The following is a 51,428-nucleotide window of genomic DNA, read 5'->3' as shown; positions in this document are numbered from 1 at the left end:
CATGCTCCGCGACGGCACCTTCTACGAACCCAGAACCCCACGCCTCGCTTGACGAAAGACATAGAGGCACCCCCCCCATGTCCAGATCCGCACTCCCGCCGCGCTCATGAGCACGGCGCTCGTCTCCGGGCTGCTCGCCGGGTACGGCATCGCCGTGCCCGTCGGCGCCGTCGGGACCTATCTCGTCTCCCTCACCGCCCGCAGCACCCTGCGCACCGGCGTCTGCGCGGCGCTCGGTGTCGCCACCGCCGACGGCCTCTACGCGCTCGCCGTGGCGGCGGTGGCGGGCGGCTCCGCCCTGGCGTCCGCGCTGCGGCCGGTGCTGGGTCCGCTGCGCTGGGCCTGTGTGCTGGTGCTGCTCGCGCTGGCGGCGTGGAGCGCGGCCGGAGCCGTACGGCAGTACCGCGACCGCCGGCCCGCCACCCGCACCGCTCCCGCTCCCCCGGGCCCGTTGCGGGCGTACGCCGTGCTGCTCGGTGTCACGCTGCTCAACCCCACCACCGTCATCTACTTCGCGGCGCTGGTGCTGGGCGCGCAGGCCGGTGCCTCGGCCTCCTTCGCCGAGCAGGCGGTGTTCGTGGCGGCGGCGTTCGCCGCGTCGGCGAGCTGGCAGGTGCTGCTGGCCGGCGGCGGGGCGCTGCTGGGCCGGACGCTGACCGGGCATCGCGGGCGGCTGCTGACGGCTCTGACGGCCGCCGCGGTGATGACGTTCCTCGCCCTGCGGATGGCCGTGTCGCACGGATGATCCCCGGGGTCCGCGGTGTTGTATCGAAAGTGGCACAGCCGACAGCGGAACGACGATGGGACGGATGAGCATGCCTCTTGAGGGAGAGTACGAACCGAGCCCGAGCCGGTGGGTGCGCGAGCAGGTGGAGCTGTACGAGCGCTCGGGCGGCACCCAGGGGACGACCCTGCAGGGGACCGACTACCCGGTCGTCGTGCTCACCAGCCGCGGAGCGAAGTCCGGAAAGCTGCGCAAGACACCGGTGATGCGGATCGAGCACGAGGGACGCTATGCGGCGGTGGCCTCGCTGGGCGGGGCGCCCAAGCACCCGGTCTGGTACTTCAATCTGAAGGCCCACCCCCATGTGGAGTTGCAGGACGGCCCGGTGAAGCGGGACATGACGGCCCGTGAGGTCACCGGGGAGGAGAAGGCCGAGTGGTGGAAGCGGGCGGTGGCGGCCTATCCGCCGTACGCCGACTACCAGAAGAAGACCGACCGGGAGATCCCGGTGTTCGTGCTGGAGCCCGTCGACGGCGACTGACCGTCCTCCGCCGCCTCGGGCGGCCTCGTGCACCACCGGCCGGCCCGCTCCGGAGGGATTCGGCGGATTCCTTGCCGCCCGGGTGCATGAAGCCCGCGGGGACGGGCACGTGAGTGTCGGGCCCCGCCGCGTTCCCCCGTCGCGGCGGGGCTCTCCCATGCCTCGCACGCCTCGGCGGCCCGGTGGTCGGTGACGTCCAGGAAGATCTGCTCCGCCTCCGGCGCGATGCCGGAGATGGACCGCTTGATGCGCACGGCGACCTCCTCCACCCGCTCGCTGTCCAGGCCCGGCGCCAGGTCGACCCGGGCCGCCACCAGAGCCGTGTCCAGGCCCGTCTTCATGGTGAACAGCGCCTCCACGCTGTCGATCTCCGGCTGGGCCCGCAGCAGCGCCCGGATCCGCTCGTCGGCCTCCGGGTCGGCGGCCTCGCCGATCAGCCGGGCGCGGGCGTCGCGTCCGAGCCGGTAGGCCACGTACACGAGCAGGGCGCCGATGGCGAGCGAGGCGGACGCCTCCCACACCACCTGCCCGGTCATCAGGTGCAGCACCATGCCGGCCGCGGCCAGGGTCACGCCCAGCACGGCGGTGCCGTCCTCGGCGATCACCGTGCGCAGCGCCGGGTCGCGCAGTCCGCCGCCCTGCCGGCGCACCTGGTACAGGGCGCGCAGCAGCGAGGCGCCCTCGGCGATGAAGGCGACAGCGAGCACGACGAGTCCGGCCGTGTAGCCGCCGGTGGCCTGTGCTCCGCCGCCGTGCAGGGCCTCGACGCCCTGGTAGAAGGAGAAGCAGCCGCCCATGATGAAGATGCCCACGGCGGCGAGGAGCGACCAGAAGAACCGCTCCTTGCCGTAGCCGAAGGGGTGGCGCCGGTCCGGCGGGCGTCGGCTGCGGCGCAGGGCGGCCAGCAGGAACACCTCGTTCATGCTGTCGGCCACCGAGTGCGCCGCCTCCGACAGCAGTGCCGGCGAGGCCACGGCGAGCCCGCCCACGGCCTTCGCCGCCGCTATCACCGCATTGGCCCCGAGCGCCACCAGCACGGTGATCCGGGTCTTTCGATCCGATCGTGTACTCACGTCGGGCGATTGCCCCGGTCGGGCTGGGTCACACCGTGCCGACCGCGGAAAACGGGGAACGCGGTCACAGGGACCCTGAACGGAACGGCGAGGAGGAGGCGACCATGAGCCGCGACGACGGGGACGGCGGCAACAGTGCTTACGGCAGGAAGGCCTTCCGGCGGTCGAAGCCGCATTTCCGGGACCGGATCACGGCGGACGGCCGGGAGGGCTGGCCGGTGGAGCCGGGCCGGTACCGGCTGGTGGTGAGCCGGGCCTGCCCCTGGGCGAGCCGCGCGCTGGTGTCCCGGCGGCTGCTCGGGCTGGAGGACGCGCTGTCGCTGGCCGTGGTGGATCCGATCCAGGACGACCGCAGCTGGCGCTTCACCCTGGACCCCGGCGGCCGGGACCCGGTCCTCGGCATCCGCTGTCTCAGCGAGGCCTACGACCGGCGGGAGCGGGACTACCCGGGCGGGGTGAGCGTGCCGGCGATCGTGGACGTGCCCACGGGGAAACTGGTCACCAACGACTACCAGCAGATCACCCTGGACTTCGCCACCGAGTGGACGGCCCTGCACCGGGACGGGGCCCCGGACCTGTACCCGAAGGAGCGGCGCGACGAGATCGACGCGGTGATGGAGGACGTCTTCCGGGACGTCAACAACGGCGTCTACCGGGCGGGCTTCGCCACCGGTCAGGAGGAGTACGAGGCGGCGTGCCGGGATGTGTTCCGCCGGCTGGAGCTGCTGGCCGAGCGGCTGGAGCGGCAGCGGTATCTGGTCGGTGACACCATCACCGAGGCGGACATCCGGCTGTTCACCACGCTGGTGCGGTTCGACCCCGTGTATCACGGCCACTTCAAGTGCAACCGCTGGAAGCTGACGGAGAACCGGGTGCTGTGGGCGTACGCCCGCGACCTCTACCAGACGCCGGGCTTCGGCGACACCGTCGACTTCGACCACATCAAGCGCCACTACTACCAGGTGCACACCGGCATCAACCCGACCCGCATCGTCCCCCTCGGCCCCGACCTGTCGGGCTGGCTGACGCCTCATCACCGCGAGGAGCTGGGCGGGCGGCCGTTCGGGGACGGCACTCCGCCGGGGCCGGTCCGCGCCGACGAGGAGGTTCCCGCCCGAGGGCGCCCCCGGCCCCCGACCGACCAACCACACAGCCGACCGAGCTAGGAGATCCACGTGGCGAAGAAGAGCAAGAAGTCGAAGCTGCCGCTGGCGTACAAACCGATCGGGTTCGTCCTCAGCTGGACGGGCGGAACCCTGGCCGGGCTCGCATTCCAGAAGACGTGGAAGGTGATCCGGCACGAGGACGACGCGCCGGACGCGCTGGACCGGGACCGCCGCTGGGGCGAGATCCTGCTGGCCGCCGCGATCCAGGGAGCGATCTTCGCGGCGGTGCGCAGCGCCGTGGACCGGGCCGGCGCCAAGGCCATCGAGCGCTCCACCGGCGCGTGGCCCGTCACCGACAAGGAGAAGGGCCGCGACTGACCCGCCGCCGGAGCCCTGGGGCGCACAACGGCCGGGCGTGGGGAGCGTGTTCCCGCGCCCGGCCGTGTCGTACGCCCGGCGGGCGGGGCGGGCGGTCTCAGCCCTGCTTCGGTGCGGTGGAGGGCCCCCGGCGCAGGGTGAAGGAGTGACCGGCCCGGTCGGCGTAGCCGCGTTCCTCCAGCGGGCCGCCGGCGTCGGTCGCCTCGATCGGGCGGCCGCCGAGGCTCACGATCCGGCGTTCCGCCGCGTCGAGGTCGTCCACCACGAACTCCAGGTGCGCCTGGAGGGAGTTCTCGGGGCGGGGCCAGCTCGGAGCGGTCGCGTTCATGTCGCGGCGCAGCGCCAGCCGGAAGCCGTCGGCGGAGCGGAGCTCCACCCGGTTGGCGCCCGCCTCGGTCTCCTCCGCGTCGAGCAACTCCCGGTAGAACTCGGCCAGTTTTTCGGGTTCGGCGCAGTCGAGCACCACCACGCCCGCCGTCACCACAGTCATGTCTCCTCCGCGGGTCCGCCGCTCGCGGGGCGGCCTGCGCCCCGCCCTGCAGGGGACGGATATCCCCGCCGAGCAGAATCAGTCGGGCGGCGCACCGACGACCGCAAATCGAAGACATATGTCAATCGAACATGCTCAAAATCTGCCGAGCGAGGGTAACTTGCTTGACGGCGAACGACGTTGGCGTCGTCCGCCCGTCCCCGTGGTACCCCGCGCACGGAGCAGGCTGGAGGCGATGGCGTCGTGCGGCACGAATCTGCACCGCTGACCCGGCATCTGCGCGTCCTGCGGGACCGAGGCCACACGGTGCTCCAGTTCCGCGGCGAGATCGACATCGCCGCGGCCGAGGAGATCGTGCCGCATCTGGACGCGGCGACCGCGGGGCCGGACCCGCGCGTGGTGATCGACCTCTCGCGGATCGAGTTCTTCGACTGCTCCGGTCTGCGGCTGCTCTACCGGGCCCGGCACCGGGTCGCGGACCGCCACGGCCGGCTGCACCTGGTGTGCGCCCACCCGCTGACCCTGCGCATGCTGCGGATCACCGGCCTCTCCCGGCTGCTGCCGCCCCGGCCGACCCTGGAAGCGGCGCTGGAGGCGGCCCAGGAGCAGCCGGAGGCGACGACGGACCCCGTCTGACCGCCAGGGGAGCGTCCGCAACGCCGTGCCTGGCGCGCAGCCGCTAGGCTATCGGCTGTGCGTCGAACAGGGCGCTGACCGACTCCCCGTTGTGGATGCGCCGCACCGCCTCGGCGAGCGCCGGGGCGATGGACAGGACCCGCAGCTTGCCGGTGTGCTCCTCGGCCGGCACCGGCACGGTGTTGGTGCACACGATCTCCAGCACGTCCGGCTGCTCGCTCAGCCGCCGCAGCGCACCGGCCGCGAACAGCCCGTGCGTACAGGCGACCCTGATCGACCGCGCGTCCAGCTCCCGCAGCCGCTCCAGCAGCGCGAACACCGTGCTGCCCTTGGCGATCTCGTCGTCCAGGACGATGACGTCCCGCCCGGCCACGTCGCCGATGACGGAGCTGATGCGCACCTGGTCGTCGGCGAACCGCTGCTTGGCGCCGGCCGCCACCTCGGCCCCGATCAGCCGGGCGAAGTGGGCCGCCTCCTTGGCGTTGCCCAGGTCCGGGGAGACGACGGTGGTGCGGCTCAGGTCGTACTGGCGGAAGTGCGCGGCCAGTTCCCGCAGGGCGTGCAGATGGTCGACGGGCACCGAGAAGAAGCCGTGCACCTGGGGCGAGTGCAGGGTCATCGTCAGGACCCGGCTCGCGCCCGCCGCCACCAGCAGGTCGGCCACCAGGCGCCCGCCGAGCGAGATGCGCGGCGCGTCCTTCTTGTCGGAGCGCGCGTAGGAGTAGTGCGGCATCACCACGGTGATCCGGGACGCCGACGCGCCGCGGGCCGCGTCGCACATCATCAGCAGCTCCACCAGGTGCTCCTGCACCGGCTTGACCAGCGGCTGCACCAGGAACACGTCCCGCTCACGGCAGTTGGCCTGGAGCTGCACCTCCAGGCAGTCGTTGGCGAAGCGGCTGACCCGCACCGGGCTGAGCGGCACACCGAGATGGGAGCAGACCTCCTCGGCGAGTTCGGGGTGGGCGCTGCCGCTGAACACGGCGATGTCTCGCACGACGGGTCTCCTCGCATGATCATGTGTCCCGGCCGGGATCATGCTACTGGCCTGCGGCACCGCCCAGTTGCAGGCGCACGGTCCGCTGCCCTCCGGCGCGCTGTGCGCCCCCTGTGTGCATCCGGTGAGCATCGTGCGCGCAGCGGTCCGCCTCCCAACAAGCCTGTTTGTCACGGCAGATGGGGGCATCCGCTCGGGTAGGAAGGAGGGCCGTCCGCCATGACGACTCCCATCGGGCGCCTGTCCGGGCGCATGCCGGGCTGGGTGAAGGTGCTGAGCGCGCTGGTGCTGCTGTTCGCGGTGCTGCTCGCGGGCATCCGGCTGCTCGGTCTGCCGGGCCTGAAGGACGTGTTCGGCACCGAGTCCCGTGACCGCAGCGGTCCGGCGCTGCTGAAGTCCATCCAGGACATCAGCCGCTACGAGGCCGCCTCCGGCAACTTCCAGGTCGTCGTAGACCTGGAGAAGGACGCCAAGTACCTGCCCGACGCGCTGCGCGGCAGCCGCACCCTGTACGTGGGGGCCGGCTCCGTGGACGCCTATGTGGATCTCGGGAAGGTCGGCGAGGACGCGGTGCGGGTCGACGAGGACCGCACCTCCGCCACGCTGCGGCTGCCGCACGCGCGGCTGGGCGATCCGGCGCTGGACCCCGAGCGCTCCTACGCCGTGTCCAAGCAGCGCGGGCTGTTCGACCGGCTCGGCGATCTGTTCTCGGACAACCCCAACGGCGAACAGGCTGTGCAGAAGCTCGCCGTGCGGCACATCGGCGACGCCGCGAAGGAGAGCGGTCTGACCGCCCGCGCCGAGGCCAACACCACCGAGATGCTGGAAGGTTTGCTGCGCTCCCTGGGCTTCGAGGACGTGCGCATCACCTACGAGAGCTGACCCGTCCCGGCAGGAAACGCCCCCACGCATCTCCCCCACGTATCCCCCCCACGTATCCCCCACACATGCCGACCACTGGAGGACCTCATGGCCCGCTCCGCCTCGCGCTCCCTGTCCGCCGGGCTCCGGCGTTCCCGGCCGGCGGCGCCCGGCGGGGGCGAGCCGGACGGACGGCGCCCGCTGCCGCTGCCGTTGCGGCTGCTGGCGATGGCGTGCGCCTTCGTGTTCATGGTGGCCTTCGCGGTGGTCCTGGCCCGGCTCACCCTGCAGCCCTCCCCCGCCTCCGAGGCGCTGACGCACACCAATCTGCATCCGGGCCGCTCGCTGCGGGCCTATCTGGACCAGCACACGGCGCGGGACGCGCTGCGGCAGGTCGGCGGCAACATCCTGCTGGGCGTGCCGTTCGGCGTCCTCACCCCGGTAATCGCTCCGCGCACCCGCAGGTTCCTGCGGGTCCTGCTGCTGACCGCCGTGGTGATGCTGCTGGTCGAGTTCGCCCAGGGGGCGCTGGTCACCGGGCGGGCCTTCGACGTCGACGACGTCATCCTCAACACCGGGGGCGCGCTGCTGGGGTATCTGCTGGTGGGCCGGCGGCTGGGCCGCGCCGTGCACGCGCGCCGCAGGCGCCCGGCCTGACCCAGCTCGACGCCCCGCCCGATCTGAACCCGATCTGACCCTGCCCGACGCCCCGCCCGATCTGAACCCGATCTGACCCTGCTCGACGCCCCGCCCGCACGGCGCGAAGGGCACAGGCCGACCGCGGCGCCCGCCCGGGGCGCCGTCTTCCCGCTGGTATGACCGTCCGCTAGTGTCCTGCGCCAGTAGTTGATCGTTAGTTGGTGTGTGACTTCTATCGCTGGTGCGTCAGTTCCTCGTCGGGGCCCGAAACTGGAGCCGTTGCTGCTGTCTCATGACGAGCGGGCTGAGTTGGAGCGGTGGACGCGTCGGGCGACATCGGCCCAGGCTCTGGCGCTGCGGGCGCGGATCGTGCTGGCGTGTGCCGGACCGGAAGTACCACCGATCGTCGCGGTCGCCCGAGAGTTGCGGGTGAGTGCGGACACGGTCCGCACCTGGCGGCGGCGCTTCCTCGAACGAGGGGTGGACGGCCTGTATGACGAGCCGCGGCCCGGTGCTCCGCGGAAGATCACCGACGCGGACGTCGAGCGGGTCATCGCCAAGACGCTGGAGGAGAAACCGAAGAACGCCACCCACTGGTCGCGGAAATCGATGGCCGAGCACAGTGGCCTGTCGAAGTCCACGGTCGGCCGGATCTGGCGGCAGTTCCAGCTCAAGCCGCATCTGGCGGACACCTTCAAGCTGTCGACCGACCCGTTGTTCGTGGAGAAGGTCTACGACGTCGTGGGCCTGTACTTCAACCCGCCCGAGGGTGCAGTGGTGCTCTCGGTGGACGAGAAGTCGCAGATCCAGGCCCTGGACCGGTCCCAGCCAGTGCTGCCGATAATGCCGGGCATGCCCGAGCGGCGCACCCACGACTACGTCCGCAACGGCCTGACCACCTTGTTCGCCGCCTTCGACGTCGCCACCGGCGAGGTCATCACCGCCCTGCACCGCCGACATCGGGCGGCGGAGTTCAAGAAGTTCCTGATCCGGATCGACAAGGAGGTCCCCGCACATCTCCAGATCCACCTGATCTGCGACAACTACGGCACCCACAAGACTCCCGCGATCAGGACGTGGCTGGCCAAACACCCCCGGTTCCAGATGCACTTCACCCCGACCGGCTCCTCCTGGATCAACCAGGTCGAGCGATGGTTCGGCTTCCTGGCCGACCAGAAGATCCGCCGTGGCGCACACAAGAACGTCCAGGCCCTCGAAGCCGACATCCGCGCGTGGGTCAAAGACTGGAACGAAGACCCCAAGCCCTTCATCTGGACCAAGACAGCTGAGGAAATCCTCGACGCCCTCGCTAACTTCTGCCGACGGATCTCTGGCGCAGGACACTAGTGGACGGTCCAGGTGAACTTGTCGCCGCCCACCCAGCGGACCACGTCCGGGTCGTCCAGGTCGTGGACGGTGATCCCGTGCGCGGCGGCGGCCTGCAGCACGTCGGTGACGTTCCTCGCCTCACCGACCACCTGTCCGTCGATCTCCACGATGCGGAACGGGGGTGACCCGGGCTGTACTCCGAGCACCATGATCCGCGGCTTGGTGATGTGCGGGCTCGCGCTTTCGGTCATGAATAGAGCGTAGAGCGCAATCGGCGCGAACGCGGAGTCCAGGAAGCAAACGTCCCGGACGCCGCGCGCCCGCTTCCGCCCCGGGCCACCGGGGGACGCACCGGCGGTGTGCGGCGGTGCGCCCGCTGGGGAACCCTGGAGCGAGGAGGTGGGCCGATGGATCCCGTCGAGGCGTTGGAGCGGATCGCCTTTCTGCTGGAGCGGTCCCTGGCGCCCGCCTACCGGGTCCGGGCGTTCCGCACCGCAGCCCGGGTGCTGACGGAGCTGGGGCCCGAGGAGGTGCGCGAGCGCGCGGTGGCCGGGTCGCTGGAGTCGCTGAAGGGGGTCGGCCCGAAGACCGCGCAGGTGGTCCGGGAGGCGCTGGAGGGCCGGGTGCCCGGCTATCTGCAGAAGCTGGAGGCCGAGGCGGCGGACGAGACCCCGTCCGGGCGGGGCGGGGAGCGGCTGCGGGCGCTGCTGCGCGGGGACTGCCATCTGCACTCCGACTGGTCCGACGGAGGCAGCTCGATCGAGGAGATGGGCCGGGCCGCGGCGGCGCTCGGCCACGAGTGGGCCGTTCTCACGGACCACTCGCCGCGGCTGACCGTGGCCCGCGGGCTGTCGGCGGACCGGCTGCGCGAGCAGCTGGAGGTGGTGGCGCGGCTCAACGAGACCTGGGCGCCGTTCCGGCTGCTGACCGGCATCGAGTGCGACATCCTCGAGGACGGCTCCCTCGACCAGGAGCCGGAGCTGCTCGAGCGGCTCGACGTCGTGGTGGTGTCGGTGCACTCCAAACTGCGCATGGAGGCCCGCTCGATGACCCGCCGCATGGTCGCCGCCGTGCGCAACCCGCACTCCGACGTGCTGGGCCATTGCACCGGCCGGCTGCTGACCGGACGCGGGCGCCCGGAGTCGCAGTTCGACGCGGACGAGGTGTTCGCGGCGTGCGCGGAGACCGGCACCGCCCTGGAGATCAACAGCAGACCGGAGCGGCTGGACCCGCCCAGGCGGCTGCTGCGCCGGGCGGTGGAGGCGGGCGTGCTGTTCTCCATCGACACCGACGCGCACGCGCCGGGCCAGCTGGACTGGCAGATCCTCGGCTGTGCCCGCGCGGAGGAGTGCGGGGTGCCGCCCGAACGGGTGGTCACCACCTGGTCGCGCGAGCAGCTGCTGGACTGGGCGCGGGAGCGGAAGCTGCCGTGATCGGTGGGATGCGGGAGCGCAAGGAGCCGTGATCGATGAGATGCGGGAGCGGAAGCTGCCGGGACGGGTGAGGCGCGGCGGCGGCCCGGACGGGTACCCGCGCCGCTCACGAGGAGCCTCGAGGAAGGGTCCGTAATGGAACGCGCGGCCGTGTTCCCGGCGCACCTGCTGGCGTCGCGGGCGGCGACGTACACGGCGAGTGACGCACATCACCGCAAACGGAGACATTCGGCGGAACACCCGAGGGTGGTTGCCCGTTGAGTCAGGCGTGGGTGCGGATGGGACAGTGTCCCCGGGCCTCACCGTTCGCCCACAGGGACGATCGTTCGGCTGAAGCCCTGTGGTGCCTTTCGCCGAGAGGCGACCGCCATCCGTACTCACCGCTGACCGCCCCGACCGTGATTCCCCCGTCGCGGTCGGGGCTCTCCATGTCCACCGCCCGATTGCGCTCCGCGGCGCTCACTATTGACCCTCTCTCCGCGCGCCCTCATGTCCGGCCCGCGTCGCGGGTACTCGGTCGGCTCCACACAGCAGCCGGCCGAGAGGAGTGGACCGTGAGCAGCGAGACCGGTCTGAGGGTCGTGGTGACGGGCGCCACGGGGAACGTCGGCACCAGTGTGGTGCGCGCCCTGTCGGAGGAATCGCGGGTCGCGTCCGTGCTGGGCCTGGCCCGGCGCCTGCCCGCCTGGTCACCGGCGAAGACCGACTGGTCGGCGGTGGACCTGGCCTCCGGCAACGCCGACCTCGCCGAGGAGTTCGCGGGCGCCGACGCGGTGATCCATCTCGCCTGGGCGTTCCAGCCGACGCACGCCCCGGCGACGACCTGGCGCACCAACGTGATGGGCAGCATGCGGGTGTTCGACGCGGTCGCCGGGGCGGGCGTGCCCGCGCTGGTGCACGCCTCGTCCGTGGGCGCGTACTCGCCGGGGCCCAAGGAGCGCGCGGTCGACGAGTCCTGGCCCACGCACGGCTGGCCGGACGCGGCGTACTGCCGGGAGAAGGCGTATCTGGAGCGGGCGCTGGACATCTTCGAGCGCGACCACCCGGACACGCGGCTGGTGCGCATGCGGCCGGCGTTCCTGTTCAAGCGCGAGTCGGCGAGCGAACAGCGCCGCATCTTCGGCGGCCGGTACCTGCCGGGTCCGCTGCTGCGGCCGGACCTGCTGCCGTTCCTGCCCGACATCCCCGGCCTGCGGGTGCAGGTGCTGCACACGGACGACGCCGCGACCGCCTACAAGCTGGCGGTGCTGGACGGGAACGTCCGGGGTGCGTTCAATCTGGCGGCCGAGCCGCCGGTCGACGCGGAGCTGCTCGGGGAGATGCTCGGCACCCGCCGGGTGCGCATGCCGCGGGTCGCGGCCCGCTCGGCGGTCGCCGCCGCCTGGGGCCTGCATCTGCTGCCCGCCTCCCCGCACCTCTTCGACGCCGTGCTGCGGCTGCCGCTGATGGACTGCACACGGGCGCGCGCGGAACTCGGCTGGCAGCCGCTGCGCAGCGCGACGGAGGTGATGGAGGAGTTCCTGGAGGGCCTCCGCGAAGGCGCGGGAGCGCCCACCGAACCACTGCGGGGCCGCAAGGTGGCGTGACATCCGCCGACGGATCCGTCGGTCAACGCGAACCACAACGGCAGAGCGCCGACGCGGATCCTCCGGGCCGGCCCAAGCGGCTGACGCGAGCGGCAGCCACGTCAGGCGATCCCAGCCGGCAGGCGCGCCGGGCGAACCCTGGTCGGCGGACACGCCGAGCGAAGCCGGGCCGGCGCGCCCGAGCGGGCGATTCCGCCGGCACACCCGCCGGGCGAAGCCTGATCGGCAGACGCGCGGGCGGATCTGGACCGGCGCACACGCGTCGGGAGGGGGCGAACGGTAGATGCGTCAGACGGATCCGACCCGCACACCCGCCGGGCGGACCCGAACAGCGCAAGCGCGCCGGGCGGACCCGACCGGCAGACCCGAACGGCAGGTCCGTCGGCAGACCCGTCAGGCGGGCGACTCGTCCGGCACGGGGTGCTCCGGGTTGGGGGACCCGGCGTGCGGGGCGCCACGGCGGCCCGTGCCGGCCTCGTCCGTGTCGGGCACGTCGGTGTCGGGCCCGGTCTCCTCGGTGCCGGGCGCCTGCTCCGGTTCGGCCCCTTCCTCCCGGTCGGTTCCCTCGGCGGTGTCGGGCTCGCCCTCGGCCTGCCGCGGTGCCACCTCCCAGGGGTCCTCTCCCGCTCCGGCCTGCTGGTCGGGCAGATCACGCGGGACGGCCGGACCGTTCTCCCCCGGTCCTTCGAGGCGGTGGTCGGTCACGGCGCTCTCCCTTCGTTCGTACGCCGGCCTCCGCGAGTACCTCCGCCAGGACGTGCGAAACCTCAGCGCGGCGACCGCTCCCGCAGCGCCGCCCGCCAGGCGGGCGGCGGGGTCTCGGGGTCCGGTTCCGGGCGGCGTCCGCCGCGGGCGAAGAAGTCGGCGAGCGGCAGGATCGCCGCGCCGACGGTGACCGCGTCGGGGCCCAGGCGGCCGAGTTCGATCGTCACCCGCTCGGCCGGGTGGCGCAGCGCGTACGACAGGGCGTGCCGGCGCACGGCGGGCAGGAAGTGCGAGCCGAGCCGGAGGCCGGCCCAGCCGCCGACGAGGATGCGCTCGGGCTGGAACAGGTTGATCAGGTCGGACAGCCCGGCGCCCAGGTACTCGGCGGTCTCCTCCAGCACGGCGAGCGCGGTGGCGTCGGGTCGGGCACCGTCGGCCGGGAAGGCGGCGGCGAGCATCGCGGTGAGGGCGGTCTCCTCGTCGGTGCCCTCGGGCACCCGGCCGCCCTCCTCGCGCCACCGGGCGAGCAGCGACTCGGCGCCGGCGTACGCCTCCAGGCAGCCGAGCGCACCGCACCGGCAGCGGCGCCCCCTGACCCGTACCGTCAGATGGCCCCACTCGACCGCCCGGCCCTGCTCCACCTCGGGGGTGACCAGGCTGGCGCCGACGCCGGAGCCGAAGAGGACCACCACGGCGTTGCGCGCGCCGCGTCCGCCGCCGAACCACATCTCGGCCTGGCCCAGCGTCTTCGCGCCGTTGTCGATGAGGTAGGGGACGGTGGCGGGCAGCGGGGAGCCGGTGCGGAGCAGGGACTCCAGCGGTACGGCGTCCCAGGCGATGGTCTGCCCGTGCACCACGGCGCCGCCGTCCTCCGTGTGCTCGACGATGCCGGGGACGCCGATGCCGACGCCGAGCAGCCGCTCGGGCGGCAGGCCCGCCGCGCCCAGCACCTCGGCGATGCCGGAGCGGATGTGGTCGACGATGACCTCGACCGCGTAGCGCTGCTGCTCCAGCGGGCGTTCGGCCCGGGCGAGCTCGGTGAGGGCGAGGTCGAACAGCTCGACGCGCACCCGGGTCTCGCCGACGTCCACGCCGATCATGTGGCCGCTGGCGGGGGCGATGCGCAGCAGGGTGCGCGGGCGGCCGCCGTCGGAGTCGACGCTGCCGGCCTCCTCCACCAGGCCGTCGGCCATGAGGTCGGCGACCACATTGCTCACCGAGCCGGAGCTGAGTCCGGTGGCCGGACCGAGTTCGAAGCGGCTGAGGGGACCGTCGAAGTAGAGCCGCTGCAGCACGGCCGTTCGGTTGGCCCGCCTGAGGTCGCGTACCGTGCGCCCGTTCCGCCCCGCCATGTGGCTCCTTCCGCCCCCTGCCCGACCTGCAACATACCGCCGAGGACCGGTCCGGCGCGACTTTCCTCCCTGCTTATTTCACGCTTTGAACTATCACCCTCCGGCCACCCCCGCGAAATTCGGTGGCCCGCCCCCGCCGGTCTCCCTACGCTGACGCCGAAACCTAGGCCCTCTAGGTTTGCTCGACCGTTCCCTCGACCGACTCGCTGGAGACCCGTCATGCGCCCGCTCACCGAGCAGGACATCCGCACCTCGTTCATCAACTGCTCGAAGGGCGAGGCCAAGCGGCTGGCCGTGCCCCGCGATCTCGGCGAACGGCCCTGGGAGGATCTCGACTTCCTGGGCTGGCGCGATCCGGGCGCGCCCGACCGGGCGTATCTGGTCGCCGAGCGCGACGACCGGCTGGTCGGAGTGGCCCTGCGCTTCCAGCCCGGCCGCCGCGGCTTTCTGCACCGCAGCATGTGCTCGCTCTGCCTGACCACCCATCCGCGCGGCGGCGTCTCCCTGATGACCGCCCGCAGATCGGGACCGGCCGGCCGGGAGGGCAACTCGGTCGGCGCCTACATGTGCACCGATCTCGCCTGCTCCCTCTATCTGCGCGGCAAGAAGGTCCCGGAGACCGGGGCCCGTTTCAAGGAGAGCCTCACCCTGGAGCAGCAGATCGCCCGCACCCGCGACAATCTGCACGCCTTCCTCGACAAGCTGTAGGCCCTCGCCCCAGGGGCGTCCCCCGGCCTCAGGGGCGTTTCCGCCCACCCGTCAGGCGCCGTTCCCGGTGAGTGACGGACCATGGTGCGCCAGTGGAGTTTTCCTCGCAGGCCTGTGTGTTCGATGCGAACCGGGAAGGGGAACCGTCGGTAGATGCGAGTGGTACGTAAGTGGACGGCGCCGGTGAAGGAGTTTTTCAAGCGTCACCGGGACCCGGTGACCGTCCAGGCGCTGCGCTCGGCCACCGCGGCGACGCTGTCGTACGTCATCGCCCTGCGGCTCAGCCCGGAGCCCGCGCCCCTCACGGCTCCGCTCACCGCCCTGCTCGTCGTGCAGGTCACCCTGTACTCCACCATCACCACCGGCGTGCGCCGGGTGAACTCCGTGGTGGCGGGGGTGCTCGTCGCGATCCTCTTCAGCCTCCTGGTGGGTCTGACCTGGTGGAGTCTGGGCCTGCTGATCCTGGCGTCGCTGATGGTCGGTCATCTGGTGCGGGTGCAGGAGTTCGTCCCCGAGGTGGCGATCAGCGCGATGCTGGTGCTCGGGGTGACGACCCACGGGGAGTACGCATGGGCCCGTGTGGTGGAGACGCTGACCGGCGCGATCGTCGGGCTCGGCATCAATCTGCTGCTGGCTCCCCCGGTGTGGGTGGAGGAGGCCGGTGAGTCGATCGAGGGACTGGCCCGCCGGCTGCGGCAGTTGATGCTGAGCATCGGCGAGCAGGCGACCGGCCCCACGCCGTCGCACCTGGCGGCGGACCGGCTGCACGAGGCGCGCCGTCTGGACCACGACATCGTCGAGGTGGACGCGGCGCTGCGGCAGGCGGAGGACAGTCTGCGGCTCAATCCGCGGGTCCGGGAGGGGCTGCTGCACCGGGTGGTGCTGCGCACCGGCCTGGACACGCTGGAGATCTGCACGGTCGTGGCGCGGGTGCTGGCGCGCAGCCTGACCGATCTGGCCAAGGAGCGGGAGCCCGAGCGGCTGTTCGAGCCGGAGACCGGGGCGACCTTCGAGGTGCTGCTGGCCGAGATCGCCGACGCGGTGGTCAGCTTCGCCGTGCTGGTGACCACCAGTGTGAGCACCAGCGCCGAGTCGGCGGAGGAACGGCTCGCCTCCGAGCTGCGGCAGGCCGCCGCCACCCGCGACAAGCTGGCGCAGCTGCTGCTCGACGAGGTGCGGCGCGACCCCAGCCAGTGGGAGCTGCACGGCGCGGTGCTGACCGAGGTCAACCGCATCCTCGACGAGATGGACATCGAGCACCGCACGCGCCGCCTGTTCGAGGAGCTCGACCGGCACTCGCGCGAGCAGCGGGAGCGGATGCCGTGGCTGACCCGGCTGCGCGAGGGCGTCCCGGCCCGGCTGCGCCGCGCCTCCGGTGGCGCGTCCCATCGCGTCAAATGACCCCGGTCAGGCGGGCCCGAGGCCCCGCCGCTGTTCTGGTGTCCTTGCCCCGACGGCGGATCGGCGCCAGGGTGGCCGTGGTGGTGCACGGGGCCCCTGATGACGAGGTGGGTGGATGAGCTCGGGCGGGTGGAGCAGGCGGCGGTTCGTGGGTGCGCTCGCGGGGTCGGCCGCCGCGGCGGCGGTTCCCGGGTGCGGCGGCGAGGACGGTCCCGCGGACGGCTCGCGGTCGGCGGCGACGCCGGCGCCCAGCAGCGGCTCACGGAAGCGGAGCCCGTCGCCCTCCGGTCCGCGCCCGCTGTACCTCGGCACCTACACCTCGGCCGAGGGCGGCGGCAAGGGCATCGGCCTGGCCACGTACGACCCGGCGACGGGACGGATCACCGGCACCGGGGCGATCGGCGGCGTGGCCGACCCCTCGTATCTCGCGGTGCACCCGGACGGCCGGACCCTGTACGCGGTGAACGAGCGGGACGGCGGTGCGGTGACCGCCGTCCGGATCGCCGACCGCAAGGTGCTGGGCAGCCAGAGCTCCGGCGGTGCCGCGCCCTGTCATCTGTCGGTGCATCCGAGCGGGCGGTGGCTGCTCAGCGCCAACTACGGTTCCGGCAGTGTGGCGGTGCACCCGATCGACGGCTCGGGGGCGCTGGGCGAGCGCAGCGAGCTGGTCGTCCACTCCTCCCCGCCGCCCGGGCCGGGGCAGCAGGGCCCGCACGCCCACCAGTTCGTCACCGCGCCGGACGGCGGCCATGTCCTCGCCGTCGATCTGGGCACGGACACGGTGTACAGCTACCGGCTCGACGAGAGCTCCGGCCGGCTCACCGAGGCCGCCCGGGCGAGCGCCCGGCCGGGCGCGGGTCCGCGGCATCTGACCTTCCACCCCGGCGGCCGGTACGCCTATCTGGCCAACGAGCTCGACAACACGGTGGCGGTGTGCGCCTACGACCCCGATTCGGGGCGGGTGAGGATCGGGCCGCCGCAGTCCACCGGGACGGGTTCCGGCACCAACTACCCGGCGCAGATCGTGGTGACGCCGAACGGGGGCTTCGCCTTTCTCGCCAACCGCGGCGACAACAGCCTCACCCGTTACGCCGTCGAGGCGGACGGCGCCCGGCTGCGGCTGCTGGACACGGTGCCGGTGGGCGGCGACTTCCCCCGCCAGATCGCCCTCTCCCCCGACGGCGCGCTGCTGTTCGCGGCGAATCAGAAGTCCGGCACCGTCACCGTGTTCCGCGTGGACCAGGGCAGCGGGGAACTGCGGCCGGCGGGCGAGCCGTTCGCCTCACCCGTCGCCGTCTGCGCGCTGCCGCTGTAGGGCGCGCGGGCAGCAGGCCGCGCTCGCCTGGGAGAGCAGCACATGCATGCGCTCGGTGAGCTGGGCGATGTCGTCGGCTGGCGCGTGGAACAGCAGCCGTACGTCGCCGTCGGTGCGGGCGCGTTCGATGCGCAGGGTCAGCCCGTGCCGGTCGACGGCGAGCGGCTGGACGCGGACGGCGCCGTGCAGGCTTTCGGGGCCGACCAGGCGGGTGAGGCGTTCCACCGCGTCGGGGTGGCAGTCGGCGAGGTGGGTGAGCAGCCGGGCCTCGGCGAGGGCGAGCGGGTCCGGCGCGGCAGTGGCGTACTCATCCGGGTCGACCAGGACCGCTCCGGAACGACGGCGCAGCACCACGCGGGTGGGCCGGAAGACCAGGTGGCCGTCCTCGGCGGAGAACCAGCCGGCGAGCCACAGCCGGGCGCGGATCCTGCCGCGCACGGGGACGGGCGCGACATCGGCGAACTCCAGCACGGCGGACGGCTCTCCGCGAGGCGCGCAGATCGCGGCGGCGCGCAGCACGCTGTCCTCCGGCACGCTCAGCCGGATCCGTCCGTCCTCGGTCACGCTGTGCGCGCCGGCGAACTCCTCCCGCGCGCCCTCCGCGGTCACCGCACAGGACCATGCGGCGGCCAGCACCGAGCGGGCGCGTTCCGCGGCGCAGGGAGCCGCCGTCCAGCCGTGCGTGTCGTCACCCATCCCCGAACCTCCTCTTAGGTAAGCCTTGCCTAACCTATCGAAGATCGGGGCGTGCGCCAACCGGCACAGGTGATCTTTACGAGACCTCGCCGCGCCGGGCCGGCCGATCCGGCGCCCGGGTCAGTGCGCGAGCACACCCAGCAGGGCGCGGGCGCACAGGTCGCGCACCTGCTCCCGGTTCAACTCCGAGCCGCGCAGCCACTCCAGACACACGGCGGTGGTGAAGGCGAGCCAGCCGCGCACGGCGAGCCGGACCTCCGGACGCTCCTCGAACGCCGCCCCGAACTCGGGGTCCGCGGCCAGCGCGGCCAGGATCTGCCGCTCCTGGGCGGCGAGCGCCCGCCGGTAGACCCGGCGCACCGCCTGGTCCCCCGCCGCCTCGGCGCGATGGAAGGCCCGGTAGCCGTGGGCGTGCTCCGCGACATGCGCGAGATACACGTCGAGGCCCGCGGCGAGCTGCTCGCGCACCGGAACGCCGGGCACCGCGGCGGTCATCCGCAGCATCCGCTCGCTCTCCCGCTCCACCACGGCCGCGAAGAAGTCCCGTTTGGTCGGGAAGTAGTGATACAGCAGCCCCCGCGAGACCCCGGCGATCTCGGCGACCTGCTCGATCCACACCTCGTCGTACGGCTTCTCGGAGAACAGCCGCGCCCCGACGGACAGAAGCTGCTCGCGGCGCTCCTCGGTGCTGAGCCGACGGCGGGTGCGTTCGCCCTGGTTCGCAGCCATTCCCGCACTGTACTTGACGCCGGTTCAGCGGCGGGACGACACTGAGGCCGCTATTGAACCCGCGTACAACACGCGAGGGGACGCAGCCACACGGCTCCCGCGGCGCGCAGGCTCGCCGGTAGTGAAGGAGACCGCTTCCATGGCGGAGACGACGACAGGGACGGAGCTGCCGAAGGGCTTCCGCAGCGCCGAGCTGGGCTGGCCAGAACTGCATCGCATCCCGCACCCGCCGTACCGGCTCCCGCTGCTCGGCGATGTGATCGGCGCGAGCAGGCGCACTCCGCTGCAGGACTCGCTGAAGTACGCCTCGCTCGGGCCGGTCTTCCGGCGGAACGCCTTCGGCAAGGAGTTCGTGTTCGTGTGGGGCGCCCGCCTGGTGGCCGATCTCGCGGACGAGTCCCGCTTCGCCAAGCACATCGGGCTGGGCGTCGCCAATCTGCGGCCGGTCGCGGGCGACGGCCTGTTCACCGCGTACAACCACGAGCCCAACTGGCAGCTGGCGCACGACGTGCTGGCACCCGGCTTCAGCCGCGAGGCGATGGCGGGCTACCACACCATGATGCTGTCGGTGGCGGAGCGGCTGACGGACCACTGGGACCGGGCGGCGGCCGCGGGCCGGGCCGTGGACGTGCCCGGCGACATGACCAAGCTGACGCTGGAGACCATCGCCCGCACCGGCTTCGGGTACGACTTCGGCTCCTTCGAACGCTCCCGCCCGCACCCCTTCGTGACGGCGATGGTGGGGACCCTCACGTACGCGCAGCGGCTGAACACGGTGCCCGGTCCGCTGGTTCCGCTGCTGCTGCGCCGGGCGAGCCGGCGCAACGCCGCCGACATCGAGCGGCTGAACCACATCGTCGACGAGGTGGTGCGGGCGCGCCGCGCCGACGGCGGCGGGAACGGCGACCTGCTGGACCGGATGCTGGACACCGCGCATCCGGTGACCGGCGAGCGGCTGTCGGCCGAGAACGTCCGCCGCCAGGTCATCACCTTCCTGGTGGCGGGCCATGAGACCACCTCGGGCGCGCTCTCCTTCGCCCTGCACCATCTCGCCCGGCACCCCCGGGTCGCGGCCCGCGCCCGCGCCGAGGTGGAGCGGGTCTGGGGCGGGACGGCGGCACCCGGCTACGAGCAGGTGGCCAAGCTGCGCTACGTCCGCCGGGTGCTGGACGAGACGCTGCGGCTGTGGCCGACGGCACCGGCCTTCGCCCGCGAGGCGCGCGAGGACACCGTGCTGGCCGGGGAGCATCCGATGCTGCGGGGCGCCTGGGCGCTGGTGCTCACCCCGCTGCTGCACCGGGACCCGGAGGTGTGGGGACCGGACACGGAACACTTCGACCCGGACCGGTTCGAGCCGCGGGCGGTGCGGTCGCGGCCGCCGCATGTGTTCAAGCCGTTCGGGACGGGGGCGCGGGCCTGCATCGGGCGGCAGTTCGCGCTGCACGAGGCGACGCTGGTGCTGGGACTGCTGCTCCGGCGGTACGAGTTCCACGCCGACCCGGCGTACCGGCTGAAGGTGACCGAACGGCTGACGCTGATGCCCGAGGGGCTACGGCTGCGGGTGGAGCGGCGGCCGGTGAGGGGCAGGGCCGTCTCAGACGCCCCAGTGGGCCGGGCGCCCCAGTGACTCCGTCAGGCGGGTGCTCCCGTTGCCCCGTGCGGCGTTCACCTGCGGCTGGGTCAGGAAGAGCGCACCGGTCAGGTCGGCGTCGGTGAGGTCGGTGTCCCGCAGGTCCGCGCCGAGCAGGTCGGCGCCGCGCAGATCCGCGCCGGTCAGATCGGCGGCTATCAGGCAGGCGCCGCGCAGGCTGATCCCGCGCAGGTCGGCGCCCTTGAGGCGGGCGCCCATCAGATCCGCTCCTCTGCGGTCCCTGCGCCGCCCGCGCAGGCCCGACCGGGCCAGTTCGCCGGCCTTCAGCAGCAGGGCGCCGACGTGCTGCCGGTGGCCGTCCACGTCCAGCCGCAGCAGTTCGTCCGGCGGCAGCAGGGTGAGCCGTTCCGTCTTCTCCAGCGCCTCGCGCAGCTCCGCCCGGACGGGGCGGGCGGCGGGCAGCGCCACGGCCTCGGTGAGGTACCACAGCAGCTCCTGCAACTGGCGCACCACCGGGAACACCTCGAACATGCGCCGGGCGTGCTCGTCCGGTCCGGTGCGCCAGTCCTGCCCGCCGAAGGTGACCTGGGAGACCTTCTGGCCGGCGCCGAAGCAGTCGTACACGGTGCAGCCGCTGTAGCCCTCCTGCCGCAGCCGGGCGTGGATGCGGCAGCGGTGGTCCTCCTGGAGGTTGCGGCAGGGCGTGCCGGCGGGCTTGTCCGCGGCGAAGCCGGCCGACCGGGCGAACGGCAGGGCGACGCAGCACAGTCCGAAGCACTGTCCGCAGTCGCCGCTCAGGTCCGCCCGGCCGGCCGTCTCCTCTCGCACGGCGTTCACCCTACAGACCGGCTGGGCGCGCCCGGCTGCCCGTGCGGTCTCATCCCCGCAGGCCGGACACGTCGAGCCGGGCGAGCCGCTCGGGGTCGGCCAGGACGTACATGCCGGTGATCCGGCCGTCGTCGTCGACGGTGACGTACATGACCGAGTTCAGGCGGCCGTCGACCAGGCTGACCAGTCCGAGGGAGTCGTTGACCCAGGCCATCGTGGCGGCCGCGGTGTACCGGGCGAACATGAGCGCCGACCCGGCCACCGGCTTGGCGCCCTGCAGCCGCTTGGACGCTCCGACGCCGCGCACCAGCGGACCGGCGTCGGCCCGGAGCACCACGTCCGGGTGCAGCACCGAGACCAGCGCCTCGAAGTCACCGCCGCGCGCTGCGGCCATGAAGGCCTCGAGCGCCTGCCGCTGCCTGCCGGGATCGGGCACGGTGGAGGGCGCGGCCTCCTTGACCCTGCGGCGGGCCCGGCTGGCCAGCTGGCGGGTGGCGGCCGGGGTGCGCTCCACCACCGGTGCGATGTCGTCGAAGGGCACCGCGAACATGTCGTGCAGGACGAACGCCAGCCGCTCGTCGGGCGCCAGCGTCTCCAGGACCACCAGCAGGGCCACGCCCACCGAGTCGGTGTGCACCGCCTGCTGCTCCGGGTCGGTGTGGTCGAGCGGCCTGATCACGGGGTCGGGGACGAACATCTCGTCCATCGGCTGCTCGCGGCGCGCGGTGCGGGCGCGCAGCATGTCGAGGCAGATCCGGCCGGTGACGGTGGTCAGCCAGCCGCCGAGGTTGCCGATCTCCGCGGTGCCGGTGCGGCCCAGTCGCAGCCAGGCCTCCTGGACGGCGTCCTCCGCCTCCGCCGTCGAGCCGAGCATCCGGTAGGCGACCGAGGTGAGCCGGGCGCGATGCTCCTCGAAGCGCTCCGCCAGCTCCTGCGTGCCGCTCATGCCCCCGCCCTGGGGAACAGCTCGAAGGTGACCGCGGGCCGGCCACCGAAACGCTTGCCCGCCTCCCGGGCGAAGCCGATCAGGAACTCCCGCACGTACTCCTCCGGGTCCCGGTCGGTCAGCGCCTGGATGTAGGCGCGGTGTTCGAGCAGGGAGCGCACCGCGCGCTCCATTCCGTCCGTCGCGTCCACGGCGTGCGTGGGCGAGCTGGAGCCGGCCACGGCGACCCAGCGGACGCCGTCCCAGGGTTCCAGGCCCTGCTTCGTCAGCTCCGGGAAGATCCAGCGGTTGCCGGCGTCGGCGGCGGCGTCCAGCGTGGCCCGGCCGACCGCCACATGATCGGGGGTGTTCCAGTGGGTGCCGCCCCAGGTGTCCCGGTGGTTGAGGGTGATGACCAGTTCGGGCCGGTGCCGGCGGATGGCGGCGGCGATGTCCCGGCGCAGCGCGGGACCGTACTCGATGACGCCGTCCCTGTGGTCCAGGAACTCCACGGTCGACACCCCGACCACGGCGGCGCTCGCCCGCTGCTCCTGCTCGCGCAGCGGGGCGCAATCCTCGGGCGGGAGCGTGTCGATGCCCGCCTCGCCTCGGGTCGCCAGCACATAGGCGACCTCGCGGCCGGCGTCCGTCCAGGAGGCGATCGCCGCGGAGCAGCCGTACTCCAGATCGTCCGGGTGGGCCACCACGGCGAGCGCGCGCTGCCAGTCCTCGGGCATGGGACTCAGTTGCGTGATCAACGGATCCGTCATGCCCGCAGCGTAACCACGTCGAAGCAGCGGCCTCCCGTCAATGTGCGGCGAGTTGATCCGCCGTCACCGCGCGCCGCTCGGTCCCGTCACAGCTGGCCGCGGGCGAGTGCGAGCAGCCGGTCCAGCACCCGGGGGCCGCCGGCCCGCACGCCGTCGTGCTCGAACTCGTTGGTCACCCAGGTGCGCAGGCCCTTCACGGCGCGGGCGGTGGCGAGGGAGTGGGCCGTGTCGACGAACAGATCGTCGTGGTAGACGGCCGCCGCGGCCGGGACCTCGTTGGCGGCGAGACGGGCCGGGTCGTACAGCGGCGGCCAGTCGGTGCGGGCGGCCAGCAGTTCGGCGGTCTCGCGCAGCGGGCGCAGCGCGGGGTCGCAGTCGAAGGTCCAGGGGTGGATGGTCTCCCCGGTGAACAGCAGCGGCTCGTCACCGGCGAGCGCCTTGGCCGCGTCGAACTGCGGGAACTCGGAGCGCACCCGCTCGGCCGCCCAGGCGGTGGGGCGGCCGCCCTGGGCGTAGCAGGCCTCGTGGACCAGGGCGTACAGCGGGTGGCTCGCGAAGGAGAGCAGGTGCTGGACCTGCTCCTGGAAGGCGTCGGACAGGGCGGGGCCGGAGGGTGTGCGGACGAAGGCGTCCTCCAGGAGGTGGTGCAGGCGGTGGGTGCCGTCGCCGCTGCCGAGGAGGATGCCGAGGGACTGGAACGCCTCCACGGTGAGCCGGTAGCCGTTCGGCAGGGTCACCTCGTGGGTGAGGAGGTGGTCGGCGATGCGGCGGGCCCGTTCGACGTCCTGCGGGTAGCGCTCGTAGTGCGTGGTGACCTTGCGCTCCATGCGCGGGTAGGCGGCCCGGTAGACGTCGTCGGCGTGGCCGTCGAGCGAGGGCAGCCCGCCGGTGATGATCGCGGTGTCCAGGCCCTCGGGGGCGAAGGACAGATAGGTGAGCGTGCAGAATCCGCCGAAGCTCTGTCCGAGGACCGTCCAGGGGGCGCCGCCGGTGACCTGGGGGCGGATCGCCTCGCAGTCGCGGACGATGGAGTCGGCGCGGAAGCGGGCGAGATAGCCGGCCTGTTCGGCGGGGCCGCCGCGCAGCGGGAGGGTCTGCCGGTTGGCCGGGCTGGAGTGGCCGGTGCCGCGCTGGTCGAGGAGGAGCACGCGGTAGTCCTCCAGGGCCCGGCCGAGCCAGGCCTGCTTCCCGATGAAACGGTTCGCCCCGAACCCGGGTCCGCCCTGGAGGTACACCAGCCACGGAAGGTCCCGGCCCGCCTTCTCGGCGGCGACGACCTCGCGGGCGTACAGCTCGATGGTCTCCCCCGAGGGGTCGTCGTGGTCGAGCGGAACGGTGAAGCGGTGGTCGGTGAGGACGACTCCGGGCTGGCGGTAGCTGTGCGTCAACGGGTCTCCCGGGACGGACGGACGATCGGACCGCGCCCCAGTCCAGCACATGTTTCTGCGGTCAACGAGCCCGGATCGCGTAAAACTTGCTGATCGGTCGGTCAGGGGGCGCAGAGCGCGGGACCGGCACGCCCTCGCCGCATCGGGCTCCCCCGCGCGGGGAGCGCACGCGCGGTGCGGAACTCCGGCACGGCCTGGACCCCGGTCCCCCCCGCGTGCGGAGGGGCGCACTACCCTGCTCTGACGCGCTGATCGACAACTGGGAGCCGCGATGCGTGTCGCCCTGTTCCTGACCTGTGTCAACGACACCCTCTGCCCCGGCACGGGGCGGGCCGTGGTGAAGCTGCTGACCAGGCTGGGCGTGGACGTCGACTTCCCGATGGACCAGACCTGCTGCGGCCAGGCGCACTACAACACGGGCTACCGGCACGAGGCGGAGCCGCTGGCCGAGCACTTCGCCAAGGTCTTCGGCGAGTACGAGGCGATCGTCACCCCGTCCGGTTCGTGCGGGGCGATGGTGCGCGAGCTGTATCCGCGCATGGGTGAACGGGCGCGGGCGGAGGGGCGCGGCGACAGCCTGGCCGCCGCCCTGGCGCCGGTCGTGCCGCGGACCTACGAGCTGACCGAGTTCCTGGTGGACGTGCTGGGGGTGACGGATGTCGGGGCGTACTACCCGCACAAGGTGACCTACCACCCGACCTGTCACGGGCTGCGGAGCCTGAGCCTCGGCGACCGGCCGCGGAGGCTGCTGGAGGCGGTGGAGGGACTGGAGCTGGTGGAGCTGCCCGGGGCGGAGGAGTGCTGCGGGTTCGGCGGCACCTTCGCGGTGAAGAACTCCGACGTGTCCGCCGCGATGGGCGCCGACAAGGTGCGCAGCGCGGAGTCGACCGGCGCGCAGGTGCTGTGCGCGGCGGACAACAGCTGTCTGATGCACATCGGGGGCACCATGAGCAGGCTCGGCACGAGCATGCGGCCGGTGCACCTCGCGGAGATCCTGGCGAGCACGCGGGAGGAGCCGGCGGTATGAGCGGGACCTTTATCGGAATGCCGGCGTTCCCGCAGGCCGCACGCGCCTCGGTGCGCGATGCGACGCTGCGCGGCAACTTGCGGCACGCCACGCACACCATCCGCGGCAAGCGGGAGCAGGCGGTCGCGGAGGTGGCCGACTGGTCCGAGCTGCGGGAAGCCGGCAAGCGGATCAAAGACCATGTGCTGCGGCATCTCGACCGCTATCTGGTGCAGCTGGAGGAGTCGGTCACGGCCGCGGGCGGCGTGGTGCACTGGGCGTCGGACGCCGAGGAGGCCAACCGGATCGTGGCCCGGCTGGTGAAGGAGACCGGCGAGTCCGAGGTCGTCAAGGTCAAGTCGATGGCCACCCAGGAGATCGGGCTGAACGAGGCGCTCGAGGCCGAGGGCATCCGCGCCTACGAGACCGACCTCGCCGAACTCATCGTGCAGCTGGGCAAGGACCGGCCCTCGCACATCCTGGTCCCGGCGATCCACCGCAACCGCGGCGAGATCCGGGACATCTTCACCCGCGAGATGGGCGAGTGGGGCCGGCCCGCCCCCGAGGGCCTCACCGACTCGCCCGCGGAACTCGCCGAGGCGGCCCGGCTGCATCTGCGGGAGAAGTTCCTGCGCGCCAAGGTCGGCGTCTCCGGGGCCAACTTCATGGTGGCCGAGACCGGCACGCTGGTGGTGGTGGAGTCCGAGGGCAACGGGCGGATGTGCCTGACCCTGCCCGAGACGCTGATCTCGGTCGTGGGCATCGAGAAGATCGTGCCGACCTGGCGGGACCTGGAGGTGTTCCTGCAGACCCTCCCCCGCTCCTCCACGGCCGAGCGCATGAACCCGTACACCTCGATGTGGACCGGGACGCGGGACGACGACGGGCCGCGCGCCTTCCATCTGGTGCTGCTGGACAACGGCCGCACCGACACCCTCGCCGACGAGGTCGGCCGGCAGGCTCTGCGCTGCATCCGCTGCTCGGCCTGCCTGAACGTCTGCCCCGTCTACGAGCGGGCCGGCGGCCACGCCTACGGCTCGGTCTATCCGGGCCCGATCGGCGCCATCCTCAGCCCCCAGCTGCGGGGCACGGCGAGCGAGATCGACGCCTCGCTGCCGTATGCGTCGAGCCTGTGCGGGGCCTGCTACGAGGTGTGCCCGGTCGCCATCGACATCCCCGAGGTGCTGGTGCATCTGCGGGAGCGGGTCGTCGAGGGCGGGCCGGTGATCCGCGAGGGCAACAAGGTGGTGCTGCGGCCCGCGAAGGGGCATGCCGCCGAGCGTGCCGCGATGCGCGCCGCCCGCTGGGCGCTCACCCGGCCCGGTGCGCTGCGCACCGCCCAGCGTCTGGCCTCCCGCACCCGCCGGCTGCATCCGCGCACGCTGCCCGGGCCGGGTAAGGCGTGGAGCGGCACCCGGGATCTGCCACCGGTGCCGCCGGAGCCGTTCCGCGACTGGTGGCAGCGTACGCGCGGCGGAAAGGACGAGGCGAGGTGAGCAGCAGGGAGCGGATCCTGGGCCGGGTGCGGCGCGCCCTCGCCGACGTGCCCGGCGACGACACCCCCTACGAGCAGGCGGTCCCCCGCGGCTATCTGCGCGAGCACGGTGAGCGGAGCGCCGAGGAGACGGTCGAGCTGCTCGCCGGGAACCTCGCCGACTACCGCGCCCTGGTGCACCGCACGGACGCCGGGGGGCTCGCCGGGACCGTCGCCGCCCTGCTGCGCAAGCGCGGCGCCACGTCGGTCGTGATCCCGCCGGGTCTGGACGAGAGCTGGCTGGCGGAGACGGACGCGCAGCGGGTGGTGGACCGGGCGGAGCAGACACCGGGCGAACTGGACCGGGTGGACAGCGTGGTGACCGCCTGTGCGGTCGCGATCGCCGAGACCGGCACCATCGTCCTGGACGGCTCCCCCGACCAGGGCCGCCGCCGTATCACCCTCGTTCCCGACCACCACATCTGCGTGGTGCGGGTGCCCGGCCAGGTGGTCTCCTCCGTGCCGCAGGCGCTCGAACGCCTCGACCCGGTGCGCCCGCTGACGTGGATCTCCGGCCCCTCCGCCACCAGCGACATCGAGCTGGACCGGGTCGAAGGGGTGCACGGTCCGCGCACCCTGGAGGTGGTGCTGGTGACCGGCCTGCCGAGCGGCACGGGCGGCTCGTAGCCCGCCGTGGCACGTCGCGTACCGGGGGTTGTGATGCGTGACACCCCGGACTTCCTGGTGCCCCGACCCATTGATTCGGCGGTGAGCAAGCGCTTGGATAGCGCCATGTTCACTTCCGTCGACGATGTCTCCGCGCGCCTCGCCGAGGCCGGCTATCTGGCCTCCCCCGCGGTCGCCACCACCGTCTTCCTCGCCGACCGGCTCGGCAAGCCGCTGCTGGTGGAGGGGCCCGCCGGGGTCGGCAAGACCGAGCTGGCCAAGGCGGTCGCCCAGGTCGCCGGGGCCCGGCTGGTGCGGCTGCAGTGCTACGAGGGCGTCGACGAGTCCCGCGCGCTGTACGAGTGGAACCACGCCAAGCAGCTGCTGCGCATCAGCGCCGGCCGGGACGAGAGCTGGGACGAGACCCGCACGGACATCTTCAGCGAGGAGTTCCTGCTCCCCCGCCCGCTGCTGACCGCCATCCGCGGCGACGAGGCGAAGGTCCTGCTGATCGACGAGATGGACAAGGCGGACGTCGAGGTCGAGGCGCTGCTGCTGGAGGTGCTCAGCGACTTCCAGGTCACCGTCCCGGAGCTGGGCACGGTGACGGCGACCCGCCGCCCCTTCGTCGTCCTCACCTCCAACGCCACCCGCGAGCTGTCCGAGGCGCTGCGCCGCCGCTGCCTGTTCCTGCACATCGGCTTCCCCGACGCCGAGTCGGAGCGGCGGATCGTGCGCCTGAAGGTGCCGGGGATCGACGCGGCGCTCGCCGAGTCCGTGGTCCGGGTGGTGGGCGCGCTGCGCGCGATGGACCTGCGGAAGGTGCCGTCCGTCGCCGAGACCATCGACTGGGCCCGCACCTTGCTGGCCCTCGGTGCCGGCACCCTCGACGAGACGGTGGTGCGCGACAGCCTGGGCGTGATCCTCAAGCACCAGGACGACGTGCTGAAGGCGCAGGCCAAGCTCGACCTGGACGCGGTGTGACCACCTCCGCGGATCTCGCCTCCCGCCTGACCGGGCTGGTCGACGCGCTGCGCGCGCACGGCCTGCGCATCGGCACCGGTGAGTCGGTGGACGCGGCGCAGGCGGTCCGGGCGCTCGGCCTCGCCGACCGCGAGCTGCTGCGCGAGGGGCTGGCGGCGACCCTGCTGCACTCGGCCGGTGCGCGGCCGGTGTTCGACGCGGTCTTCGACCTGTACTTCCCGAGCGGCGTCGGCGCGCCGGACCTCGAGCCCGCCGACCGGGAGGACCTGCGCGACCGTCTGGCCGCAGCGCTCGCCGACGACGACACCGCCCTGATGCGCCGGCTGGCGATCGAGGCCGTCGACGGCTTCGGCGGCTACGGCGGTTCACCCGCCTCGGACGGCTGGTCCTCGTACCAGACGCTGGACCGGCTGCGCCCGCAGACCCTGCTGGCACGGGTGCGGGACGAGGTGCGGTCGCGGGGCGGCTCCACCGGGTTCGGCGACCGGCTGCTGGAGGACGAGATCCGGCGGCGCATCGAGGAGTTCCGGCGGATGGTGACCGCGGAGGCCCGGCGCCGGGTGGCCGAGCGGCGGGGCCGGGACGAGATCGCCCGGCGGGCGGTGGCCCCGACGGCGGACCGCGTGGACTTCCTGTTCGCGGGGAAGGACCGGCTGGCCGAACTGCGCCGGACGGTGCAGCCGCTGGCGCGGAAGCTGGCGACCCGGCTGGCCGCCCGCCGGCGCCGGGCGGCGCGCGGCAGCATCGATCTGCGGCGCACCCTGCGCGCCTCGCTGTCCACGGGCGGGGTGCCGATGCGTCCGGTGCTGCGCCGGCGCCGTCCCGCGCGGCCGGAGCTGCTGCTGCTGTGCGACGTGTCCGGCTCGGTGTCGGGCTTCTCTGACTTCACCATGCTGCTGGTGCAGGCGCTGCACGACCAGTTCAGCAAGGTGCGGGTGTTCGCCTTCGTCAACCGTGTCGACGAGGTGACGGGCCTGCTGGTGCACGGTGCCGCCGACCCGGAGGGGCTCGGCGCCCGCATCAGGGGCGAGGCCACGCTCACCTCGTGGCACGGCAGCAGCGACTACGGCGCCGCGCTGGGCGAGTTCACCGAGCGGTACGCGGACGCCGTGGGCCCGCGCACCACGGTGTTCGTGCTCGGCGACGCCCGCAACAACATGGGCGACCCGAACCTCCCCGCGCTGCGCGAGATCGCCGCCCGCGCCCGGCGGGTGTACTGGCTCAACCCCGAGCAGCGCTCCCGCTGGGGCACCGGCGACTCGGCGGCACTCGAGTACGCCGAGCTGGTCGAGATGCACGAGTGCCGCAACGTACGGCAGTTGAGCGCGCTCGTGGGGCGGCTGCTGCCGGTATGAGGACCGGGCACGTGCCCGAACGGGGTACGGGGCCGGGGGTCAGGTGGCGCGGCAGGCGGTGAACAGCAGGTACTCCCAGTCCATCACCGTGCCGTCCGCGCCCGGCCCCCGGTCGTGGCGCCGGGCCAGCTCCGCCAGTTCCCGGTCCAGGGCGGCGGCACGCTCGGTGTCGTCGCCGATCGCCTTGTAGACGCTGATCGTCGGGCCGTAGCGCTGCTTGAAGTAGTCCCGCCACTCCTCGGGCGAGGCGAAGCGGTCCACCGTGGCCATGCGCCGCTCCGCCGTCACATCGGTGATCCGGTCGCCGAACAGCGCGCGCACATGGCTCTCGTCGCCCCACAGCGGCGGCGGCTGCGCACCCGGCGGGGGCGGCGGGGCGTAGGGCTTCATCGCGGTGAGCATGCTGCCGAGGAAGCCCTCCGGCGTCCAGCTCAGCAGCGCCACGGTGCCGCCGGGGCGGCAGACCCGCAGCAGCTCGTCGGCGGCCTTCTGGTGGTGCGGGGCGAACATGACGCCGACGCAGGACAGCACGACGTCGAAGGAGGCGTGGTCGAAGGGCAGGGCCTCGGCGTCGGCCTCCTGCCAGCGGAGTTCCGCGCCCTGCTTCTCGGCCAGCCGCCGCCCCGTCTCCAGCAGTTCGGGGGTCAGGTCGGAGGCGACCACCTCCGCACCGGCGAGCGCCGCGGGGACGGCGGCGTTCCCGGAACCGGCCGCCACGTCCAGCACCCGGTCCCCCGGGCTCACCCCGGCCGCCCGGACCAGGATCTCCCCGAGCTGGGGGATGATCTCGGCGGCCACGGTCGGGTAGTCGCCCTGGGCCCACATCGCGCGGTGCTTGTCCTTCAGGGCACGGTCGGCGGCGGCCGTGTCACCTCCGTTGCCCATGAGCGCTCCTCGACGGTTCACGGCACGGCCTCGCCGGCGCGCCTTCCTCCTCCTTCTTCTGCCTTCTGCCTCGCTACTCCTTCTTCGCATACTCCTGCGCCATGGCGCCCGCGAAGTCGTACACCACTACCTGCTCGTCACCGACGACCCACGCGTCGTGGCCCGGCGGGCAGACGAAGACGTCTCCGGGGCCGACTTCGCTCTCGGCACCGTCGTTCATCTTGATGTGCATCCGGCCCTGGACGACATAGCCGTTGTGGTGGATCTCGCACAGCTCGGTCCCGGCGATGGGGCCGACGGACTCCGTCCAGCGCCATCCCGGTTCGAACGTGGCCACCGCGAAGTCCAGCCCTGTCAGGTGCACCGCCTCGAGGTGTCCCCTCGGGAAGTCGCGCCGCTCGTCCGGCTTGTCCAGCGTCTTGACCTCCAGCATGGCCCTTCTCCCTTCCGACGGCCCTGGTGACCGCGTCGGACGGCCCTGGTGACCGCGCACGGGCCGGGGCCCTCCACTCCATCGTCCGTCCGGCAACTCGGCGGCGCCATTCGGGTGACGGGCCCGCTCGGGGAGCGTCAGGCGCCGGGGCCGCAGAGCCTGGCGAAGCGCTCCGCGTCGATGTTCCCGCCGGAGAGGATCACCCCGACCCGGCCGGGAAGCGGGCCCGCCCGGCCGGTGAGCAGCGCGGCCAGCGGGGTGGCCCCGCTCGGCTCCAGGACGATCTTCAGGCGCTCGAAGGCGAAGCGCATGGCGTCCCTGATCTCGTCCTCGCCGACCGTGACGACCCCGTCCAGCAGCCGCCTGTTGACGGAGAATGTCAGCTCTCCGGGAGTGTGCAGGGCCTGCCCGTCGGCGATGGTGTGCGGGACGGGGATGCTCACCCGGTGTCCGGCCTCCAGGGACCGCTTGGTGTCGTCACCGGCCTCCGGCTCGACCCCGACCACGCGCGCCGCGGGCCGGAGCCCCTTGACGGCGGTGGCGCAGCCGGCGATCAGGCCCCCGCCGCCGACCGGGGCGAGCAGCAGGTCCAACTCGCCTGCCTCCTCCAGCAGTTCCAGGGCGGCCGTGCCCTGCCCGGCCATCACGTGCGGATGCTCGTAGGGCGGGATCAGGGTCAGGCCCCGTTCGGCGGCGAGGGCCTCGGCGATGGCCACCCGGTCGCCGGTGTAGCGGTCGTAGGTGACGATCTCCGCTCCGTACCCCTCGGTGGCCGCCCGCTTGGACGGCGGTGCGTCCTCGGGCATGACGATGACGGCGTGGGTGCCGAGCTCCCGGGCGGCGAGCGCGACCGCCTGGGCGTGGTTGCCGGAGGAGTAGGCGGCGATGCCCCGGGACAGCTGCTCGGGGGTGAGCCGGGAGGCCGCGTTGTAGGCGCCGCGGAACTTGAAGGCGCCGACCCGCTGGAAGTTCTCGCACTTGAGGTGGATCTCGGCGCCGGCGAGCTCGTCCAGCGTGCGGGAACGCAGCACCGGGGTGCGGTGGGCGACGCCCTTCAGGCGCTCGGCGGCGGAGCGGACGTCGTCCAGGGTCACCGGCGGGCTGGTGGTCGTCATGCGGGGCCTCCGGGTGGGGTGGGGTCGGTGGATGTGCTCGGGGTGCCGGGCCGGGACCGGGTGCCGGGCGCGGCCGGGGGATGCGGGTGGCCGGCTTCGTTCTCCGCCTGGTCCCCGTTCCGTGCCTGGGAGAGGTAGCTGTAGGCGGAGGCGCGGGAGATGCCGAGCCGGGACGCCACCTGCTCGACCGAGCGCCGGACGGCGAACACACCGCTGGCGTCCAGGTCGCGGAAGAGCCGCAGCCGTTCGGCGCGGTCGAGCTGTGCCCAGCCGCGGTGCCGGCGCAGCGGGTGGGCGTCGATGACGGCGTCCACCACCGAGCCGATGTCGTTGCCGAATGTGGTGGTCGGGGGATCCGCGGCGGGGCCGGTGCCGAGGCCGGCGAGCGCGCCGAGCAGGGCGTGCGCCTGCCCGACGGCGGTGGCGTCGATGTTGACGCACAGGGCGCCGAAGACCGCTCCGGTGGAGTCGCGCAGCGGCATGGTGGAGGACTTCACCAGCGTCCCGGTGCGGGTGCGGGTGAGCTGGTTGAGCTCGTTCCGCGCCTCGTCGCCGCGGGCGAGCATCCGCATCCCGATCTCGCTCATCGCTCCGCCGACGGACCGGCCGGTCACCGATCCCGCCACGGCGATCACGGACGCCTCCGGGCGCCGGTAGTCGTGCAGCACCACCTCGCATACGGGTCCGAAGGTGGCCGCCAGCCCGTCGACGACCGTCCGCAGCGCCGCCAGGATCGCGTCACGCTCGGCGCCGAGCTGCGCCTCATCGGCCGCCATGCCCACTCCCCCCGTCCGCGCCGCGGTCCTCGGAAACGACACCTGGACTATACGTCCAAGGTCTGGATGATGAGTACAGTCCGTCCGCCGGGCAAAACGTGTCGAGGCCGGCAGCCGGACCCCCCGGCGTTCGCCCCGTCAGCCCCTCATGGATGATCGGAGCCGGCCCCTCGACCTGCAGGGCGGGGAGGCGCACCCGCGACGCAAAGGAGATGGCTTTGTCCATCTGGGAGGCTCTGGCGGTCTTCGCTGCCGGAATCGGAGCCGGCACCATCAACACGATCGTCGGCTCGGGCACCCTGATCACGTTCCCGGTGCTGCTCACCACCGGGCTGCCGCCGGTGACCGCCACGGTGTCCAACGCCCTCGGCCTGATCCCCGGGTCGGTCAGCGGCGCCATCGGCTACCGGGCGGAGCTGAAGGGGCAGCGCGGTCTGGTGCTGAGGCTCGGTGTGGCCTCCGCGATCGGGGGTCTGGCGGGTGCGGTCCTGCTGCTGATGCTGCCCGAGACCGCCTTCGAGACGATCGTTCCCGTCCTGGTCGCTCTCGCCCTGGTGCTCGTGATCTTCCAGCCGCGCCTCTCGGCGGCCGTGCAGCGCCGCCGGGAGCGCAACGGCACCTCCGTCGGCTCCCACGGCGGCCCCGTCCTCTTCGGCTCCCTGCTGCTCGCCAGCGTCTACGGCGGCTACTTCACCGCGGCGCAGGGGATCATCTATCTGTCCCTGATGGGGATGCTGCTCGACGACACCCTGCAGCGCCTGAACGCGGTGAAGAACGTCCTCGCCGCGATCGTCAACACCATCGCGGCGCTGTTCTTCCTGTTCGTCGCCGACTTCGACTGGTCCGCCGTGCTGCTGATCGCCGTCGGTTCGGCGCTGGGCGGCCAGGTCGGCGCGAAGGTGGGGCGGCGACTGCCTCCCTTCGCGCTGCGCGTCTTCATCGTCGCCGTCGGCTCGGTCGCCATCGTCCAGCTGCTGCTCCGCTGATCCGGCGCCGGGCGGGGGCTCATACGATCAATGTCCGGACGGCACACATCTGGCGCGTACTTGTGCAAGCGTTCGCGCGCCGGCGGGGCCGTTGGGCATGCTGGTGAGGTGCCTTGCGGTACCCCCACCGGAGGGAGCGGGAATGGTGGACAGTCCGGTCGAGCGGCACGGGCGCGGCCCGGGGGCACCTCACTTGCGGCTGGACGAGCTGCTGGAGGGCCTGCAGGCGCAGGTGGCGCAGGTGCGGGCCACCCGTGACCGGGTGCACACCCTGCTGGACGCGGTGTTGTCGATCGGTTCCGATCTCGACCTGGGCGTGGTGCTGCGCCGCATCACCGAGTCCGCCGTCACCCTGGTCGACGCCGAGTACGGGGCGCTGGGCGTGCTCGGCGAGGAGGGCAGGATCGCCCAGTTCATCACCGTCGGCGTGGACGAGGAGACCATCGAGCGGATCGGCCACTACCCGGAGGGGCGCGGCATCCTGGGGCTGCTGATCCGGGAGCCGGAGCCGCTGCGCCTGGCCGACCTCACCAGGCATCCGGAGTCGGTGGGCTTCCCCGATGGGCATCCGCCCATGACCACGTTCCTCGGCGCCCCGATCCGGGTGCGCGGCCGCGTCTTCGGCAACCTGTACCTGACCGACAAGCGCAATGGGGGCGAGTTCGACGACGAGGACGAGGCCGTGCTGCGCACCCTGGCCGCCGCGGCCGGTGTCGCCATCGACAACGCCCGGCTCTACGAGGACACGCGCCGCCGTGAGCAGTGGCTGGCCGCCAGCAGCGAACTGACGCGCAGCCTGCTGTCCGGGACCGAACCCGACGACGTGCTGCACCAGGTGGCGGCGACGGTGCGGGCGCTGGCCGGGGCGGATCTGGCGACGGTGGCCGTGCCGATCGCCGGGGGCGGGGAGCTGGTGATCGAGGCGGCCGAGGGCGAGGGCGCCGAGGAGGTGCGCGGGCTGCTGCTGCCGGAGACGTCACTGGCGGTGAAGGTCCACCGGACCGGTGAACGCGTCACCAGCAGCGCGCTCTCCGAGGAGCCCCAGGAGGGCGGCGGCTCCGCCGGCCGGGTGCGGCTGGGCCCGGGGTTCCTGCTGCCGCTGAGCGGCCGCGAGCACGTCCGCGGTGTGCTGCAGGTCGCCAACATGCCGGGCGGCGAGACCTTCTCCGAGGCCACCATGACGATGATCAGCGGCTTCGCCGACCAGGCCGCGCTCGCGCTGGAGATCGCCGAGCACCGCCGGGAGGCCGAGCAGCTGATGGTGCTGACCGACCGCGACCGTATCGCCCGCGATCTGCACGACCTGGCCATCCAGCGCCTGTTCGCCTCCGGCCTGACCCTGAACTCCGTACTGGCCCGGCTGGACGACCGCCCCGACGTGGCCAAGCGGGTCCAGCGGGTGATCGACGACCTCGACGACACCGTCAAGACGGTGCGGACCACCATCTACGCCCTGCGGGAGCACGACCGCTCCGGGGGGCGGCCGACACTGCGGGCGCAGCTGCTGGCCGAGACCGATCTGGCCGCCGAGGTGCTGGGCTTCAGCCCCGCCCTGCGCATGACCGGTCTGCTGGACACCGGGGTGCCCGCGGGACACGCCGAGCACCTGCTGGCGGTGCTCCGCGAGACGCTGTCGAACGTGGCCCGGCACGCGGGGGCCTCCGCGGTCGAGGTCACCGCCGAGGCCGACGTCGCCCGGCTCAGGCTGCGCGTGGCGGACAACGGCCGCGGCATCGACCCGGCCGTGACCCGCCGCAGCGGCCTGGACAACTGCCTCCGCCGCGCCACCGACCTGGGCGGCGGCCTCACCGTCAGCCCGAACGAGCCGACCGGCACGGTCGTGGAGTGGACGGTGCCGCTGCCCGCGGGGACCGGCGCATGAGCACGGTGCCGACGCCTTGTCCCGGACGGCCCAGGGGTCCCGGACGGCCCGGGCGGTGATCCTTCCCTGTGAATCGAGGACAGTCGCCCAGGTGGGGCCGGTCGGCCCTATCCGCTCGCGGCGACGGCGGAGAACATGAAGCAATGGACCACCAGGACGCTTTCCGCGCACTCGACCGGCAGGAGTGCCTTCGGCTGCTCGCCAAGGTGCCGGTCGGTCGCGTGGTCTACACCCGGCAGGCCCTCCCGGCGGTGCTGCCCATCAACTTCTCCCTGGACGCGGACGCCAACGTCCTGCTGCGCACCTCGCCGGACTCCGAGCTGGTACGCGCGGTGGACGGCTTCGTCGTGGCCTTCGAGGCGGACGAGTACGACGCGGCGACCCGCTCCGGCTGGAGCGTGATCGTCACCGGGCCCGCCACGGTGGTCAGGGACCCCGCCGAGCTGGAACGGCTGTCGGAGGCCGCCCCCGCCTCCTGGATGCCCCTGCAGGAGTCGGTGATCGTGCGGATCGAGGCCGAGCTGGTCACCGGCCGTGAGCTCAAGGGGACGCCCGGGAACGGGTGAGTCTCCCGGTCCCGGGCGCGGCGGTCGTCGTCTGCTCCTGGTCCTGCCTGCTGTCCCTGGTGGTCCCTGCCGGCTGCCCCTGGTGGTCCCTGCCGGCCCTGGTGCTTCGACCGTTCTCTCAGTGCCCTTCGTGCTTGAGCCGGTCCTGGGCCTGGGTGGCGATGACCGCCGCCTGGATGCGCCGTTCCACGCCCAGCTTGGCCAGCAGCCGGGAGATGTGGTTCTTCACCGTCTTCTCGGCGAGGTAGAGACGCTGGCCGATCTGCCGGTTGGTCAGGCCCTCGCCGATGAGGGCCAGGATCTCCCGCTCCCGCTCGGTCAGGCCCGGCAGCGCCTCCTCCTCCGGGGACGGCTCCCGCTCCTGGCGGAGCCGGTCCATCACCCGGGCCGTGACGCTGGGGTCGAGCAGCGACTGGCCGGAGGCGACCGTGCGGACCGCCGACACCAGGTCCGAGCCCTTGATCTGCTTCAGCACGTATCCGGCGGCCCCGGCCATGATCGAGTCGAGCAGGGCCTCCTCGTCGTCGAACGAGGTGAGCATCAGACAGGCCAGCTCCGGCATCCGCGAGCGCAGCTCACGGCAGACGCTCACGCCGTCGCCGTCCGGGAGCCGTACGTCCAGCACGGCCACCTGCGGACGCAGCGCGGGCACGCGGACCAGGGCCTGCTCGGCCGTGCCGGCCTCGCCGACGACGGTGATGTCCGGTTCGTCGTCCAGCAGGTCGTGCACCCCGCGCCGTACCACCTCGTGGTCGTCCAGCAGGAAGACCCTGATCGGGCCGCCGTCGCCCGGCTGCGCGCCGTCCGCCATGGAATCGCTCCTCTTTCCGCATCGCGCGTTCCTTCGCACCGCGCGATGCAACTGTCCGTCCTTCGCCGATCCTGCGCCATCCGGGACCGCACGGCCAGGGCCGGTCGGCCCTACCCCGCCGCCACGTCGTGCGCCTGCGGGCCGGCTCAGGGCAGGGACGGCGGCCGGATCGCCAGGAGCGCGAGGTCGTCGAGCCCGGCGAGCCGTCCGACAGGTGCCTGGCCGGTGGCCATTCCGCGATCCACATCAGCGCCATCATCACGGTCCCGGCGACCGCGGCGATCCGCAGGCCGATCCCCGCGAGCAGGGCGACTCCGATGCCGAGCAGGCCCAGCATGAACAGCCAGTCGGCCCAGGCGGCCCCGGCCCAGTCGTGGAAGACGGACTCCATCGGTCCGACGGCGACACCGCTGAGGAAGCCCTCGGTGGGAGAGCCCCCGTCGATCCAGCCCTTCCCGGAGGGGGTCCGCGTAGCCGAGACCGAACGTCTTGTCCAGGAACGCCCACAGGAAGACGAACCCGGTCAGCAGACGCAGCCCGGCCATCGCGTACGCGCCGGCGGCGGTGGCCTCCGCGGTCGCCGGCTCGGCGGACGCCCGGTCCGCCGCGTCCCGGCGCAGCGACGGGAAGCGGAACGCGGGACGTCGGTGCGGGTGCTCGTGAACTGCCATGGCGCTCACCTCTTTCGCACGGTGAAGCCGGATCTCAACGGCTTCATTGCACCTTCAATGTCCCGCGCCACCCACACGAACCGGAGAGGCCGCAAGGCCCGGAGAACGGTCCGAACGTCCCGGATACGGGCGGCCTCTGACGGGCCGTGTGCCGCGGGCCGCAGGCGTCGGTGAGGCCCCAGCGGCTCGCCGGTTTTCCTGACGGGCGCCCGGCGCCGGGCGCCCGTCAGGGGCTCTGCTTCTCACATGTGCCTCATTTCGTCGGCGACTCGGGTCGCCCATTTCTCGATGGTGGTGAAGTCGCGGTAGTCGCCGCCCTTTCCGTTGCGGAGGATCATGCGGGCGACCCAGCCCTTGGCGCCCTCCTCCAGGCAGCCGCCGAAGGTGACGTGGTCGCGGGCGTCGAGGGCGGTCAGGGCCTTCTTGACGCCGGGCACGGGCGGGATGTCGCGCTCCGAGGCGGAGGCGTCCAGGGGGCCGCTGCTGAACAGCCACAGGGGGCGTTCGGCCAGGGCCCTGCGGTGCCGTCGCAGGAAGCGGCGGGCGTCCTTCTGCCAGCGTCCGGCGTACAGTCCGGCGCCGGCCACGACGGCGTCGTAGGGTGCCACGCTCGTCACGTCCTGCGCGGGCCGGGCCTCGACCGTCCGTCCGTCCTTGCGCAGGACCTCGGCGACGGTCTCGGCGATCTGTGCGGTGGATCCGTTCGTGCTTCCGTAGGTGACCAACACGGTGCCGGTCATGGCGGTGCACCTCCTTTCGCGTCCGGCGCGGCCGGTCCTCGGCCGCACCGTGTGCAGGGCCTGCTGGTCGTTGCCGTACGGAGCAGCGATCAGCCGCGGGCTCTCAGCGGAGCCGGCGCAGATAGGGGTCCTGGGGCCTGCACGGCACCAGGCGGATCCGTGCGTCGAGCACGGTGACGCCGTCCGGTGTCGCCAGAACCGGGTTGAAGTCGGCCTCGGCGAGCTGCGGCAGGTCCGCCGCCATCCGGGACAGCCGCAGCAGCAGCTGTTCCAGACCGGCGAGGTCGACGGCCCGGCCGCTGTGTGCGCCGAGCAGCAGCGGGGCGCAGCGCGGTGAGGTGATCAGGTCCTGCACGTCGTGGTCGGTGAGCGGGGCGAGGCGGGCGGCGTGGTCCGCCAGGATCTCGGTGGCGGTGCCGCCGAGCCCGAACAGCACCAGCGGGCCGAACACCTGGTCCTGGACGACCCCGGCGAACAGCTCGGTGCCTCGGGGCGCGAGGGGCTGCAGGACGACACCGGTGACGAGCCCGGCGAAACGCGTGTGCAGGTCGCGGAAGGCGGACCGGATCTGCTGGTCGCCGCGCAGGTCGAGATGGACGGCGCGCTGCTCGCTCTTGTGCACGAGTCCGGGCCAGTGGGCCTTCATCACCACCCGGCCGTCGGCGCCGCGCAGCCGTTCGGCGGCCGTCACGGCCTCGTCCTCGGTCTCGGCCCAGGCCCAGGGGATGTGCGGGATGCCGTAGCAGGCCAGCAGGTCCGCGCAGGGGCGCGGGTCGAGCCAGGCACCGTCGGGGTGGGCGGCGAGGTGGTCCCGCACCAGGGCGCGGGCCCGGTCCGTCTCCACGCCGTCGAGTGCGGGGATCGTCCCGGCGGGGCGGGCGAGCCAGGCGGAACGGCGTGCGGCGTGGGCGAGCGCCCGTGCTGCGGCCTGGGGTTCGGCGTAGGAGGGGACGCTGCCGCCGCCGGCGGCGGCCGTGGGCAGCAGCTCGACGGACCGCGCCTGTTCGAGGCGTACCAGGGTGACCGGCTTCGGAATCGGGGCGGCGGCACCGGTGACGGCTCGCACCAGGTCGTCACCGGTGGCCGCGGCGACCGCCGTGGGGACCAGGGTCACCACGACCGCGTCGATGCCGCCGTACCGCACGATCCGCTCCACGCAGTCCGTCAGCTGCTGTTCGCTGACGGCGGCGGTGGCGTCGACGGGGTTGCCGGCGGCGGCGCCCTCGGGGAGGACGGCGAGCAGGTCGCCGGTCAGCTCCGGCGTGAGCGCCGGCAGGACCAGCCCCGCCTCGGCGCAGGCGTCGGCGGCGAGGACCCCGGCTCCGCCCGCGTTGGTGACGATCGCGACGCGCGGCCCGGCGGGCAGCGGCTGCCCGTGCAACAGGGCGGCCGTTTCGAGAAGTTCACCGACGGAGCGGGTGGCGGTGATGCCGGCCTGGGTGAACAGCGCGCCGCGCGTCATGGTGCGGGTGGCGGCGGCCGCGGTGTGCGAGGCCGCGGCCTTCCGGCCCGCCTCGGTGCGGCCGGCGTCCACGGTCAGCAGCGGCATCCTGCGGGTCACCCGGCGGGCGGTGCGGGAGAAGGCGCGCGGGTTGCCGAAGGACTCCAGATGCAGCAGCGCGAGATCGGTGCGGCCGTCGCTCTCCCACCACTGGAGCAGGTCGTTGCCGCTGACGTCGTACTTGTCGCCCAGGGAGGCGAAGGAGGAGACGCCGATGCCGAGCCGGGACAGCCCTTCGAGCAGCGCGATGCCGACGCCGCCCGACTGCACGGCGACGCCCGCGGTGCCGGGGCTGGGGTGCCCGGCGGCGAAGGTGGCGTCGAGGCTGATGCCGGGCTCCGTGTCGGAGATGCCCAGGCAGTTGGGGCCGACGAGCCGCATGCCGTAGGTGCGGCAGGTGGTCAGGAGCCGCCGTGCCTGGTCCTCGTCGAAGCCCGCGGAGACGACCACCAGGGCCCGGACGCCCGCCCGTCCGCACTCCTCGGCGATCCCCGGGACCGCGGGAGCGGGCGTGGCGATCACGGCGAGGTCGGGGGTCCGGGGCAGGGAGGAGACCGAGGGGTACGACGGCACGCCCAGGATGGCGGTGGCGCCGGGGTTCACCGCGAACAGCCGGCCGGTGTAGCCGCCGGAGTGCAGCTGGCGCAGGATCGCCCGGCCCACCGAGCCGGGGGTGCGACCGGCGCCGACGACCGCCACGGTCCTGGGCCGCAACAGGGGCCGCAGGCTGGCGACGTCGGCAGTGCGGCCGCGTTCCTCGACCGCCGTGAGGTAGGTGTCGTCCTGGTCGAGGGCGATGGTGCAGCGCACCTCCGGTCCCTCGAAGCGGCGCTCGGTGCGCAGGCCGAGGTCGGCGAAGAGCTTCAGTACTTCGCGGTTCTCGCTGAGCGCGTCGGCGGTGAAGGCGGTGATCCCGTCGGCGCGGGCGGCGGAGACGAGGTGCTCGACGAGCAGGGTGCCCACGCCCCGGTGGTGGAGCCCGTCGGCCACGGCGACGGCCACCTCCGCCGTCTTCCGCCCCGCTGCCGCCCCGCCCTCCTTGTCGTCCTCGGTCTCGTACTCCGCCAGGCCGATCACCCGGCCCCGCCTCTCGGCGAGCAGCGCACGGTAGCCGGGGCGGGCCGGTCCGCAGGCCCGGTCGGCCGCGAGCCGGGCCGACCTGCGGGAGAGGGAGAAGAACCGCAGCCGCAGGTTCTCCGGGGACATCTCCTCGTACAGCCGCTGGATCTGCTCGTGGTCCTCGGGCCGGACGGGACGGATGCAGACGGTGGCGCCGTCGGCAAGCAGTGCGTGGACGGGGGGCCGGTCGGTCACGTCGTGCTGCGTCATCACGGGACTCCTCACACAACCGGTCTGTCATCTCGAGCATCCGGCGGATCGGACGGCCGTCCCATGGGCTGACCGGGGCGCTTCAAAGGCCGGTCGGCCCCGGCCCCGTGCCGGTCGGCCCGTCAGGCGGGGCCCGTCAGGCGGGGCTCGTCGGGCGGGGCTCGTCGGGCGGGTGATCGTCAGTGGTGGGCGACGACGGCGACGGGCGCCGCGCAGTGGTGCAGCACCGCCTGCGTGACGGGGCCGATGTGGGCGCCGACCGGTCCCCGGCGGATCCGGCGGCCGACGACGACCAGCGCGGCCTCGCGCGAGGCGGCGACGATGCGGCTCGCGGCGCTGCCGGCCCCGGCACGGACCAGTACCACGGGCGCCTCCGTATGCGTCCTCACGGGCAGCGCCCGCAGGTCCCTGATGAGGGCCCGATGGGCCCGGCTCCCGCTGACGCGCCGCCATCGGCGTTTCGGCCACCGCGGTGCCGTGCCCCGCTCTTTGCGCGGCAAGGGTCGTTGCATCGCGCATGCTCCGTCGGCCGCTCTGTCGCACGGTTCGAGGTCCGTCCGAAACACAGGTGTTCGAAGTCCGGGCGGGCTCGTTGAGCCTCGTGACCCAGCCGCGACGACGGATGTGACGGCACAGCGACAAAGCGACAACGCAACAAAGGGGGAATCACTTTGGCCTCGCCCGAGACCCATGAGCAGCAGCCGGAGACCGCTCCGCCGTTCCCGCCACCGGCGGAGATCTCCTACACAGGGCAGTACGCCGTCAACCCGCTCGCCGAAGTGTCCTTCCGGCACATGTGCGCGCAGATTCCCGGGGTGTTGCGGAGGATCGCCCGCCTCGCGTGGCTGACCGACCGGCGGGCGGTGCAGCTGTTGCTGGGCTGCCAGGTGATCACCGGTGTCTCGGCAGCCGTCCTGCTGACGGCGACCGCCGAGGCCATGCAGTCGGTCCTCTCCGATCGGGCCGTCGCCGACCGGCTGCACAGTGCCCTGCCCGCGCTCCTGGTGGTGGCTCTGGCCGCCGCGCTGGGACGCGGCGCGGCCTCGCTGGCCATGTATGCGGAGCGGCGGATCACTCCGCGGCTGACCACGGAGACGGACACCGCGCTGGTCGAGGCGGTGTGCCGGGTGGAGGCCGCCGCGTATGCCGTGGACGGCTTCTCGGACCGGCAGGAGGCCGCCGAGATGGGGGTGATCCGTACGCAGGTGATGATCGCCGATGCCCAGGGGTTGATGTCGGCGCTGATCCGCATGATGACGGCCGGTGGAGTTCTGTCGGTGCTGAACGTGCTGATGCTGCCTCTGCTCGTCCTCGCCGTGCTCCCGGCCGGCATCGGAGCGGTGCTGACGGCCCGGGTGGACTACGAGACGCACTACGCCAACGTGGCCGACCGGAATGTGCGGGGCATGATGCGCTGGTGGGCCACCACCTCGAAGTACGGCGACGAGGTGCGCGCCAACTCGATGACCGACTACCTGACGTACTGGTACCGCGCGCTGTCCGACCGCTGCGACCGCCGCACGCTGGCCGCCGCGCCGCGGACCCTGCGGATCTCGCTGCTCTCCTCGCTGGCGGGCGGCTTCTTCCTCGTCGCGACCTGGGGTGCGCTGGCCTGGCTCGCCGCGACGGGACGCATCGACCTCGCGGTCGCCGCCACCGCCGTCGTCGCCGTGCAGACGACGCTCTCGGCCCTGTCGCAGGTCGTCGTCAACGGCGCCGCCGTCTTCCACACCAGTCTCTATCTCGGCGACATGCAGGCCTTCCTCGACGACGCCGCGGCCCGTGCTTCCCGGCGTGGCCCCCGTGCCGTGAGCGCTCCGATCGAGGAGATCAAGGTCGAGGAGGTCGTCTACCGCTACCCGGGCGAGGCCAGGCCCGCGGTCGACGGGGTCTCCCTCACCCTGCGGCGCGGCGAGATCCTCGCCATCGTCGGGGCGAACGGCTCCGGCAAGTCCACTCTCACCCGGCTGCTCACCGGCATCTACCTCCCGGACAAGGGCAAGGTCTTCTGGAACGGCACCGACCTGGCCGAAGCCGACCCGGCCACCGTGTGGGCCAACACCGGTCTGGTGCCGCAGATCTTCGCCCAGTGGCCCCTGCGGCTGCGGGAGAACATCACCCTCGGCCAGCCCCGCACGCACGACGACGAACCGGTGTGGGAGGCGGTGGACGCCGCCGGCCTGCGCGAGACCGTGGAGGACCTGCCCGCCGGGCTGGACACCCTCCTGGCCCGCGACATCTTCGGGGGCGCGGAACTGTCCGGCGGCCAATGGCAGCGCGTCGCCTGCTCCAGGGCCCTGTACCGCAGGCCCGGGCTGCTGATTCTCGACGAGCCCACGTCACAGATGGACCCGCGCGGCGAACACGGCGTCTTCCAGCAGATCAAGTCCATCGCCGCCGACCGCATCACGATCGTCGTCACACACCGCCTGGAGAACACCAAGATCGCGGATCACATCGTGGTGATGGAGCACGGCCGCATCACCGAGCAGGGCGTCTACGACGACCTCGTCCACGCCGGCGGAACCTTCGCCGAACTCCTGGAACTGTCCCGCAAACGCTGAACCACTCCTGCGCCCCCGCACTTCTGCCACTTCCTCCCTCGAGTCCCCCGGAGCATGCATGCCCGACACCGAGCGCCGGATCCTCGACACCTGGACCCGGTACGGCAGCCACCATCTCGCCCGCGGCACCGAGATTCCCGAAGTCGAGCGCCTGGCCTGGGGCTACTGGCCCTCGGCCGGGCCCGGCGAGGAGATCCTCGGTGACCTGGCGGGCTCTTCGGTGCCAACCATGTGGAGGAGCTGGTCGCCGAGGCCGCCCGCCTCGGCATCGAGGCCCTGGCGATCACCGACACCAACGGGCTCTACGGCGCGAGACGTCTGGCGGAGGCCGCGAGCGAATACGGCATCGGCAGCATCTACGGCGCCGGACTCACCCTGGACCAGGGCCTCGGGTCCATCGTGGTGATCGTCCGCAGCCTGCTGGGCTTCACCCGCCTGTCCGCGGCAATCAGCGCCGGGCAGCTGGCCGGCGCCAAGGGCGCCCCGCTCTACGACCTCGACGCGCTCTCGGCTGCCGCGTACGAGGGAGAGTGGGCGATCCTCACCGGCTGCCCCGTCGGCGGCGAGGCGGCCTATGACTCCGACGCCGTCCACGCACGGATGGACCGGCTGGTGGACCTCTTCGGCCGCACCCATCTGTACACCGAACTCGTCGATCACCGCCTACCCGAAGACGGCCCACGCAACGCTGCCCTGCACGCGGCGGCAGAGCGATGGCGGCTGCCGGTAGTGGCCACGAACGCGGTCCGCTGCGCGGCACCGCGTTCTGCACGGCTGGCTGCGGCCCTGACCGCACTGCACCGCCGCGAGAACCTCGACACCGCGATCGGGGAACTGCCGCCGGCCCCGACGGCACATCTGCGCACCGCCGAAGAGATCCTCGGTGCTCTGCTACGCGCTCGGCATCACCTCCGTCGACGCACTCAAACACGGCCTGCTCTTCGAGCGATTCCTGCACGCCGGGAAAACCGACCCGGACATCGACATCGACTTCGAGAACGACCGCCGGGAGGAGGTGATCCAGTACCTGTATGCCAAATACGGCCGGTCGCACTGCGCCCAGGTGGCGAACCTCATCACCTACCAATCCCGCTTGAGCGTGCGGGATTCAGCACGCGCCCTCGGCTATTCCATGGCCCGGATCAATGAGATGACCCGCCACATTCACCACGAGCCGGCGTTTTCCAGGCCGATTCTGTGTCAACTTCAGGTGTGTTGCGTTCCGGCCCCCTGGTCGGCTGTGCTTCCTCGGCGGAAGCGTGCTTCGTAGACGACGTGCTCGACGGCAGCCGGAGCGAGCAAGGGCGTGCCGGGCACCTGGGGGTGCCGCAGGTGCTGCCCGTCGTCGTACACGTGCACCGTGAAGTTCTACGGCCCGGGGCCCACGGCCGTGTCGTACGTGTCAAGGACGTGCTCACGCGCTTACCTATGTCGTCGGTTCTCGGCTGTGACGGACCCGTTGGCGACAGCGTGTGGCCGCCAGAGGTGCAAGGGGAGGCGGCATGACGGGCCCGGAATTCCAGCCCGAGGTGGGTGCTCGGGATCACGTCTTGTGACCGCTGAACAGGGGAAATGTCGCGGCGTTTAGGTGGGCAATGCAGCCTGATGTCTACATGTCTGCCTCCCTGACGGAAAACCGACAAGAGCGAGGTCGTGACATGAAGGTCTACGTCTCGTCGACGCTCCAGGACGCTCGCGCGAGCCCGGCCCCGGGGCCCCGGAAGCCGACCGGGGGGACACGCCCGTCTCCGAGCTCATGGTGGTCGACCGGGATGCCTTCGGCCTCGGACTCGCCCGGGAATGGGTCCGTACCAGACTCCCGCGGGTCCTCGCGTAGTCATCAACCTCGCCGTGCGGTTAGCGTTGGGCGACCACTGCGCCGTAGTAGTTGGCCTCGACCGTGTCCCGGTCGAAGGTCGCGGTTGTCACCGGGAGCCCCCAGGTCCAGTAGGTCATCTGTAGTTGGTCGCCCGGTACTGGTTGGACACGAGCGGTCAACACGATGAAGTGGTTCGGAAAAGCGTTGAGGATGAAGTCGCTTGACTTCTTCGCACCATTGACGATATTGGCCTGGTCGAGTACATGGGCGTGGATGAGTAGCGCGATGTCTCGATTAGTGCTCGGCGCCAGTGCGAGCAGGTGGTCGAGGCCCTTGGTGAAGAAGTAGTTCCCCTCTTCCGAGACCTCGCCGTACAGCCCAGTGGCTCGCAGCCAGTCGGCGACCTCGCCGGCGCTGGTAGCGGCGGAGACGTCTTCGTCCGGCCGCCCCTCGAAGTCGAAGAAGGCGTTCTCCGAGTCGCGCAGTGACCCCAGCATCATCCAGTCGGCGGGCGGGCAGAAACCCGGACCGGCCATGGCCTTGAGAGCGGCGTAGTCCTGGCCGAGCAGAGAGTCGTCGCCGGGCTCGACCGAGTAGGCGCCACCGATGCTGGCTTCGCCGCTGTCGTACAGCTCCGCGGCAAAGCGGACCACGGCGAGCGGATCCCGTTGCAGCCACAGGCGAACGAACGCTGCCGGGCCACAGAGGTTGAGGCTGTCCTGGTCCAGCTTGTCCGGGTCACCGACCAAATCACCCAGGCGGTCGGCCACCTCGTTTCGGTCCAGCTGCCACGGTCCGGATGCCGTACGGGCGCGGAACGCGTCGACCGCGGCGAGCGCCTCCGCCGAGGTCGACCCCCTGCGAGTTGGCGTGGGCATACGGGTGCTGGCGCCGCCGATCGCCGGGCGGCGCACCTCGACCCGTTCGCCGTCGCGGCTCACGGTGGTCTCGCCCGACGTCGCGTCGGTCTGCGAGCGGAGCAAGTTGCGTACCGCAGGCTCCTCGGTGAGCTTGGACGTCGTGGCGGGCCGCGTCTGGCCGATCATGCCGCGAATGGCGCTCTCGGTAAGGTCACCGGCTTGCTTGTCGTCGATCAGTCCGGTCTGCTTGGCCGACTGAATCGTCTTCATCGCTTTATCAATGTCCTTGGACATCTTGCCCTGCAGTGCCAGGTCGGCAGCCTTCGTGCCGAAGGTGGTCGCGGTGACGAATGCCCGCTCAAGGGCCGCGGCGGCGTTCCTCTGCGTGCCCTCCAGCCCGGCCAGGTCGCGGAAGGCGCCAGCCTGGCCCAGCAGATTCAGGGCAGCGCCGACGCCAGTCGGGTCCGGTGCGGCGGGGGCATTCTGCATGGCGATGATGGGCTGGGGGAACTCCGTCGGCGTGACCTCTGCTGGGGCGGCCCGACGGGTCTCGGTCGATGTGGGCAGGATCTGCGGCGGTGAGTCGGGGCTCTGTGACTCCTCCCACCGCCAGAACCGGGTCTCGTCGATTTCCTCGCACGAGTTGCAGGCGCCCATGACCGCCTCGGCGTAGACACCGCTGGTGGGAATGGCGATGCGCGAGGGCTCGATGGGGGTGTTCGGCTGATAGTGCTGGATCAGGTCAATCGGGTTCCGGGTGTCCTGCTGGTACGTCGGGTCCAGGTGGAAGCCGCGGGCCACTGGAAGCACGAGACTGTTCCCGACGATGCCGATGAGCTCGTTCTCGACCACGCTGGCCACCGAACGGCCACCACTGTTGGGCGCCTCGACTCCGTCGAGCAGCATGAACCGCCGGGCGTCGCTCATCCGCGACCAGATGAGGTGGTGGTAGCGCTCGATGTTCTCGTTGAGGTGGTCCAGCAGATTCCGGGCCAGTTCCTTGTCCTCCTCGCGAGGATTGCGGAGCTCCTGGCGGCTCAGCGGCGTCTCGATGCGGACGTCGTCGAGCCCGGTCAGGTCGTTGCGGATGAACGAGTTGGTGAACAGTGCCGACGACATGTGCGTCGTTCGGTAGCGCAGCGCACCGGAGTCGACGATGACCCGAGAGCCCGCAGGCAGCAGGTCGATCACGAACGGCAGACCGGGGAGTCCGAGCCTTGAGCTGATCACCACGGCCTTGATGTCGGAGCGGAGCACCGGGGACAGGGACGCGCCCATCCGCAGCGAGACGTATAGGCTCGCGTCGTTGGCGAATGGGGAGACGAGCGTGGGGTCGATCTTGAGATCGACGGTGGACTCGTTGTTCTTGATCGCGTGCACCCGCAGGAACTGAACGACGGAGGAGGCGATCTTCGGGCCGAGACGCTCCAGAAAGATCCGGTCCTTGAACTGTTGGTCCCTCAAGTACTGGTTGTAAAAGTCCGTCGGGCTGAATCCGAAGAGGCCAAGCAGCGGGTTCCACGACGCTGGGTCGAAGTCGTCGTCCTTGTCCCGTGGCCGGGCAAGCTGGAAGCGGAGATTCAGCTCGCCCTCGACGGACTCCAGGTTCTCGTCGGCGTAGCGGCCCACAGGCAGATCGCTGCCGGCGTAGTTCGCGTCGATCCGGTCCAGCGCCGCGAAGCCGGCCCGCAGCGGCCGCGGTACAGCGTTCGCCAGTGTATTCCGCCACCGCAGAGCCTTGGCGTCGGTGAACCAGGACATCAGGAGCGGCACCAGCAGGCATTCCTGCACGTCCACCAGCCGCTCTCTGACCAACAGGTGCCGAAGCAGCTCGAAGTACTGGATGGTCAGTGCGTGGCAGTGGTTGTAGTTTGCGACGGACTCGGTAGTCGCGACCGTCCGCTCGCCCTGGGCGACGGTGTGCACGACCGACGTTCGCTGCGTCCGCACCGCCGAGGCGGCCTGGACGGTGCGGTCCCGGAGCTGCTGGAGAGCATGCGCCGCCGTGGATCGCGAGGACTCCTGCCATGCGGAGCTGTCCGCGCTGGAGTGGCCCCCGCCGACCCCCAGCAGTCCACCAACCGGGGGAATGATCGCCGCTACCCCGAGACCGGCTGCGAGGCTGCCCGAGGACGCCTGCGAGCCGCCCCGCATGGACTCGCTCAGTGTCCCGGTGACGATGTCGCTGATGTCCCGGTCCCGGGCCAGGCTCGCCTCAAGGCTGTCGCGCGACTCGCGGAACTCCTGCCGTGCGGTCGACTCTCGCCGTTCCCAGTCGACAATGGCGATCTGCTTCTTTTGGCCCGGAGCCAGCGGCAGGCTGTAGAGGAGGTTGCCCATCGAGTAGCCATCGGCAACCCACTCCTGCTTGAACCGCAGGATGTGCCCGTGAGCGATGGTGCTCGCCTGGTAGATCGTGGGGTCGTCGTCCCAGTCCACCGAGTGGTCGCCGGTCAGCTGTTGCCGCCCAGGTGGCTTGGCCACTGCTGAACCGAGATAGCGCTGCAAGTCGCCGTGCCGAGTCAGCTGGGCGGCGGCGTACACCGCCTTCAACGGTGACACTCCCGGGTTGCGCGCCAGCGACTTCAATGCAGCGGCATCGATGAACCCGGTGATCGGCACGCTGGCCTCCTCGACCACCCCTTCAACGGGACCGCCGACCTCTTCAGCTCGCACATCCACAGCTGACGGTGGCGGTGCCAACGCCATTGCAGCCGGCCCTGGTCCCACTGCGCGGCGGAACGCATCTCGCGCCTTGGACAGCTCCGCCCGCACGAATGGCGTGAGTTTGGACGCCGGGACTTTGGGCGGCTCGTCCAGCGTCAGCCCTTTAATCTCCGGCTCGGTCGTGCGGACGAGGTACGTGAAGCTGTAGTCCTCCAAGGTGCGGTCGGGCTTGGTGAAGTCCACGCAGCGGCCCATTCCGGCATCGGCCGAGAACGTGCCGTCCGCCCGTGCCAGCTCGGTGGCGTCCGGGGACCGTGGCGCAGCGCCCGGGTCATGACAGGAGCAGTCCTGCTCGTCGGCAGGTTCGGAGACATCGACGACGAGGACGACTGTCTCCGGGAAGGCGCCCTCCTCCTCCAGATGCACCGGAACGGTGGCGACTTCGTCCGACAGCCCGATGGTGGCGTGGGCCGAGGCATACTTCCCCACCGGATAAGGGCCGGTGAAGTGGCCCTGGGCGTCGGTCGTGGACACCGTGAGCGCACGGAAGTCCTCTGGCTCGGGATCGGCCTTCACCGCGCCCCAGAGGACGACCTGCAGGCCTGCGGCCTGTTGGCGGCCGGCCGAGTCGATCACCCGGCCGCGCAGGCGCGTCGGCTTCTCCGCCGCCGGATCGGTGTTGGGCTGCGTTGTGCCGGGCACGTGAGGCTTGACCGTCAGGGTGACCTGCTGTGGCAGAGCCGAGCCGTCCTGGCTGTCGCTCTTGAGCAGCTCGCCATCCGGCGCACTCGCCTTCAGCGTGACCTGGCCGACGAGGGTCGCCCGGGGCGGAATGCTCAGGGTGACGATCCCGTCGGCGCTGGTCGGGCCCGACGCGGAGAAGGGGATGTCCCCCGTTGCCTCCTGGCCTGTCCTGCGCACACCGATGATCGTGACCGAGTGGCCGGTGAAGTCCCCACCGTCACTGGGGTCGACGAGTCGTACCTCGACCGACTCGGGCGCCAGCGGACGTCCGGTTGGCGCGCCGACCGTCACCCGATGGCGCAGCCTCTGGAGCAGCCGCTCAGTGACTCCCTCCACCTGTAGGAGCGCCTCGACCGAATCGAACGGCCCGTGCTCATCGCGGTAGGCGACGATGCTCTCGGCGATCGTCTCCCCGACTCCGGGAAGCTTCGCGAGGTCCTCCGCGGTGGAGGTGTTGATGTCAACGAGCTCAGTCATGACGGCTCCTCGAAGTGCCGTGAGGCGACGAAGCGCACTCGCCGAGCTGACTGCGGCCGACGTCCCCGCCATGGGCATACAAGCAGGCACGTGCCGGGGTGCGCGAGCCGGAAGACGCCATATGGCGGTTGGGGCGCTTGGTCGGCATCATCGGGAGGCGATGGTCCGGCTGAATTCCGCACGCATCATCATCGTCACCTCGATCGCGGCGACGCGTACGTCGCCCGACGGGCTCTCCTGCGACGCCTCCAAGGCAGGACTGGAAGGCATGACCCGTCGGCTCGCCGTCGACCTCGGCCCTTACGGCGTCACGGCCAGCGCCGTGGCTCCGGACGTGATCGACACCTCGATTCTCGCCACGTCCCACGAGATCCTCGGCGACGTGGTCCCCGAGCCGTCGGGCGGTGACAACAAGTCGGCGAACGCGAACTTCCTCGAAACGGCCGTGCCCGCACGCCGCACCGGCCAGTCCTCCGAGATCGCGGCCACCATCCACTTCCTCGCCAGCGCCGGTGCCGGCTACATCAACGGAGGCGTCCTGCATGTCGACGGCGGCTGGATCGCCAGCTGACACACCGGCAACGGGATCGAGCCATCCCCGTCACCGCGGATGGCACCCGCTGACCCGTCCCAGCGCGGCGTTCCACCCGTTGTCGCGGCCTCGGCTTTCGGTGGCCCGGGTGCGGTCACCGTCGCGCCGGACGCCGGTGAGTCGGGGGGTTCATCTGCGGAACCCTGCACCTCTCGCGGGAGCGATATGAAGAAGATCAAGTCACCTCATGCCAGAGGGCCTTGGCCGGTCACTGTCCTGGCGGTGCAGGCGCGAGGTCGACGGCGGAACTAGGGTCCGTCTTCAAACGGATCTTGCCCAGAGTAGGAATGACGCGAGCGAGACCGCTGCTTCGTAGGAGGTGGC

45 protein-coding genes and 3 pseudogenes are annotated in these 51,428 nt (G+C 72.1%); 26 read left to right on the top strand and 22 right to left on the bottom strand.

Annotated features, from left to right (window positions below; translation table 11 throughout):
* Window positions 1-106: 106 nt before the first annotated feature.
* Together ABD198_RS23190 and ABD198_RS23185 are read left to right on the top strand one after the other, a co-directional pair.
* Complete coding sequence (locus tag ABD198_RS23190) at window positions 107-745, top strand: LysE family transporter (RefSeq protein WP_344005290.1); 639 nt, start codon at window positions 107-109, stop codon at window positions 743-745.
* A 70-nt stretch (window positions 746-815) separates the two neighbouring features.
* Complete coding sequence (locus tag ABD198_RS23185) at window positions 816-1,265, top strand: nitroreductase family deazaflavin-dependent oxidoreductase (RefSeq protein ID WP_344005294.1); 450 nt, start codon at window positions 816-818, stop codon at window positions 1,263-1,265.
* A gap of 119 nt (window positions 1,266-1,384) precedes the next feature.
* Here ABD198_RS23185 and ABD198_RS23180 read toward each other — a convergent pair.
* A pseudogene (locus ABD198_RS23180) lies at window positions 1,385-2,338 on the bottom strand (cation diffusion facilitator family transporter); the annotation flags it as partial.
* Between the two features lie 104 nt (window positions 2,339-2,442).
* On the opposite strand from ABD198_RS23180, the gene ABD198_RS23175 reads away from it, so the two are divergent.
* Window positions 2,443-3,504 (top strand): glutathione S-transferase family protein, encoded by a 1,062-nt coding sequence (locus tag ABD198_RS23175; RefSeq protein WP_344005288.1) that lies wholly within the window; start codon window positions 2,443-2,445, stop codon window positions 3,502-3,504.
* A 9-nt stretch (window positions 3,505-3,513) separates the two neighbouring features.
* Entirely contained in the window at window positions 3,514-3,822 is a 309-nt protein-coding gene (locus tag ABD198_RS23170; protein ID WP_344005286.1) for a DUF4235 domain-containing protein, read from the top strand.
* Between the two features lie 97 nt (window positions 3,823-3,919).
* Here the strand turns inward: ABD198_RS23170 and ABD198_RS23165 are convergent, their stop codons facing one another.
* Window positions 3,920-4,312, bottom strand: a complete 393-nt coding sequence (locus ABD198_RS23165; protein WP_344005284.1) for a VOC family protein — start codon at window positions 4,310-4,312, stop codon at window positions 3,920-3,922.
* 243 nt (window positions 4,313-4,555) lie between these two features.
* Between ABD198_RS23165 and ABD198_RS23160 the strand changes: the two genes are divergently transcribed.
* Window positions 4,556-4,948 carry an anti-sigma factor antagonist gene (locus tag ABD198_RS23160; protein ID WP_344005282.1) on the top strand — a complete coding sequence of 131 codons (393 nt, stop codon included), beginning with the start codon at window positions 4,556-4,558 and terminating at the stop codon, window positions 4,946-4,948.
* A 43-nt stretch (window positions 4,949-4,991) separates the two neighbouring features.
* Here ABD198_RS23160 and ABD198_RS23155 read toward each other — a convergent pair whose 3' ends face one another.
* On the bottom strand, window positions 4,992-5,945 hold the full coding sequence (locus ABD198_RS23155; protein ID WP_344005280.1) for a ribose-phosphate diphosphokinase: 954 nt from the start codon (window positions 5,943-5,945) through the stop codon (window positions 4,992-4,994).
* 219 nt (window positions 5,946-6,164) lie between these two features.
* Here ABD198_RS23155 and ABD198_RS23150 point away from each other — a divergent pair, with 219 nt between their 5' ends.
* From ABD198_RS23150 to ABD198_RS23140, 3 genes are all read left to right on the top strand, one after another.
* The gene (locus ABD198_RS23150; protein WP_344005278.1) at window positions 6,165-6,827 is read left to right on the top strand and encodes a DUF4230 domain-containing protein; all 663 of its coding nucleotides are present in this window, start codon (window positions 6,165-6,167) and stop codon (window positions 6,825-6,827) included.
* An 87-nt stretch (window positions 6,828-6,914) separates the two neighbouring features.
* Window positions 6,915-7,463 carry a VanZ family protein gene (locus ABD198_RS23145; RefSeq protein ID WP_344005276.1) on the top strand — a complete coding sequence of 183 codons (549 nt, stop codon included), beginning with the start codon at window positions 6,915-6,917 and terminating at the stop codon, window positions 7,461-7,463.
* A gap of 216 nt (window positions 7,464-7,679) precedes the next feature.
* Window positions 7,680-8,792, top strand: coding sequence for an IS630 family transposase (locus ABD198_RS23140; protein WP_344005292.1), 1,113 nt, complete (start codon window positions 7,680-7,682; stop codon window positions 8,790-8,792).
* Here the strand turns inward: ABD198_RS23140 and ABD198_RS23135 are convergent.
* On the bottom strand, window positions 8,789-9,025 hold the full coding sequence (locus tag ABD198_RS23135; protein WP_344005274.1) for a hypothetical protein: 237 nt from the start codon (window positions 9,023-9,025) through the stop codon (window positions 8,789-8,791). The genes ABD198_RS23140 and ABD198_RS23135 overlap by 4 nt on opposite strands.
* Before the next feature lie 156 nt (window positions 9,026-9,181).
* Here ABD198_RS23135 and ABD198_RS23130 point away from each other — a divergent pair, with 156 nt between their 5' ends.
* Together ABD198_RS23130 and ABD198_RS23125 are read left to right on the top strand one after the other, a co-directional pair.
* Window positions 9,182-10,207, top strand: a complete 1,026-nt coding sequence (locus tag ABD198_RS23130) for a PHP domain-containing protein (protein WP_344005272.1) — start codon at window positions 9,182-9,184, stop codon at window positions 10,205-10,207.
* Between the two features lie 554 nt (window positions 10,208-10,761).
* On the top strand, window positions 10,762-11,793 hold the full coding sequence (locus ABD198_RS23125; protein WP_344005270.1) for an SDR family oxidoreductase: 1,032 nt from the start codon (window positions 10,762-10,764) through the stop codon (window positions 11,791-11,793).
* Between the two features lie 393 nt (window positions 11,794-12,186).
* Here the strand turns inward: ABD198_RS23125 and ABD198_RS23120 are convergent, their stop codons facing one another.
* Both ABD198_RS23120 and ABD198_RS23115 read right to left on the bottom strand, forming a co-directional pair.
* Window positions 12,187-12,498, bottom strand: coding sequence for a hypothetical protein (locus tag ABD198_RS23120; protein ID WP_344005268.1), 312 nt, complete (start codon window positions 12,496-12,498; stop codon window positions 12,187-12,189).
* A gap of 62 nt (window positions 12,499-12,560) precedes the next feature.
* Window positions 12,561-13,850, bottom strand: a complete 1,290-nt coding sequence (locus ABD198_RS23115; protein ID WP_344005266.1) for an ROK family transcriptional regulator — start codon at window positions 13,848-13,850, stop codon at window positions 12,561-12,563.
* A 219-nt stretch (window positions 13,851-14,069) separates the two neighbouring features.
* Between ABD198_RS23115 and ABD198_RS23110 the strand changes: the two genes are divergently transcribed.
* From ABD198_RS23110 to ABD198_RS23100, 3 genes are all read left to right on the top strand, one after another.
* Entirely contained in the window at window positions 14,070-14,558 is a 489-nt protein-coding gene (locus ABD198_RS23110) for an FBP domain-containing protein (protein ID WP_344005264.1), read from the top strand.
* Between the two features lie 153 nt (window positions 14,559-14,711).
* On the top strand, window positions 14,712-15,959 hold the full coding sequence (locus ABD198_RS23105) for an FUSC family protein (protein ID WP_344005262.1): 1,248 nt from the start codon (window positions 14,712-14,714) through the stop codon (window positions 15,957-15,959).
* Between the two features lie 115 nt (window positions 15,960-16,074).
* Window positions 16,075-17,274 (top strand): lactonase family protein, encoded by a 1,200-nt coding sequence (locus ABD198_RS23100; RefSeq protein WP_344005260.1) that lies wholly within the window; start codon window positions 16,075-16,077, stop codon window positions 17,272-17,274.
* Here the strand turns inward: ABD198_RS23100 and ABD198_RS23095 are convergent.
* Window positions 17,242-17,970 (bottom strand): DUF2470 domain-containing protein, encoded by a 729-nt coding sequence (locus ABD198_RS23095; protein ID WP_344005258.1) that lies wholly within the window; start codon window positions 17,968-17,970, stop codon window positions 17,242-17,244. The two genes, ABD198_RS23100 and ABD198_RS23095, sit on opposite strands and share 33 nt — an antisense overlap.
* Before the next feature lie 120 nt (window positions 17,971-18,090).
* Window positions 18,091-18,699: a TetR/AcrR family transcriptional regulator gene (locus ABD198_RS23090; RefSeq protein ID WP_344005256.1), complete on the bottom strand. Its 609-nt coding sequence runs from the start codon at window positions 18,697-18,699 to the stop codon at window positions 18,091-18,093.
* 139 nt (window positions 18,700-18,838) lie between these two features.
* On the opposite strand from ABD198_RS23090, the gene ABD198_RS23085 reads away from it, so the two are divergent.
* Window positions 18,839-20,326, top strand: coding sequence for a cytochrome P450 (locus ABD198_RS23085; RefSeq protein WP_344005254.1), 1,488 nt, complete (start codon window positions 18,839-18,841; stop codon window positions 20,324-20,326).
* On the opposite strand, the gene ABD198_RS23080 is transcribed toward ABD198_RS23085, so the two are convergent.
* From ABD198_RS23080 to ABD198_RS23065, 4 genes are all read right to left on the bottom strand, one after another.
* On the bottom strand, window positions 20,294-21,118 hold the full coding sequence (locus ABD198_RS23080; protein WP_344005252.1) for a pentapeptide repeat-containing protein: 825 nt from the start codon (window positions 21,116-21,118) through the stop codon (window positions 20,294-20,296). The genes ABD198_RS23085 and ABD198_RS23080 overlap by 33 nt on opposite strands.
* 49 nt (window positions 21,119-21,167) lie before the next feature.
* Window positions 21,168-22,064, bottom strand: a complete 897-nt coding sequence (locus ABD198_RS23075) for a sigma-70 family RNA polymerase sigma factor (protein WP_344005250.1) — start codon at window positions 22,062-22,064, stop codon at window positions 21,168-21,170.
* Window positions 22,061-22,813 (bottom strand): PIG-L deacetylase family protein, encoded by a 753-nt coding sequence (locus tag ABD198_RS23070; protein WP_344005248.1) that lies wholly within the window; start codon window positions 22,811-22,813, stop codon window positions 22,061-22,063. Before ABD198_RS23070 ends, ABD198_RS23075 begins: the two co-directional genes overlap by 4 nt.
* Window positions 22,814-22,899: 86 nt before the next feature.
* Window positions 22,900-24,201: an alpha/beta fold hydrolase gene (locus ABD198_RS23065; RefSeq protein ID WP_344005246.1), complete on the bottom strand. Its 1,302-nt coding sequence runs from the start codon at window positions 24,199-24,201 to the stop codon at window positions 22,900-22,902.
* A 271-nt stretch (window positions 24,202-24,472) separates the two neighbouring features.
* Between ABD198_RS23065 and ABD198_RS23060 the strand changes: the two genes are divergently transcribed.
* The 5 genes from ABD198_RS23060 to ABD198_RS23040 all read left to right on the top strand — a co-directional run bounded on the left by ABD198_RS23060 (window position 24,473) and on the right by ABD198_RS23040 (window position 29,686).
* Window positions 24,473-25,228, top strand: a complete 756-nt coding sequence (locus ABD198_RS23060) for a (Fe-S)-binding protein (RefSeq protein ID WP_344005244.1) — start codon at window positions 24,473-24,475, stop codon at window positions 25,226-25,228.
* Window positions 25,225-26,703: a LutB/LldF family L-lactate oxidation iron-sulfur protein gene (locus ABD198_RS23055; RefSeq protein ID WP_344005241.1), complete on the top strand. Its 1,479-nt coding sequence runs from the start codon at window positions 25,225-25,227 to the stop codon at window positions 26,701-26,703. The genes ABD198_RS23060 and ABD198_RS23055 overlap by 4 nt, the downstream gene beginning before the upstream one ends.
* A complete protein-coding gene (locus ABD198_RS23050) occupies window positions 26,700-27,368 on the top strand; it encodes a LutC/YkgG family protein (RefSeq protein ID WP_344005239.1) in 669 nt (222 codons plus the stop codon). Before ABD198_RS23055 ends, ABD198_RS23050 begins: the two co-directional genes overlap by 4 nt.
* Before the next feature lie 105 nt (window positions 27,369-27,473).
* Entirely contained in the window at window positions 27,474-28,331 is an 858-nt protein-coding gene (locus ABD198_RS23045; protein ID WP_344005236.1) for an AAA family ATPase, read from the top strand.
* On the top strand, window positions 28,328-29,686 hold the full coding sequence (locus ABD198_RS23040; protein WP_344005233.1) for a vWA domain-containing protein: 1,359 nt from the start codon (window positions 28,328-28,330) through the stop codon (window positions 29,684-29,686). Before ABD198_RS23045 ends, ABD198_RS23040 begins: the two co-directional genes overlap by 4 nt.
* Before the next feature lie 39 nt (window positions 29,687-29,725).
* On the opposite strand, the gene ABD198_RS23035 is transcribed toward ABD198_RS23040, so the two are convergent.
* The 4 genes from ABD198_RS23035 to ABD198_RS23020 form a co-directional block, all read right to left on the bottom strand.
* Window positions 29,726-30,571, bottom strand: a complete 846-nt coding sequence (locus ABD198_RS23035) for a class I SAM-dependent methyltransferase (RefSeq protein ID WP_344005231.1) — start codon at window positions 30,569-30,571, stop codon at window positions 29,726-29,728.
* A 73-nt stretch (window positions 30,572-30,644) separates the two neighbouring features.
* The gene (locus ABD198_RS23030; protein ID WP_344005228.1) at window positions 30,645-31,004 is read right to left on the bottom strand and encodes a cupin domain-containing protein; all 360 of its coding nucleotides are present in this window, start codon (window positions 31,002-31,004) and stop codon (window positions 30,645-30,647) included.
* A gap of 137 nt (window positions 31,005-31,141) precedes the next feature.
* Entirely contained in the window at window positions 31,142-32,119 is a 978-nt protein-coding gene (locus ABD198_RS23025; RefSeq protein WP_344005226.1) for a pyridoxal-phosphate dependent enzyme, read from the bottom strand.
* A complete protein-coding gene (locus tag ABD198_RS23020; protein ID WP_344005224.1) occupies window positions 32,116-32,895 on the bottom strand; it encodes a helix-turn-helix transcriptional regulator in 780 nt (259 codons plus the stop codon). Before ABD198_RS23020 ends, ABD198_RS23025 begins: the two co-directional genes overlap by 4 nt.
* Before the next feature lie 212 nt (window positions 32,896-33,107).
* Between ABD198_RS23020 and ABD198_RS23015 the strand changes: the two genes are divergently transcribed.
* From ABD198_RS23015 to ABD198_RS23005, 3 genes are all read left to right on the top strand, one after another.
* Window positions 33,108-33,881 carry a sulfite exporter TauE/SafE family protein gene (locus ABD198_RS23015; protein WP_344005221.1) on the top strand — a complete coding sequence of 258 codons (774 nt, stop codon included), beginning with the start codon at window positions 33,108-33,110 and terminating at the stop codon, window positions 33,879-33,881.
* A 142-nt stretch (window positions 33,882-34,023) separates the two neighbouring features.
* Entirely contained in the window at window positions 34,024-35,763 is a 1,740-nt protein-coding gene (locus ABD198_RS23010; RefSeq protein ID WP_344005218.1) for a sensor histidine kinase, read from the top strand.
* A 143-nt stretch (window positions 35,764-35,906) separates the two neighbouring features.
* Window positions 35,907-36,329 carry a pyridoxamine 5'-phosphate oxidase family protein gene (locus ABD198_RS23005; RefSeq protein WP_344005216.1) on the top strand — a complete coding sequence of 141 codons (423 nt, stop codon included), beginning with the start codon at window positions 35,907-35,909 and terminating at the stop codon, window positions 36,327-36,329.
* Window positions 36,330-36,447: 118 nt separating this feature from the next.
* On the opposite strand, the gene ABD198_RS23000 is transcribed toward ABD198_RS23005, so the two are convergent.
* The 5 genes and pseudogenes from ABD198_RS23000 to ABD198_RS22980 all read right to left on the bottom strand — a co-directional run bounded on the left by ABD198_RS23000 (window position 36,448) and on the right by ABD198_RS22980 (window position 41,893).
* Window positions 36,448-37,140 (bottom strand): response regulator, encoded by a 693-nt coding sequence (locus ABD198_RS23000; protein WP_344005213.1) that lies wholly within the window; start codon window positions 37,138-37,140, stop codon window positions 36,448-36,450.
* Window positions 37,141-37,321: 181 nt separating this feature from the next.
* Window positions 37,322-37,811 (bottom strand): annotated as a pseudogene (locus ABD198_RS22995) (hypothetical protein); the annotation flags it as partial.
* Window positions 37,812-38,053: 242 nt separating this feature from the next.
* Window positions 38,054-38,551 carry a flavodoxin domain-containing protein gene (locus ABD198_RS22990; RefSeq protein ID WP_344005210.1) on the bottom strand — a complete coding sequence of 166 codons (498 nt, stop codon included), beginning with the start codon at window positions 38,549-38,551 and terminating at the stop codon, window positions 38,054-38,056.
* Between the two features lie 103 nt (window positions 38,552-38,654).
* Window positions 38,655-41,381 carry a bifunctional acetate--CoA ligase family protein/GNAT family N-acetyltransferase gene (locus ABD198_RS22985; RefSeq protein ID WP_344005207.1) on the bottom strand — a complete coding sequence of 909 codons (2,727 nt, stop codon included), beginning with the start codon at window positions 41,379-41,381 and terminating at the stop codon, window positions 38,655-38,657.
* 179 nt (window positions 41,382-41,560) lie between these two features.
* Window positions 41,561-41,893 (bottom strand): universal stress protein, encoded by a 333-nt coding sequence (locus ABD198_RS22980; RefSeq protein WP_344005204.1) that lies wholly within the window; start codon window positions 41,891-41,893, stop codon window positions 41,561-41,563.
* A 159-nt stretch (window positions 41,894-42,052) separates the two neighbouring features.
* On the opposite strand from ABD198_RS22980, the gene ABD198_RS22975 reads away from it, so the two are divergent.
* The 3 genes and pseudogenes from ABD198_RS22975 to ABD198_RS22965 all read left to right on the top strand — a co-directional run bounded on the left by ABD198_RS22975 (window position 42,053) and on the right by ABD198_RS22965 (window position 45,215).
* Window positions 42,053-43,945: an ATP-binding cassette domain-containing protein gene (locus tag ABD198_RS22975; protein WP_344005201.1), complete on the top strand. Its 1,893-nt coding sequence runs from the start codon at window positions 42,053-42,055 to the stop codon at window positions 43,943-43,945.
* 231 nt (window positions 43,946-44,176) lie between these two features.
* Window positions 44,177-44,545, top strand: a pseudogene (locus ABD198_RS22970) (PHP domain-containing protein); the annotation flags it as partial.
* A gap of 283 nt (window positions 44,546-44,828) precedes the next feature.
* Complete coding sequence (locus tag ABD198_RS22965; protein ID WP_344005198.1) at window positions 44,829-45,215, top strand: hypothetical protein; 387 nt, start codon at window positions 44,829-44,831, stop codon at window positions 45,213-45,215.
* Window positions 45,216-45,802: 587 nt separating this feature from the next.
* On the opposite strand, the gene ABD198_RS22960 is transcribed toward ABD198_RS22965, so the two are convergent.
* Window positions 45,803-50,512 (bottom strand): ComEA family DNA-binding protein, encoded by a 4,710-nt coding sequence (locus ABD198_RS22960; RefSeq protein ID WP_344005195.1) that lies wholly within the window; start codon window positions 50,510-50,512, stop codon window positions 45,803-45,805.
* A 160-nt stretch (window positions 50,513-50,672) separates the two neighbouring features.
* Here ABD198_RS22960 and ABD198_RS30775 point away from each other — a divergent pair, with 160 nt between their 5' ends.
* Window positions 50,673-51,083 (top strand): SDR family NAD(P)-dependent oxidoreductase, encoded by a 411-nt coding sequence (locus ABD198_RS30775; protein ID WP_425580527.1) that lies wholly within the window; start codon window positions 50,673-50,675, stop codon window positions 51,081-51,083.
* Window positions 51,084-51,428 lie beyond the last annotated feature (345 nt).

This window comes from Streptomyces thermocarboxydovorans, from assembly GCF_039524635.1.
GTDB classification, from domain to species: Bacteria; Actinomycetota; Actinomycetes; order Streptomycetales; family Streptomycetaceae; genus Streptomyces; species Streptomyces thermocarboxydovorans.
The sequence above is the reverse complement of the archived record's forward strand: the minus strand, read 5'-3'. Positions and strand labels throughout refer to the sequence as shown.

Excerpts from the sequence above, each read along its gene's own strand:
- ABD198_RS23015 (WP_344005221.1), top strand. The coding sequence starts at position 33,108 with ATGGCTTTGTCCATCTGGGAGGCTCTGGCGGTCTTCGCTGCCGGAATC.
- ABD198_RS22990 (WP_344005210.1), bottom strand. The coding sequence starts at position 38,551 with ATGACCGGCACCGTGTTGGTCACCTACGGAAGCACGAACGGATCCACC.
- ABD198_RS23045 (WP_344005236.1), top strand. The coding sequence starts at position 27,474 with ATGTTCACTTCCGTCGACGATGTCTCCGCGCGCCTCGCCGAGGCCGGC.
- ABD198_RS22985 (WP_344005207.1), bottom strand. The coding sequence starts at position 41,381 with ATGACGCAGCACGACGTGACCGACCGGCCCCCCGTCCACGCACTGCTT.
- ABD198_RS30775 (WP_425580527.1), top strand. The coding sequence starts at position 50,673 with ATGGTCCGGCTGAATTCCGCACGCATCATCATCGTCACCTCGATCGCG.
- ABD198_RS23100 (WP_344005260.1), top strand. The coding sequence starts at position 16,075 with ATGAGCTCGGGCGGGTGGAGCAGGCGGCGGTTCGTGGGTGCGCTCGCG.
- ABD198_RS23055 (WP_344005241.1), top strand. The coding sequence starts at position 25,225 with ATGAGCGGGACCTTTATCGGAATGCCGGCGTTCCCGCAGGCCGCACGC.
- ABD198_RS23185 (WP_344005294.1), top strand. The coding sequence starts at position 816 with ATGCCTCTTGAGGGAGAGTACGAACCGAGCCCGAGCCGGTGGGTGCGC.
- ABD198_RS23005 (WP_344005216.1), top strand. The coding sequence starts at position 35,907 with ATGGACCACCAGGACGCTTTCCGCGCACTCGACCGGCAGGAGTGCCTT.
- ABD198_RS23150 (WP_344005278.1), top strand. The coding sequence starts at position 6,165 with ATGACGACTCCCATCGGGCGCCTGTCCGGGCGCATGCCGGGCTGGGTG.
- ABD198_RS23145 (WP_344005276.1), top strand. The coding sequence starts at position 6,915 with ATGGCCCGCTCCGCCTCGCGCTCCCTGTCCGCCGGGCTCCGGCGTTCC.
- ABD198_RS23110 (WP_344005264.1), top strand. The coding sequence starts at position 14,070 with ATGCGCCCGCTCACCGAGCAGGACATCCGCACCTCGTTCATCAACTGC.
- ABD198_RS23060 (WP_344005244.1), top strand. The coding sequence starts at position 24,473 with ATGCGTGTCGCCCTGTTCCTGACCTGTGTCAACGACACCCTCTGCCCC.
- ABD198_RS23085 (WP_344005254.1), top strand. The coding sequence starts at position 18,839 with ATGGCGGAGACGACGACAGGGACGGAGCTGCCGAAGGGCTTCCGCAGC.
- ABD198_RS23115 (WP_344005266.1), bottom strand. The coding sequence starts at position 13,850 with ATGGCGGGGCGGAACGGGCGCACGGTACGCGACCTCAGGCGGGCCAAC.
- ABD198_RS23035 (WP_344005231.1), bottom strand. The coding sequence starts at position 30,571 with ATGGGCAACGGAGGTGACACGGCCGCCGCCGACCGTGCCCTGAAGGAC.
- ABD198_RS23070 (WP_344005248.1), bottom strand. The coding sequence starts at position 22,813 with ATGACGGATCCGTTGATCACGCAACTGAGTCCCATGCCCGAGGACTGG.
- ABD198_RS23030 (WP_344005228.1), bottom strand. The coding sequence starts at position 31,004 with ATGCTGGAGGTCAAGACGCTGGACAAGCCGGACGAGCGGCGCGACTTC.
- ABD198_RS23020 (WP_344005224.1), bottom strand. The coding sequence starts at position 32,895 with ATGGCGGCCGATGAGGCGCAGCTCGGCGCCGAGCGTGACGCGATCCTG.
- ABD198_RS22960 (WP_344005195.1), bottom strand. The coding sequence starts at position 50,512 with ATGACTGAGCTCGTTGACATCAACACCTCCACCGCGGAGGACCTCGCG.
- ABD198_RS23075 (WP_344005250.1), bottom strand. The coding sequence starts at position 22,064 with ATGAGCGGCACGCAGGAGCTGGCGGAGCGCTTCGAGGAGCATCGCGCC.
- ABD198_RS23105 (WP_344005262.1), top strand. The coding sequence starts at position 14,712 with ATGCGAGTGGTACGTAAGTGGACGGCGCCGGTGAAGGAGTTTTTCAAG.
- ABD198_RS23190 (WP_344005290.1), top strand. The coding sequence starts at position 107 with ATGAGCACGGCGCTCGTCTCCGGGCTGCTCGCCGGGTACGGCATCGCC.
- ABD198_RS23135 (WP_344005274.1), bottom strand. The coding sequence starts at position 9,025 with ATGACCGAAAGCGCGAGCCCGCACATCACCAAGCCGCGGATCATGGTG.
- ABD198_RS23010 (WP_344005218.1), top strand. The coding sequence starts at position 34,024 with ATGGTGGACAGTCCGGTCGAGCGGCACGGGCGCGGCCCGGGGGCACCT.
- ABD198_RS23025 (WP_344005226.1), bottom strand. The coding sequence starts at position 32,119 with ATGACGACCACCAGCCCGCCGGTGACCCTGGACGACGTCCGCTCCGCC.
- ABD198_RS23130 (WP_344005272.1), top strand. The coding sequence starts at position 9,182 with ATGGATCCCGTCGAGGCGTTGGAGCGGATCGCCTTTCTGCTGGAGCGG.
- ABD198_RS23165 (WP_344005284.1), bottom strand. The coding sequence starts at position 4,312 with ATGACTGTGGTGACGGCGGGCGTGGTGGTGCTCGACTGCGCCGAACCC.
- ABD198_RS22980 (WP_344005204.1), bottom strand. The coding sequence starts at position 41,893 with ATGCAACGACCCTTGCCGCGCAAAGAGCGGGGCACGGCACCGCGGTGG.
- ABD198_RS23175 (WP_344005288.1), top strand. The coding sequence starts at position 2,443 with ATGAGCCGCGACGACGGGGACGGCGGCAACAGTGCTTACGGCAGGAAG.
- ABD198_RS23090 (WP_344005256.1), bottom strand. The coding sequence starts at position 18,699 with ATGGCTGCGAACCAGGGCGAACGCACCCGCCGTCGGCTCAGCACCGAG.
- ABD198_RS23000 (WP_344005213.1), bottom strand. The coding sequence starts at position 37,140 with ATGGCGGACGGCGCGCAGCCGGGCGACGGCGGCCCGATCAGGGTCTTC.
- ABD198_RS23095 (WP_344005258.1), bottom strand. The coding sequence starts at position 17,970 with ATGGGTGACGACACGCACGGCTGGACGGCGGCTCCCTGCGCCGCGGAA.